Genomic DNA, 42,869 nt, shown 5'->3' on the forward strand with positions numbered 1-42,869 from the left:
CTTTGCTGTTTCTTTATCTTCAGTTTTCTTCTCTTCTATCTTTGTTACTTTCTTTTCTTGAGCAATTGCTTTCGTTGATGTATTAGAAGGGGTAAACAATTGGTATGTCACTATACCAACTGTCACTAATACCAAAGTAAATGCAATATTAAAAATTGCCTTTTGACGACGATTCTGTTGTTTTTCTTGAAATCTGCTTACTTGTCCCATTCTTCAAACCTCCGTGTTTACTTTCTCCTCTACTCTTTATGTATTATCCCTAAAATTCTTAATATTTTTATTAAACAATAGAAATAAACTACACTTTCCATACAGGATTTCATATCATAATAAAATTTGTGTTTTTTCAAGTATCTGACATATGTTATTCAAAATAGTTTAATACATTAAAAATTGATAAGCTTCTGCACTTAAGAAACCTTCAATTTTATTCAAAGGTGATTCCAATTACGTCCACATTAGATTTCCTGTAGAAAGCTTTTTAACAATTAAACCTCTTCTTCCCTTATTAATAATTTTAAAATTAAATTTCCCTCTATAGTATAATAAAGATGTTTCGTTTTCTAATGGGGTATGTCGTAAAATCAAAAGAGATTTTATCTCTTTTACCTTCTTTTCAGAGTAAAGTTCACCACTAGGAAATTCTATTATTCCTAATGTAATCTTTAATTCGCTCTCATCAAAAGCCCACTCTTTATTAAGTTCTCTTATCTTTTGTATAAAGCTTCTTTTAGTTTGTCCTATATAGAGCAATGTTACATTCTTAGCATATACTCTAGAGATTGCAAATATCCCCTTCTTAGAAGCTTCTTCCCTATTATAAAAGTCATTTATACTATACATGCCATACCACTTAATATGTACTGTTTCTATGAATCTCACCTCGTTTTTAGACAATATTACAATTTCTGAATGTTCAAATTATTATGGGTACATATGCTTGATTACTTGAATTATAAATTGTGCTTTTCAATAATACATTTTATTATTACTAATTTCAATAATGAAGAAAAAATACAATATTATAGTTTAATTACAAAGCTGTATAAAAACAAAGTGATGTCGTTCCACATATTTTCTTTTTTTACAATATCAAACTATCGTGAACAAAATTTTAAAATTTATGGAATAAAAATATAATGTGTATGTACATACATTTCTATTAATTGAAGAAACCTTCTTAATTGAGGTCGTACCACATGCCCATCAACTTAAGAATTCAGAATTACCCCAAAACGAAAAAATGAGCTTTTTTGCTACAAGTTAAAACAAAATTTCGTTCTGAGGGTATTTACCTTTCTTAGCTTGATAGCGATGGGCTTTACCTCTATTTAAAAAAGAATCCATTTTAATCAAAATGGATTCTTTTTTGCTTATATAATATTTTCTCAGTTTTCTTGTCTTATTTATTTTCTACAATATAAAATTCAGTTTTATATGTATAAATTACTTTTAATATCTTTATGATTAACTAAAGGTTCTAATCTTACTTTATATTTAAGTTTAAATCATTAACTTCAGCAAGTTTCATCTTGCGTAAATAAATCATCGCAAATACAAAAACGATGCCTGATGCCACCGCAATAGCAATAAGAGCCTTTCTAACATCATCTCCTGCGCTAACATGACCCGTAACTTTCTCTGGATCGATGCCCATATCTTGTAATACACCACTGAAATTTATCACGAAGTGACCGATAATTGGTATTAATAGATTGTTTGTTCTTAAATACACAGCCGCGAAGAGGAAGCCCATTGCTGTTGTATAAATAAGCTGTAATAAAGTTGCATCTAAAGGTGCGCCAGAAAGTAAGTTTATAGCATGCACTAATGAGAAGAGCACACTTGACCATATAACAGCTAACAAAATACCGTTCTTTTTCTGGCTCCAAGCTTTTAACAATCCATTTAATAGAAGCCCACGTAATAGAATCTCTTCATATGAAACAGCAGCAATTGTAGATACTACCGCTATTAGATAAGCTTGCATACTTGCTTTCATTAAATTATCAAATTCAACACCTATTAAATTTAGTACAACATAACTTAATCCTGGAAGTAATAACAGAAGGCCTAATCCAATTCGATTCATCATATTTCCAAATTTCAGTTTGAATACTGTCACATTAACTAGCAACATAATTACAATTAGAACAAAACGCGCTACTAATTGCGCTACATTATCATCAGTAAATATAATCGAGAAAACTGAATCTACTACGATTGTAAGTACCATAATTACTGCAAAAAAGCTAAGTATTACACCGGCTGGTGACTTTTCAAATAATTTTTTCATTAAATATCCTCCATTTTAATATATATATAAATAATTCCTCGAACCGAACGGTTCGGTTCGGATTCTAATGATACTATAAGTTTCTAGTTTTTTAAACCCTTTCTACAAATTATTAACATAGTAAAAACTAAATGTAATTATATCTCAGTTGCTTATTTACAATCAAATTCCAGTAATCATTAATGATTACTGATTACTCTTTTATAGAATGAAATGAAGGTGTGAGTAGCTCGCTCACTTTAGATAAACATATTAATAAAAATTATATATAATAGTTAAATGTCTATACATTAAAATTAACTATATATTTTTACTTTTTCTATGATTTTAGGTGAAATTAGTTGTATAACATGACTGAATTAACCAACTGGTCAATTATTATTGACAGAAAATTCTTTCATATGATAAAGAATATATAATTTAATGAATCTCAAACTGTATTGTTTTAGGTTCCTATAAGATAGGGATTGATATGATAATTTTGCTTCAAACTTATTTATACTTACAATAAAAATTCAAAAAAATTATAGTGAAAATCACCCTAAATATTAAGTTCTTTTTATTAGGAGGACCACAAAGCATGACTAAAGTCGATAAGGTAAAAGAAAAGATCATTGAAACATCTTTATATTTATTTAATACTAATGGGATAACTTACACATCCATTCAGGATATAATGACAGCTACTGAACTATCTAAAGGAGCTATTTATCGTAGATTCAAAAATAAAGAAGAAATTGTGCTTGCTGCCTACGACAAAAGTGGTGAGATTATGTGGGGGCATTTTCATAAAGAAATGGAAAATAAAAAGACAGCAATCGATAAAATCCTTGCAATTTTCCTTATATATCAAGATGCAGCTAATAATCCTCCAATTGCTGGAGGCTGTCCATTACTTAATAGCGCAATTGAAAGTACTGGAGTATTTCCAGAATTACAAAAAGCAGCAGCAAAAGGTTATGATGATACAGTAATGTTAATGGCCTCTCTCATAAAGGAAGGAATAGAGAAACAAGAACTTAAAGAAGATATAGACATTATATCGCTCGCTTCTTTTCTTGCATCTTCAATGGAGGGAGCTATTATGGCAAGTCGAGTATCTAACGATAATATACACCATCAATATTTTATTGAACAAATAAAGCATCATCTTTACTCTTATTCTAAATAAATGAGTACTTGCATCGCCTTCATTCAATTTTTATAAACTTAAATTGAATAAATACTCCTCATAAAAAGTATTTTCTGTTTATGAGGGAGGGATCATTTTTTAGCAGAGGTAGCTTACAGAAGAAATAGGGTAGTTTAATTAGACGAATATAAACACAATGTGGCCTATCACATACCCACTTGGACCTATTTTATCTGAAAAATGGTTAGGCAAAATATTCATTAGACGAATAGCAATTACAGGTATTTTGGAATTTCTATACCTAGTTTATGGCTAAGTGACCAACTAAAGAAATTCACGCTAACTTTGTATCTATATGTTGAATACACGCATTTATATCAAGAACCCTGAACCAGAATACTTCAACAATGGTACATTAAAAAAGCAAACAGAATACATCCAGCTTGATATGACACAAATGATGTCTGGTCTAATCCCTGGTGAAACGATAGAAATCCCCGAGGCATACATTGGCCAAAATCAGAAACTTCCAGCACGTGTTATTATCCATCGTTTAACCGATGATCAAACGCAAACACGTCTGAAAAACCAGGCTATACGTGAAAAGAAGAAAGGCATTATCATGAAGGATAAAAGTAAACGTTTAATGGACATGAATGTATATATCACGAACACGTTGCTAGAAGAAGTACCGACGAACTACGTGCATTCATTATATTCACTTCGTTGGCAGATTGAAATTTTGTTTAAAACGTGGAAGTCATTCTTTGGAATTGATGAATGTAAAAATATAAAAAGAGAACGCCTAGAGTGCCATTTATATGGACAGCTCATCGGCATTCTCCTCTGTTCTTCTACGATATTTCAAATGCGACAGTTTCTACTTGAAAAGAAAAAACAGGAGCTGAGTGAATACAAAGCGATTTATATGATTAAAGATTACTTTCCTTTACTGTTTCAAGCGATAGCCGTTGGCACAGAAAAACTTTTAAAAATTCTGCATCCCCTTTATCAGCTGCTCAAAAAAACGGTCGTAAATGTCATAGGTATAAGAAGATGACGGTCTTTGATATTCTAGGGATTGTGTATAAAACGACGGTGAAGCAAAGACAAGCTGCCTAGCGAAAAAATTACGTTTTAATAGGCTTCTTTAGCATGCCTAATTTTTTATCACTTGCTAGTTTTGAAACAAAGGTCATTTCGTATCTAGTAATTTACTTGGTTAGCTTGATGGGTATGAGGTCGTACCCCAAAAAGAGTAGAAATTTAATCTCTCTACGCTGTTAAAATTATTCAACTCCCAAAAAACTGTACATCTTCTAGAGATACTAATTTTCTAGTTTTGATGTTTTTATAGTGCTTGAGAGTGATATTATTCAAGCTTTTTCATTGAGAATGCATAAATACAAACAAAACCAGTAATACATCTTTTCTGTACCTTACTGGTTTTGTTTAAGATCATCTTAAATTATAGCTAGTTCACCGAGATTGCAAATTCCGATTTCGGTGCCCCAGCGAATACGATTGTTCCGTTCTTCGGAAGTTCCACCTTGTTATTGCCACTCACAATGGTGAAGTTGACGCAAACTCCCTTCTCATCATACACCGCAAATGAACCATTTGATGGCAGCGTCACGGTCATCCTTTTGTCTGTTGCCGCTTGTGGAATTGTAAACCATTTCGCATGTCCATTTGCTCCCAGCGTAACTTTGGATGATTGGCCTACATCAATTGGTTTTACATTAGATTCACTTACGTATAACAATCCAGCCATCTCCATATATTCATTGCCGCCTTCTGTATAGAAATGCGTTTCCGTCGTATCACGACCATTCATCACGGGTACTTGGATCTGATGCACCGCGGTGTTCGGACCTGTAATTTTTCTGCCATCCCAATAGCCTGCTGGGCCTTCCTTGCGAGTAATTTGAGTACTAAGATGTTTCGACTGAACAAGATATTGAATAGAACTAAATTTCTCGTTTACACGATAAAACTTGACACCTTCCCTCTTTACCCATGCAGCAGCGGTTTTCTTCGAAAGCACGTTGTCTTCTAGTTTCTCAGCTAAATAGTGGGTCATCACACTTTGCCCTAAACCTGGATAAGATTTATATGCGCTCTCCTTCAAATAAGTTCTTCCATTCTTCTCGGTTACGAAGTTGAGCTTGGAAGTACCCCCCTCATTAATAAAGCTTCCATCAGCAGTATATACATATTTTTCTTCTGGATTAGATGGTAAGAATAGTTCACCGTTCTTCGTAATTTCAATTTTGAAATGAGTTTCGCTATTGCCATAAAATCCTGCTTTCTTTGCTACGCCTTGAGGCATTTTGACTTTGACCGGCTTACCAAAGGATTTGTTCGGCTTGATTTCCTTAATAGTACCTTTTTCTTTAAGCGTAGCGAGCAGCAATTCAGTTGCCATTAGCTGATTTGTAGAGCTCCGTCCACCAGATGTCAATACAGCCGCTGCTATTTTCTGTTCCGGAAGCACGACTAATATAGCATGTTGCAATGCCGTATCGCCGCCCTTAGCCAAAGCTTTGATCCCATATTCACTGAATGGGTATAGTTTCACACTATCCCAGCCAAGACCATAGTTAAAAATATTCTCGCCAGCCCCCGGCCACATTCCTTTTTTATATTCCTCTTGCTCCATTGCCTTAACTACCTTATCAGAGAGGATTCCTTTTCCCTGTCCCATAAATAGTTGTGAGAATCGCACCATATCTTCTGCCGTGGAAGATATACCGCCCGTACCAATAACATTCACCGATTCAATTGGAAGTTGCCCTTGGTACGCCGGGTAATATAGTCCAGCCCGATTTTCATCCCTCCATTTGTCCTGCGGCGTTTTCGTATGATTCATCTTTAAAGGCTCTGTAAAGTTTTGATGTAGAAATTCAGTAAAGCTCATACCACTAACTCTTTCCACCAAAATTTCGGCCAGCGTAAAACCATCGTTACAGTATACCGAGAAAGCACCAGGATCCGCCTTCAAGTTTTGATTTGACAATTGCTGTAACAAGGTATCATGGGCATAGGTATCATTATCGTTAAATAAAAATGCATTACCTAACGTAGAACCTTGCAATCCAGAGGAGTGATTCAATAACATACGCGGTGTAATACGTTTGTATCGACCGTCCTTCATCTTAAAATCAGGAACATAGCGGACAACAGGAGCATCCAAATCGACTTTTCCTTCATCGACCAATTTCATTACAGCCGCTGTTGCATACATTTTACTAACTGAACCAATCCCGTATAAAGTATCTTTGGTTAGCGGCTTTTCCCCTTCCATATCGTTCTTGCCAGCCTGACCAGACAAAATAAGTTTTCCATTATCAATTAGTGCATACTGCACGCTAGCTGCCCCATGGGACTTCGTAAGTAGCTCCGCTTTCTCTGCTGCAATCTTCTTCAGTTCCTGACTAGCTACTTCTTCACCAGTTACAACAGTAGTCTTACTTTCAGAAAATGCTTTCGCTCCTGTTGGTAGAATCATAGTTACCGCTAATGCAGTGGCTAACACACCAGTTAGCTTATTTTTCATCACGAAATTACCTCCTTAAATAATTGATCGTTTTCATCATTCATTTGTGTAACTATGAAACTATGAAACTATGATAAATTTTACCCGTTTTTACTTTTAGACTACTTGCTAAATTCAGCAAGTAAAATATTTTTAAAAGGATCAGGAGTATCAGCTTTAAGGCTGTTCAAATTGACTGCCAATGTATGCTTGCCTCCAAGTGTGCCTCCAGCAAAAGTTAAAAAGCCAGGAATGGTTCCTCCATGCCACCATATCGATACACCGTTTGAAAGCTTCATTTTGAAAATTCCAAGCCCGGAATCGCCAAGTTCATCTGTTCCTGTAGGGACTGTTGTAAGCATTTGCTTTAGTTGCTGTTCTTTCAATAATTTGCCCCCAAGTAAATAAGAAAAGAATTTGTTTAAATCATCAGCTGTAGAAATCATATCTCCGGCTGAGCTCCCCATACTTGGGTTATAATAAGTAACATCTTTCGGCTCACTTGCTCCGTCTAATTGGATATATCCACGGGCATGCTTGGTTCCTGGAATGACGCTTGAATTTCCAGGTAAGAATGTATTCGCTAATTCAAGTGGTTCAATAATTCGATTTTCAATCTCTTCCGCATAGCTGTTCCCAGTTACTTTTTCAATAAGAATTCCTAGTAATACATATCCTGTATTTGAATACGACCAGCTCTTTCCTGGAGCAAAATCTGGAGGCATGGATATTCCCATCTTTACTAATCCTTCAGCAGTATAAGATTTTTTTGTATCCATCATATTAAAATCCTTTGACCTTGTGTAATTAGCGATACCACTTGTGTGATTCAATAATTGCCGGATAGTAATCTGTTTATCATCATATCCATTTCCTTGAATGACACCAGGTATCCATTTTTCAATAGAATCGTCTAGATTTAAGCGGTTTTCTCCTGCTAATTGAAGTATAACTGTTGCAGTGAACGTCTTTGTCACGCTGCCAATTCGAAATCGAAAATCTGTTTTCATTGGTTTCTTGGTACTCAGATCAGCTACACCAGCCGCATAACTCCATGTTTTTCCACTCTCAGAAGTTTTAGCAAGTATCCCTGGATATCCTAGTTTCAATGTATCCCGCATTGCCTCTTTGACGGAATTATGATCTCTTTGGGTGCTTGTTTGTAACGAACTAGATACATTTTGAATGGACTCCGCTTTTACACTTGAGGTTGGAGTTGTATAAAACAGGGAACCTCCAGTTATTAAAAGGGCTAAACCTGTACATGTAATTTGGCGATGCTTTTTCATCAAAATATTCCTCTCCCCTATTCATATTGTATAAATGGTTATTTGCTGTTTGGAACTAATCACACAGCTTTCTTCTTACCCCACTGCAAAAGGACGACATTGAATCTGTAATGTCTCTTTTCCTCCAAACAAGTCTTATTAATTGATTTGTTTTTTATAGAAATATATAGTATTTTTCTCCTCTCACTCTTCTTTACATTTTCATCTTACACAAGGAAAATCTCTTTTTTCTTACCTCTTCCTTACAAATTCCTTACGTTCAAAATTACTTTTATAATTGATTATTTTTTATGCGAGTCCCCTCACCATCAATTTAAGAATTAAAAAAAGAAGGGGATTATCCCCCTCCTTTTTACACTTGCTCCGACTGTCGGAATTATTTAATATAACCACGATTCAATTTAGTTAAATTTTCATTGATGTTAAAAATTCTTACTCTAATATCTTTAACACCAGCTGCTTCAAGTCTGCTCTTGTGCATTTCCGCGTATTTTTCAGCATCTTGTTTTTCTTCAAATACATAAATGCCTCCAGCTTCTTTTGTTTCTTCATTCTCAGTCCATATTTTCCAGTGGAATCCTTCTTCTTCGTTAATACTATTTGCTAAATCCCAAAATCCTTTTTCCATTTCTTCACCAAAAGGACCTTCAAACGGAAAATCAACTTGTAATAAATATGCCATTTTCACTCACTCCTATTTTTAATATAAAATTCTTCCCATTCTTTTACTGATCATGATTCGAATGATAGTAATGTCTAAATCCATATTGCTATTATTATTCAAGCACTAATTGGAGAATCCCCCTATTTGTAACATAATCACAAAACGATAGTAACTTGAACGCATAAAGTGAAAGTTTAATAGTTTTCGGTTATTTTTAAAAAATGTGATACAAACTTATCCCTAAACTAAGGACAAACAAAACAAGTGCAGGTATCGCTTTCTTAAAGGGATCTCTCGCTAATACAATTAGAGTGAATGCGGCTGCAAGCATCGTACCAGCTAATAACAATCCTGCCCATAAAGCTATTACTGGAATCCAGATTCCTATCAACATTCCAATCGCTCCTACAATCTCAAAAGCTCCAGTTAAGAAATTAAAAAACGAAGGTAAACCAAATCGTTTGAACTCATCTGCCATTTTCCCGGATATAATTTTCGTTCCTGTCATTAAAAAGAACAGAAACAACACTACTTTTACAATATTGATGAAAATTAAAATAGTAATCACACCTTTCTTATTATTTGATAAAAACTCAGTATTGTTCAGGTAGTAGTCACTACCTTTACCCTATTTCCTGAGATTACCAGTATGGAAGTCGCTTCCATTTACATTACCCTTTTCCATATTAAAGGGCTGAAATTATATGCTATAGCATATATAATACAGGAATTTGACTGGTACTAGGCAAAAAAGTTAACCTGAATCAGATATGATACAAAATAAAGTTATCTTTCCATTCGTCCAAACAAACAAAAATTATATGCTATAGCACATATAATACCTAAAACAAAGTTTGTTCCTTATGAATAGCATAGCATCAATAAGGAACAAATATTAATAGTGTGTATCATACAATTTGTTTAATAACGATTGTAATACTTTAATTTCTTCCTCGCTCAAATTACTCGTAACAAAATGGTGAGCGTCTTTCACTACAGGCAAGATTGTTTTCTTTAATTCGTCACCTTTTTCAGTTAAAAAAAGGTTATGTGAACGCCTATCTTGGTCATTCAAAGCCTTCTTTACAATCCCTTTTCTCTCCATTGACTGTATCATTCTAACAACAGTAGTTTGATCTTTATCAATAGCTTCCGCCAACTCTTTTTGAGTAGTGCTCCTTTGGCTACAAAGAACACTAATAATCCCCCACTGCTCTGGCGTAACTCCATACGGCTTTAATTTCTTCGTAAAATAATTGGTCATTTTCACATCAGTACGGTGAACAAGATAGCCTATTAAATCATGTAAGTTCATATATCACCTCTATAAATTAAGATATAAAAGGATACAGCATACCAGTCAATCATTCACAATGAATGTATTTTTTCACCACATATATGCTATGGCACATATATTAAAGTAGATTATTTTAATTGTCAAATGATTTACCTATTATTTTTCAAAAACAAAATCGCCTCCTTAGATTATAGAAGGAATGACTAATTTGACGTATCTCTCTGACGATTTCTCCCTTATCATTTTATGATATGCTAATAACATTTGATAAAATATGGTATCTACAAATAGTCAAACACCTTTAAAGATACCTCGTCCAGTTCTTGCTGTTACAAGATGAACAGCATATAATCAGTTAACCACCCACATTAGCAACGAAAACATAAAGAAAAGGCATTCCAAATATGAAACACCTTCTTTCGTTTTATAAAACCATCCACTTAAATCTATTTTACAAATATAACATTCAACACGCTGAAATCTTCTATTTAACGTAATCACTCATTTAACTAAAAAACTTAGTTAATTGCACAATGCTCTTCTCACTTTTCTTGCAAAATTTAGTGGATCATCAACGTCTTCGATATTAACGTAAATCAAATTTGGATCATCACATAACCACTCATTGTGTATAGACGAAACGATTATTCCTTGTTTAATAATTGTCGCCACAAATTCAGTGACTTCTTTTTGTAAGAGTGCTACTCGGCCTAGGCATAATGCCCGTCCAGTTTTATTGTCTCGTGATTCGAATGAAAAGGAAGTTGTTACTCTAAAACGTTTTCCTAAGATTGTTGCTCGTATTTCATCCCTGTTTATTGTTGCCACGCATTTCCCACCGGCGAATCCTTCTTGTCCACCTATGATTCTTGCAAACTGTTGACAAATTAATTCATCATTAAACGCCATACCTTTAATCATTCCCCCTTTTACTGTTAGGTTATGAATGAATACATAGGTCTGAAACGGTAATGAATCTAATGTATTATAAAAAAATGATGACAATCTACCGAGAGCTATTAGCTCAATTATTCTTGATCGTATGAATTGTTATCAGAGTTTAAATGGTGCAGAATTTTCATTTTATGTTTAATGGGCATCGGAGACTGAAAGCAAAACTCAGCTATTATATGATAAGACATTTTTAAAAAGCATAAAAAAGACACCCTAAGGTGCTATCCTCCGACTTGAGAATCTTATCTATGTATGGAGAAATTTAGAAAAGACAAATACAAAAGAGAAAATTCTAACTATAATTTATAGAACTCTTATGCCATGAATTACTTACATATTTCCTTATTTACCAAAAGAAGAATCTCAGTTACATTATTTTCTGAACAGTCTCGTTAAAGCCATCCCAAGAAATCCAATGCCCATTCCTATTAGCCATCCAGTTTGGGCATTACCTAACATAGATCCCACTCCTCCACCAAGAAACATACAGCCAACGAATACTAATCCTCCAATTCCCCAATTTGGCCGTTCCATAATTCAATCACATCCTTTCAATAAAACATATGCGATTAGCTCCCTCAACTTTCTTCTATAGGATAGTTCATTATTTTGCTTAGGTTTAGCACTTCAGGGCATTCAAAAGATGCGAAGCTTGAGTCATTTATATAGATTGTAGAAGTATGAAGATTTTCCACATTTCAAAATAGTAAAGTATAAACATGAAAAAACTCCTAACAAATTTTGTTCGGAGTTTTTTCAAATACGCGATATTTATTTAATCTTCATTATTGAGTTCTATTGTACCTGTTCTAGCACTAACTTTTAAAATATTTAACAGATTATCAGGTGTCTTGATTTCCACTTCATATTCAAATTTTGATTGTGCTAAGTTGTCATCTTCTAATTCGAATTCTTTTTTCACATTAATAATTTCTCCATTTGTATGAGCTAAAGAAATTTCACGAACTTGTTTCTCTGTGTAGTTTTCATTCTTTTTTGCATAATTGTAACCCATGCCATAATATCCACTAATAATAGCAATACCACTTACTAAAATAGCAATTACACTTATCATTATTTTCTTTTTATATTTTAACATTTTCATCCACTCCTTAATGATTAATCATCTATTCCAAATCTTGCTTCAAGTGCATTTTCTGCTTGCTCTAATTGATCTTCCAGTATATCGTGTTCTTTTTCTTGCGTTTGATATTGCTCAACAGTTATCGTTCCAGCGTGATAATCTGCTTCTAGCTGATTATCAGATAGATCTATCTTGTCATCCAATTGGTCAATTTCTTTTTTTGCTGCTAAGTACGTATTTAAGTTATCTTCTTTTGCTCCAACTGGTTTCGTGTTATTTGCCTTTTCTACAATAGATGAGACTTCGTTTTTGAAATCTTGTATTTGTTTCTTATCATTTGTAACAGCTTGTGTTTTGTTTGGTTCTTGTTGTAGTTGAGCGACTTCTTTTTGTAATTTATCATTTTCCAATTTCAGTTGTTGTACTTCTGTATTGTTATCAACTTGAGTAGAACAAGCTGTTAAGAATAAACAGGACATTGCTCCAATCAGCATCCATTTTCCCATTCTGTTTTCCTCCCTTTACATGTGCACCTTATCCTTGCCTTTATATTACTCAACAAACATTAAAGGAAGATTAATGTACAAAAAAATAAAGTGAAGGCTTTTACAGGCAGTTAATCCCTACCTCCCTCGCATTCACCGAATTTTGAGGGAGGAGTCTTACTGCCCGTTAATGCGGGATAAAATGATATAATTAACTAGTTTCTAATCTTTCTTTAATGTTTTGGAATTATAGTGATACATATTAATAAGAAGAAAAGGAGAATGTTAATGCGAGTTCTTATCGTCGAAGATGAACAAGACTTACAAAATATATTGGTGAAACGATTAAATGCAGAACATTATAGTGTCGATGCATGTGGGAATGGAGAAGATGCCCTGGATTATATAAACATGGCTACCTACGATTTGATTGTCCTTGACATTATGATTCCCGGAATAGATGGTTTACACGTATTACAAAGATTACGCGCGGACAATAATGCAACTCCTGTCTTGCTTCTTACAGCTAAAGATACAATTGATGATCGTGTAACAGGACTCGACTTAGGTGCAGATGATTATTTAGTAAAGCCGTTTGCTTTTGATGAACTGTTAGCAAGAATTCGAGTGTTAATGCGAAGAAAAACAGGAAATACATCTAATGTATTTGAAATCGCTGACCTAGTGGTAGATTGCAATATGCATAAAGTAACACGAGGAGACCAAGTTATCACTCTTTCCAGTAAAGAATTTGCTATTTTAGAATATATGATTCGTAATAAAGAAGTTGTGCTGAAACGAGATAAAATTGAGCAACATGTGTGGAATTACGACTATGACGGCGGATCGAATATTATTGATGTTTACGTCCGCTATCTTCGTAAAAAAATTGATAGCCAGTTTGAAACGAAGTTAATTCATACAGTACGAGGAACTGGTTACGTATTGCGAGTAGAATCATGAAAAGACTATCAATAAAAATGAGAGTGACCCTGTGGTATACGGGGCTAATTGTAATTATTATGGCACTCGTGTTAGCTTTTATTTTAACTTCTTCAGATAAAGTTTTGCTTTTTAATATGAAAGATCAATTAAAGAGCACAGTAAAAGAAAGCATGGAAGATATCGAATATAAGCATGGGCAGTTAAAGATTGACGATGATTTTGAAACCTTAGAAGATGGAGTAAATATAAGCATTTATAGTAAACAAGGTGAGCTGTTGGTAGGACATAGTCCAACAAGCTTTAATAAAAAGATATCGCTTAAATCCGATGAAATACAAACCATTAAAGACGGCAATAAAGAATGGATAGTATATGATTTTCTCCATAATGCAGGCGGCGATGAGCAAGTCTGGGTTCGTGGAATAATGACTATGAACCAATTATCCTCAACGATGAATACGCTTATCGTGGTAACAATCATCTCATTCCCATTACTTATTCTTATTGCGGCATTCGGAGGATATTTTATTACGCAAAGGGCGTTTCGACCTGTGCAACAAATGAGTGATTCAGCCAGTAAAATTGGTGATGGTAAAGACCTTTCGAAGAGAATTAATTTACAAGGTTCACCGAAAGACGAAATGTATCATTTAGCACAAACCTTTGACAAAATGTTTGAGCGATTGGAGACATCATTCGAAAGTGAAAAACAATTTACATCTGACGCATCTCATGAATTAAGAACGCCAACATCTGTTATTATTTCACAATGCGAATACGCTTTATCGCAGAGGAATAACCCGAAAGAAATGGAAGAATCGTTAGAAGTAATTTTAAAGCAATCACGTAAAATGTCCGCTCTAATCTCACAACTCTTATTATTAGCAAGAGCTGACCAAGGAAATCATAATACTTTCCAATTTGAATGTATCAATATGAGTGAATTAACGGAAATCGTTGTAGAAGAACTTTCATTAATGGTTCAAGAAAATTCGATTGAAATAACAACTAATATAGAGGAAGACCTATTTATTAAAGCCGATCAAACATTGATGATGCGTTTATTAATGAATTTACTAACGAATGCGATTGCTTATAGCAAAGCGAGTGGAACTGTGAATATGCAACTATTCCGTGATGAAACCAACATAATAGGTAAAGTCTCCGATAATGGCATCGGCATCAGCGAGCAACATATTACTAAAATATGGGACCGCTTCTATCGAGTTGACGCAGCACGAACATCTTCAAACATCGGAAACACAGGTTTAGGATTGTCGATGGTAAAATGGATTGTCGAACTACATGGAGGAGAAATTACGGTTGAAAGTAAATTAGGAGAAGGCAGTACTTTTACATTTAAACTACCAATTGAAAAAAGAGCATAATTTATACGTGTCTGTCGCTTCAGAATAAAGATTGATTCAAAGGCTCTCTACAATCCTTATGTAAAAATAACTGACGCATTTTAAACATCATCGATTTTATCATTTTGGACAACCTATTCTGTTAAATTAATATACATGCGAAAAAACTATCAAAATAAAACCCCAGAAATCCAATGGTCTCTGGGGCTTCATTATATATTTAGCTCTTTTTGCTTTTTGTTTTGTTTATGTCTATAGAGCAATTTACGACTTATTAGAGAAATCACTAATAAGGTCAGAATTAATAAGATAAGTTGCATAAATGATAAATCAAAATATTTAGCACCTGTAACGATTAAAAGTGTAGAAATCGTGCCTTTTACAACGAAAAAAATAATAACCCATAATCCGCCTTTTTTCCAGTTCATTTTATATTACCCTTTCCTACGTTTAAATTCTTAAAATATTTAATGATAGTTCGTAAATATGACAACTTAATAGAAATCTATTATATTAACAAAAAATTCATGTCTAATTAAATGCGACGATTCTATATTAAGTGAAAATGATATTCATTGTCAATTTTATTGATTATTTGAATACTTATTCTTAATCTCTTTCTACTTTGTTTCTTATAAGCAATACACTCTTGTATTCAAACAAAAACACCTCCATTGCATTTGCACACTTAGTATGCGAATGCAAGAGGTGTTTATTCATATACCATCAGATAAGATTTCCTGCTTTGTTTATTTCTTGTTACGTAGCTATTTTCTAGTACACGATAACTGGATCATACGTGTTCAAACTATCATATACAGTTTTTGCAACATTAGGAAGAAGGTTCACACATCCACCTGATCCTCCTGTTAAATAAGCATTATTTCCCCAGTCTTTTCGCCAGCCGGCATCGTGGAATCCTTGACCACTATTTGTGAATGGAACCCAGTAATCTACTTTAACCGCATAATCAGCTTTTCCTACTGCGTTACCTCTTAGCGTATATGGTGTTCGTTTATATAGGACGTACCACACACCTGGTGATGTATCTTCACCCGTGCTATGTTTACCCGTTACTACATTTGTTGTAACGACTAATTTTCCATCTTTATAAATCCAAATTTGTTGCTCTGCAATTGAAACTTCCGCATACGTGTCTCCGATGCCATTATTCGCTGTTGTTTTATAACCGATACCTTCCTTCTCCCAACCATTTCCGTGAATATTAGAAGCAGAAAGCGCCTTTTCGCCTTTCTCAAAGGCTTGTTGAACTTGTTTAGTTTCTTTTTCAACATCTAGTGCCCAGCCGTAGCCTTGCCCTTTTACTGATATAACTGAACCGGAATGCGTTTTAAATGAGAAATCTTTATTTAATGTTGATTTGGCATTATTAATTTCAGTAATTTTCTTCTTAATGTCACTCGCATCAATTGTAACTTTCATATCCTTTGACATAGAGGCATTTTGAATTAAATCTTTCGCTTTTAAAGGATAAACTTCATCCTGCACTTTATACTCAACAGACTGCCCAAGAAGATTCTGTAGTGCTTTCTCCTCTTTTTTGACAATCGGATCGTCTTCTTTAATAGGTTTTATGTATGCAGACTTCAGATGAATTTCGCTTTTATATTTTTGCTTATCGTAATCTTTCAGTAGACTAGTAACGTCATACTGTTTTCCTTCAACACTTTTCGAAATAACAATTTTCCCTTGTTCTAGCTTCGCCATAGCATCTTGAGGCGCTTTTAATTTTTCATTCATAGAGATGAGCGTTTCTTCTACAAGTTTTTTCATCGTTTCACTACGATACTGATCTGCCTTCTCTGGTAGTAATGAATAATTTTCTCCCTTTGAGGAAGGGAAAAATGTCCACTGACTTTTTAATAGTTTCTTAACTTGAGGCAAATCTTTTTCCGTAAGTTCCGTTTTTGTATCTTTTTCATCTAAAATTTGTTGTTGATCAACATAGACTTTGTTTGCTAGTCCAGATGTCTTTAATTTCTGTATTGCCTGATCAGCGCTCAGACCACCAACTTTTGTGTCATTAATTGTAACATTCGAATTGAAGTGAGTTGCCTGATAATAACTCATTCCCCCAATAAGAAGTGCAATTACACCAATACCCGCTGCGATAAACTTCCAATTTGTATAACGTTTTTTTGATCTTACTCGTTTTTGATCAATTTCTTCAACTGATTCATTTGTTGTATTGTTGTTCATCAATCTTTCCCCCGTATGCATTAACGTCAAACGATTTTCAACTAAAATCATAGACTAGTGTACCTTATTTTTCCTAAAATTTCATTATTTCCGACCACATTTTATCGCAATTTAATGATTTAATTTAGATTTTTTAATAGTACGATGCATTGAACAGCCCTTTACAAGTCATAAAGTGAAACTTAAATTAACCGTCACACCAAGATATTTAGCTTAATATTCTAGGGAGAAATTTTTCTCTTTACGTAAAATACGAATTATATTATCCATTTTCATGAACATCAATCCCTAATTTTGTCAAAAAAATAAACGATAGTCCTTCTACATTTTTGATAAAAGGACTATCGTTTTTTCAGTTAGAGTATTTGTATAATCGTTTAACTTTTTATTTCCTGAAGGTCTAATGTGATGAAGATGATGAAATTTCATCTCATAGCCTTTAAATGAAAAACATTATTTTTTTATGACAATCAAGTTTATTTTTATAAATTAAACCCTTAGCTTGATGCCTTCCATATATCCAGCAGCCTAAGATTAAGTAAGAGTCCGTTCAACTAGATTTTTTCTAATATTTTTAGGAGCATCTTATTTCAGCCTCGTCATATTACACTAATTGAATTTAAAACAAATCCGTATGCTATTTAGTAAAATTTACGATTCGAGACATAATTATTGCAGTAGCCAAGATAATAATAGCGGTTATCAAACCAGATTCTCCAATCCAAATCTCAGTTTGATCTCCTGTACTTGCACGTGCGAAAGGTCCTTGAATAATGGCATTCCAAGTAGTATGAATGATAACCGAAGGCCAAACGCTACCTGTGATAAGTCGTAAATAAGCTGTAATATAACTGAATGGCACAATACAAAAATAGATGCCAAGTACTGAAAGTAGGGCCGATGTTCCCTCTACATATAGACCAGCAATAACAATTGGAACATGCCACGTTGCCCAAATCAATCCGCTAATAAGGATTGGGCGTGAAAACTCTGCATCGATTAGTCTTGTAAGCATATAACCTCGCCAACCCATTTCTTCTCCCATAACTGGAATTAAGTTAAGCAAGCTACCTAATACTCCGCTCAATACTACTATAAAAATGAAACTTAATGGTATCGGTAGATACTGAAATCCAAGTATATTGTAAATAGGTTCTAGCATACCACCTTGCGGGGGCTGAAACCTCGCAATTCCGCTCAACCAGGCGATAGAATAAGTAATTCCACAAATAATCATAGGTATTAGCAGAGCAAAACCAATCCCCTTCCATATCTTTAAGTTACCGAGACTAAAAGATACATCTTTAAACCCTTCTTTCAATATTATGCGAGTCAAAATAGAAGAAAATGCCGGGGTAAACATATATACCACAATAAGCGGCATACTTTTAGTAATCATTACTAGTACATTTAGGATAATAGAAGTAATAGTTAAGATACTTAGAAAAAGTTGAAGTCCTATTTTAGCACGATGGATTTTATCTTTATTGTGGAACGATTTTGCGTGTAATAACATTGTAATCCGCCCTTCCCCTTTTATTCATTTGTTTATCAAATTTACTTCCTGTCATTTCAACAGCTACAACTTAGAATAAAAATATTTTGACATACAGATCATTCATCTTTAAAATCCCTCCCAAATTCATAATCTAGTCTTACTTGCGATTCAACAATTTAATTATTATTTATAAACTGTCATAGCCGATAGTACAAAAGTGTAATGATTAACCTATGACTTGTGTCAATTAATCTTATGACAATATGTAACTAGAAAATATGATATGGAATAAATAACAATTAAATTAAGGCAATTGATTCGTGCAAGTACATGAATCAATCTTGTTTATAAAAATAATTCAATTGAGGTGGGCAAAAATGAATAAGAAAAGAATGATTGCAATGGTTAGTACAGCTTTATTAGTCACAGGATGCGCGGAAGTAGGAAACGCTCAAACTGTAGCAGTCGAAAATTCAGGTCAATCAGTCCAAAAAAATATAGTTAAATCAATACAATCACAGGCTAACCCATTAAAAACGATAGAGCCGTCAAAACCATTTGAAGATTTAAAACCACTTAAGAAAATGATTGGGAACGCGCAATATGTAGGATTAGGAGAGAATACTCATGGAAGCTCTGAAATTTTTACTATGAAGTTTCGCCTTGTGAAATATTTGGTTACTGAAATGGGTTTTACGAATTTTGCAATGGAAGAAGATTGGGGAAACGGCTTAAAACTAAATGAATATATCCAAACAGGAAAAGGAAACCCTAGGGAATTTTTAAAATTGTTATATCCTACTGATGAAATTATAGCCATGATTGAGTGGATGAAAGATTATAATGCTGATCCATCCAATAAAAAAAAGATCCAATTTATTGGGCTCGACTTAAAGACATTGGACCAAGGTAGCTTTAATAAAGTAATTGATTATGTAAGGCTCCATCGACCAGATTTGCTGGCAGAAGTAGAAGAAAATTATAAAGAATTGTCTTCTTTTACTGGAAGTATACAGGAATATATGAAACTTGCTCCTGAAAGAAAAGAGAAGTTTAAAGCAAACGCTGAGAGAGTAGCCCGATTACTAAAAGATGAGAATGAGCAAGCCAACACAGAAATAATTCCATCCGAGTACATCTGGGCGAAAGCAGCGGCAAGTGCAATAGAGAAATTTACCACAATGCTACTCCCTAACGACTATCCAAGTATAATAAAACTACATGAACAATACTTGGCCGATCATGCAATGTGGGCACAAGAGACATTTGGTGGTAAAACGATGGTATGGGCACACAATATTCATATAGCTAAAGGAATTATCGATGAGAAATTATACCCTTATGTTGCGGGGCAGTTTTTGAAGGAACGTTTAGACAATAATTATGTCACAATTGGTAGTTCAACTACGGAGGGGAATTTTACCTTATATGATCCTTCCACTGGAGGTAAGATTACAACCGACACTATTCCACAAGATGTAAAAAGTTTCAATTATACTCTCGGAAAAGTGCCATATAAAATGTTTTTATTGGATAACCGTCACCTTAAAGGACAAGCAGAAAAATGGGTTAAAGCAAAAAGACCATTACTAAGTATAGGGGGACAAATCCTCCCGAACAGTTCGGTGTATTTTGATACTTCATTGCTTGAGCAATTTGATATTATTTTTCATATTCGAAAAACAAGTCCATCTCATATTAAATAAAAGTACAAAGCAATCCCGTTCTTGCAGATGTAAGAACGGGATTGTTTTGTGAGGATTAATAAAGTGAAACTTTAATCAGCAGGTTTTTGTTCATCCCCCACTGATTATTAGCCTTCACCAATCGTGCGTTTACCGGCAGCCCGCCCCCCACCTAACGCTGAATTTTGAGGTGGGAGTCTTACTGCCCAGTAAATAGCGGGATAAAAGCATCTTTTTTAACCAGAAGTAAGCTGCTCTCCCCTTTTTAACATCATTTAGAACTGTCATATGACACTTTTACACTAGTGAGAATGACAAAAAAAGCAGTATGATTCGGTTATTACACAGATAGGAGCGATGAACTTTATGAAATCAAGATTCATCCAGAATGGTTATTTTTTATTGCTAACTTTCGGTACAGGATTGTTTTATTTTTGTTTTTACCTAATAGCTCTGCTATTTAGTTTAACCCTTTCATTTACTGTTGTTGGGATTCCATTAATTATGCGCGTACTACAGACTACCACACCCTTTATCCAATTCGAGCGCATACAGACGAAAATTTATACAGATATTTCAACAGACTCTTACGATAGAAGTATAACAATGGATACATCGAACTGGTCTCAGGTGAAATTAGTGCTAACAGATCGTCGCACTTGGTGTGCTGTCTATTGGCTAATGCAGAAATTTACGATTGGCATTTTCAGTCTCATTAGTGCAATCATTTTTTACGTAATGCCACTTATGTTCCTGTTGGCACCACTACTGTATCGATACATCGATATGAATATTATATTTATACAAATAGATACTTTTGCCAAGTCACTCTTTGTAATGTTTATGGGTATAGTATTTACCGCCATAAGTATTAGAATAGTCGATGGTTTGACAAAGAAAATTGGGGGCTATACACGTAGTATGATTCGGCAACTAAATCAATAGAAGTTTGCAGTCTGTGAGTAGTATCGTAGTTTTAAATTAAAAAGTATAATAAGGCAGGAAGGATTAAATTATTATGTAGGAAGTAAAATGGTAGGCTATTTAGGGGGTAAAGGACTTGTTAGATATGGTTAAGTATTGGTATTGGTTTTGGTATGATTGGATTATGTTAGGGGTACGCCTACTTGCTAGTGTGTCTATCATTCTAGCTACATTAAATTTTCAGGATGGTTTAACATTACCACTTTGGATTATTATTCTTTGGGAAATTATTGCCTTCTCTGTTCCATGGGTAGCCTTACTATTCAATTATAAATATTATTTGTTCACAGAAATACTGCTATATGGTGGACTATGTATATATTTAACCCTATTATTTCCAGAAGCTTACAACACATTTCTTATATCGGTGTTTCTAATTGCTGCGAATAGTAAGCATTTGTCCTATTATTGGACAGCTCCAATAACGGTTTTTATAACAACTGGAATTTTCTATGCGGTTGCGCCAAGTAATAGCTATTGGATTATGGTCACCTATTATGGATTCGCATATGTAATGGGCTTCGCTTTTCATTTATTAATCGTCAATCATAAACAAAATGAATCAATTCGTAAACAAAACGCGGTACTTGAGCAATATATGTCTCAGATTGAACGCATTACACTGGCGGAAGAACGAAACAGACTGTCGAGTGAGCTTCATGATACAGTTGGTCACGCTTATACTTCTATTATTATGGGGATGGAAACGTTGCGCACCGAACTTGCTACTGAAATGGGTATACAGAGGCTAGATTCTCTGCTTGAAATGGGACGTAAAAGCATCGAGGACGTGAGCAAATGGAGTCTCCTTGTCAATCGCCTTCCTTAATTCAATCTCTCCAAAATCTTGGAGCCGAATTTCAGGAGCACGCTCTGGTTAATGTAAGTTTTCGGGCATACGGAGAGGAATATGAATTGTCTCGGCAAGCGAAGATAGCGTTCATTCGTTGCTTACAAGAGTCCCTTACGAATGCAGTACGTCATGGTCAGGGAACTGAAATTATAGTTTCATTGCAGTTTGAACAACAATATACGAGATTAGAAGTTCAAGATAATGGAAAAGGAAATGTAGAATGGCAAGAAGGCTTCGGTATGAATGCGATGAAAGAACGAGCAATGAATTTGCAAGGTCAATTGTCTGTATATACAAAGCCAGATGAAGGAATGCTTGTTACATGTACCATACCGCGACAAACTGAAATAAAAGATGGACTTATTCGTTTGTTAATTGTAGACGACCAGCCGTTTGTTCGGGAAAGTTTGAGGACACTACTCGATAGATATGAAGATTTAAATGTAGTCGGTTTGGCCGAGGATGGCAATGAAGCCATCGATTTGTGTGGGCGCCTTCAACCTCATGTTATACTTATGGATTTAGATATGCAACACATGGATGGAGTCGAAGCAACCAAAAAGATTAAGCAACAATGGCCACATATCCGCATATTGATTTTTACCACTTTTCAGGATACCGAACAGGCGTTGGAATCGCTTCGCAACGGTGCGGATGGTTTTTTACTCAAATCTATTGAAACATTGGAGCTAGCTAATACGATCCGACTTATTCACAAAGGTGGGACACTGATTGATCAGGGAATGTCTCACAAAATATTTGAAAAGTTTGATGCGCAAAAAGAGACACCACAATCAAAAGCAACCGCTTATGAGCTAACAGCTAGGGAGATAGAAATATTGCAACTAGTAGCCAAGGGACTTCGATACACTACCATAGCATCAAGGTTATATTTATCGAATGGTACGGTCAGAAATTATGCTTCCACAGCTTATACAAAGCTAGGAGTCCGCAACAAAGAAGAAGCTGTGCAAAAGGCTCTAGAAATTGGAATTATTGAATAAGAAAAATGTTTTTTTGTTTCTCTACAGCAAGGTAAAATGTAGTTACAAGGTACAGTAGAAGATAAAGTGAAACTTTAATCAGTGGGGTTTGTTCATCCCCCACTGATTATGAGCCCTCACCAATCGTGCTGCCCGTTAATGCGGGATAAACAACATCATTACATTAATCTTTTTTAGGGAGTACAATTCCTTTAAATAATTGAACAGTAATCCAGTAATACATCGAGTAAATTACTACAAAAATAACAAGTGGTAACCAAATGCGAGAGTACGGATCGATTACAAGAGGGCTAAACATGTTCATACCAACTAATATATGAGTAATCCCTACAATTGCTGGGAATAAGAATATGAAGAATAACTCTTTATAAATCGATTTTGTTAATAACTCTCGGCGAACACCAATTTTATGAAGCATTTGATAACGTGTTACATCTTTTGATGCTCCCGACAGAACTTTAAACATTAAGCAGCTTGCCATCATTGCTAAAAATGCAATTCCAACGAAGAAACCCATAAACATTAGTCCGCTGGCAAAATCATGACTCATAATATATGTTTGATACTTACTACCCAATTCTTCCGCTTTCACATTTTTATATTTTGCTATCTGTAATTCATCAAGTTTTTTCCATTCTTTTATGTATGATCCAAAATCATCTGTTTTCCCCATAAACACAATACTTTCTTTCCCCTTCAATCCATTGTATATGTTATAATCTACAATTTTTATTTCATAATCAGGATATAAATAATTGGGCTGGATCGTTCTGAAAACCTGAATCCATTGTTTTGTGTCTGTCTCTCCTTCAGCCCGTTTTATTGAAAATGCACCAATTGGTATTTCCTCTGAAGCTTTCTCTATTTTCATACCTTGCAAGAAAGGGCGATTTTTCTCTACATCTTCTTTAAGATAATAAACATATCTATCATCAACTTTGTAATGATATTCAAGTTTTTCTTGAAATAAGATACTACCCAAAATTGTCTTTTCTTCCACTGTTGGATTATGAATGACTGAATCGTAAATTTGTATTTGATCTGTAATTTTTAGGATGTTGTTTTTAAATGCCATACCACAAGCAATTCCACCAGCACCAAGAGCCACTAAAATTGCTACTGTTGCAAGCACATTTGTTAGACTATTAATGCGGAAATTTAATTGTGCAAAAGTAAAAGCATTGAGGCCTTTTTCACTACGTTTTTTATTACTCTTTAGCTTGTTAATCATAACTGGAAGAAGTGATCCAAATATAAGGTAAGTACCAACAGTTGCTGAGATTAATCCAACAGCCATTAATCCCAAAACAATTAGCGAATTTGCAGATGATATATAAATAAGTGATGCATAACCAATACCCAATAAAAGAATACCAAGGAATGCAACTACAACTGTCATTTTTCCTTTTATGGCAACACGTTCTGTTTGTTCATCAGCATGTACAAGTTGCAGTACAGAAATACGAGATAATTTAATACTATTCATAATTGCAGATAATACAAAGAGTGCAAAGAAGAAGATGCAAGTAATAGCTATAGATGGCAGATAAAATGCTTTATAACCTTCGCCAGCAAACTCGAGTTGTTTCATTAATAGCTGACCGATACCTTCTGCAAGTCCTACACCAATTGTAATTCCAATCAAAAGAGAGGTGGCACCTAATATGATTGTTTCAATGAACATAAGTAAGGTAACTTTATGCTTTTTTGCTCCTAACATCATATACATACCAAATTCTTTTTGACGAAGAGCTGATAAGAAAGAGTTTGCATATAAAATATAGAAAAATGTGATAATCGCTAACAAAACGGAACCAATTTTAAAGACAGCCACAATATCCCTAATAGAAGAGTTAGATTCAAGGAACGTTTTATTGGATGCTAGCGTTTGAAACATATAAAAAGTTGAAATAGAGACAATAAGACCAACAAGTAAAACAATGTAATCTTGCAACTTACTTTTTAGGCCTGACATAGAAAGCTTAAATAACATGATTGAACTTCCTTCCTTACGCTTTTTGTGTGCCTAAGTTTGCAAGCACATCTAAAATTTCTTTATAGAATTCTTCACGGGTACTACCGCGATGAATTTCTTTATATAACTCACCATCTTGAATGAATAAAATACGTTGACAGTAACTTGCGCTGTAAGGATCATGCGTAACCATCATAATGGATACACCTTGCTCTTTATTTAAGCTTGTCATGGCATTAAGTAAACTCGTTGCATTTTTAGAATCTAGAGCTCCAGTCGGCTCATCTCCCAAAATAATTGCTGGTTCATGAACTAACGCACGTGCTGCTGCGGAACGTTGCTTTTGTCCACCAGATACTTCAGAAGGATATTTTTGAAGTATCGCTGTAATGCCTAACATATCAGCTACTTTTTCTACTTTCTTTCCAATATTACGAGATGAAACACCTTGAAGTGAAAGTGGGAGTGCGATATTTTCATAGATAGATAAATTCTCCAATAAGTTAAAGTCTTGGAAAATGAATCCTAACTTTTGTGAACGAAAATCAGAAAGTTCCCCCTGCTTCATCCTCGTAATATCCGTTCCTGCAATTTCAACAACGCCGCCTGTCGCTTTATCTAACGTTGAAATTACATTTAATAATGTTGTTTTACCAGAACCAGAAGGCCCCATAATACCAACAAACTCTCCCTCTTGAATTGAGAATGATACACCTTTTAATGCGTGTGATTGATTCTCACCTTTTTTACCGTACAATTTTTGAATGTTTTTTACATCTACAACTGGCTTTATCATTTATATCCTCCTACATTTTTTTATTTCATTACAATAAGCTACTAAATTTGTTTACTACTAACAAAATAGACATGTTACCTCCACACTTAAGCTACAATGAAATCTTTCCTTTTATCTTCTTTGCTCACCTCATCACTTTGAATACACCCATGATAAACTATGAAAATTAGGAAACACCCCGTAAAATCCTTAAGATTTCTTAAGTTTTAAAAAAAGCTTATGGAACCTGTAGTTCCATAAGCTTTCTATCTAATTGAATGTTCAACAATAAAAGACATCCAACCATCTTTATATTCTGCATGTATATTACCATGATGAAGTTCAACAATTCTTTTTGAAATAGCAAGTCCCAGTCCATTTCCCTGGTCATCTTTTCTTGCCTTGTCCCCCCTGAAAAACCTTTCAAACAATTTATTTGGATCGCTAACAGGCGGTTTCTCGACTTTATTTGATACTTTCAACATTGCCTTGTTACCTATTAGTTCAAGACATATAGATAATTCGGATGGTTTCATGCTGTACTTTATCGCATTCATAAAAAGATTTTCATAAACACGTACCATTTTTTCTACATCTATGAAGATAGGTATTGTTTCTTGCGTAATTGATTTTTGAACGATTAAACTTTCCTTTTCAAATATAGGTATGTATTCTCCAACTATTTGTTCCAACAAACCTGATAAATCAACTTCATTAAGGTTTAACTTAGCATCTATACCTGATAAACGAGTATACTCAAACAGCTCATCAATTAAATATTTCAGTCTCTGTGACTTTGAATACGTGGTTTCAAGGTATTCCTGTAATTGTATGTTACTGTTGTATTGCCCTCTTTTTAATAAATCTATATAGCCAATAATAGATGTTAAAGGTGTGCGTAAATCATGAGATACATTGGTGATAAGTTCATTTTTTGTACGTTCTAATTGTCTTTCTTGTTCAAATGTATTCTCCAATTCCTTGGACATATAGTTGATATTTTGAGCAAGTTGGGTCAATTCGTCCTTCCCCTTAATCCCAATTGTTAAACCCAGTTTTCCATTTGCAATATCATTCACATTTTCCGAAATGAGCTTCAAATATACTATTTTCTTTCGAACCAATAGCAAAAAGATTACTATAAAGTTTAAGATTGCGAACGTAAATAAGAACAACATTGCGAGTCTCACTTCAAACATGCCAAAATCTTCGTGTTTTATAAAAAATGGATCTATGACGTATTGCACAATGAGGATTGTTAAACCAAATGAAATAAAAAAACTAATTGCAACAGCACCAAGAAGTTTTATAATAATCTTATTTCTGAAACTAACATTCTTCATATTTTATACCCAATTCCCCAAACAGTTTTAATATAAATGGGATGTTTAGAATCTTCTTCAATTTTGTCTCTTATTTTTGTAATATGCACCATGACGGTATTATCTGATTTATAAAAAACCTCTTTCCAAACTGCTTCATATATTTTTGCTACACTCAGGACAATCCCTTTGTTACGGGCGAGTAGTTCGAGAATAGCAAACTCTTTTGGAGTTAACCTTGTTTCTTTTCCCCTTACCCATACTTGACGAGTATCTGTATTCACGGTTAAGTCACCAATTTCTAGAATACTTTTATTATGTTCTATGGACGTATTGTATTTTTTAAACCTTCTTAATTGGGATTTTACCCTAGCAATTAATTCTAGTGGGTTAAACGGTTTTGATAAATAATCGTCTGCACCAGAGGCTAGGCCCTGAATTTTGTCTATATCCTCAGATTTTGCAGATAGCATAATGATAGGCATATTGCGATCTTCCCTAATTTTCATACATGCTTCAATGCCATCCATATTCGGCATCATAATATCTAAAATAATCAAATCAAATTCCTTTTCTTCTAACAGTTGTAAAGCTTGTATAGCATCTTCTGCCTTTTGAGTTTTTAGGCCTTCATTTTCCAAATATACTGAGATAAGATTTCTAATCTCTTTATCATCATCAACAATAAGAATTTTCGACTCCATTTTATTCCTCCACATTAAATGCAATAAGTATTCAATAAAGCATATATTTGTTGTTACTTAGTTAATAAACTTAATAGAGATGGTTTCTATCTTCTTTCTTTACTTAAGACGATCTTTTGTAAAATACACAAAAAGACCGTCACAGTATTGTGACGAAAAAACAAGAAAATTTCAATAACTAATACTATTATTATTTATTTTTAGCTTTTAAGACACCCAGCGCTATTTTGGTTGCTTCTGCAATAAGCTTATCATCGTATTTAGCATCCTCTTTATCATGATTAGAAAGTATCGCAAGAACAATTGGCTTTTTATTTGGTGGCCAAATAATTGCGATATCATTTCTGGTTCCATAAGATCCCGAGCCCGTCTTATCAGCTACTTCCCATCCTCCTGGAACTCCAGCACGAATTAAGTTGTCTCCCGTAGTATTCCTTTTCATCCAATCTATTAATAAATCCCGTTTCTCAGTTGAAAGTACATCTCCTAGCGCAAAAGCCTGAAGACTAGTAGCTAATGCCTTTGGGGTACTAGTATCATGTACGTCTCCTGGATGCACTTCGTTTAACTCTGGTTCAAAACGTTCAGGATTTGTAACGGTATCTCCTATTTCTCTCAGTGATTTTTTGAATTCACTAGGTCCACCTAATTGTTTAAGAATAAGATTTTGCGCAGTATTATCACTATATCGAAGGGAAGCATCTGCAAGCTCTTTCAGAGTCATACCCCTATCAACATACTTTTCTGTAATTGGATTGTAATTAACAAGATCTTCACGAGTATACAAAACTCTTTGATTTAGATCTTCTATTGATTTCTTTTGTAAAAGTACTCCCACAGCTAAAGCTTTGTGGGTAGATGCGTATGCAAACCGTTTATCTGATTGATACGTAACGGTTTGATTCGTATCAGTGTCCAATGCATAAATACCGAGTTTAGCATCAAATTCTTTTTCAAGTTTAGCAAAAGAGTCATTACCAGTAGTTTCTTGTTTGGTTTGATTTGTTTGTTTTGTTTGTTTAGGTAATTCAGACTGAGTATTGCCATCGGAACAGCCTATAAGCGTTGCACACGAAAGAAATACTACAGGTACCATCTTTTTGTAATGTAAAATGTTAAAAAACTTGTTTAAGACTATCATATATTTTCAACCTCTTTCAAGAATATATAGTTTTTCTAGGTGTTATACATATCGATACAATTAAAGAGTGTATCGGATATCACTCTTCTTGCATCTCACTTTTCATAAAATGATTGAACTATCATGAACACCTGTTTTATACGTATACTTAATAGACAACCTAAGTAACAAGTTTGTTCCATTTTTATCAGTAGTCGTATCTAGAAACCTAAAAGAGTCCATTTAGAAGATTTAAATGGACTCTTTCACTCATATAATACCATCTATTGTTAAACAAATAAGATTAAATACATTTAAATTTTCTTGTTTTATCTACTAAACTGTTTAGGCATTTCTTTAACGTGCTTATCATCATCACGCCAATCATAGGTTTCTTTCTGCGAAACATCTAAAGTTTGATCTCCAATTCTAACAATATTCTTATTTACCCATTCAATATATGGATCGGTATCTGGATAATTCCAATATATATTTTTCTCTAAATCTGTATCAAGGTTAACTAATTCACCCCTAACAGCATCCGCACTTAATGATCCTGCATTATGAAAATAAGTCTTGATGAGATATTTTCCATCTGGAGATTTCACTGTTCGAATTAATTCCCCTTTTGGAACACCTTGCAAACTAAAAAGTTTCCAATATCCAAATCCAATTATAATTACTAACATAGTAAGTATAGTTAGTAATACTTTTCTTTTTGTTTTTTTAATTTCACCTTTTGTATTTATAATACTCATTCAACTCCATTCCATAATATATCAAAAATAAAAATCCTCCGTTAATACGGGATAAACATGAAAATTCCCATTTAGGAAAACTTTAAAAAATCAGACAGTATACTTGAATTGCTCTTCGCATGAGAATATACTAATAAAGTAGGCTATGACGTTCCTTCCTTCTAACTTCTTTGGCGAAATAGGGATGTTACTTTCCTGCTAAACACATAGGCTATGACAATTCTTCCTTCTTTGTAGAAATTTCAAATTGTTTTAGAGTTGTCAATTTCCTATGAAAATAATTAGACTATAAAACCTCTTTCTTCTTTAGGATTGAATAAACTTTAGTTTATCAACCATTGATGTAGAGGTTTTCTTTTCTTAATTAACAAATTACCACTTAACAACTAAATGTTATACCCCTAATTTTTCACTAAAAAATAGCTATGTACCCTCTGTGCATTTTTCTACAATTAGTGTGTTTATACATATAAAAATAAAAATCTACCACTGAAAGGAGGACAGTCAGACTATTCCCCTCTTTTATAAGGCGTGAATAGCTGGCGTTCTCATGAAAAATTCTATTTACATAAGAAGAAGTTTGAAAGTAATTATAAAAAGAGAAGAAAATAAACTACCGAACATGTATTTAGCCACTGCTTTAAAAAACTTGGAAAGTTTAGGATTTACTTTTTCTGAGCCTTTAATAGAAGAGTTGCAAACACTTTCGGTTGGTGCATTCACATCGTTTTACAAAGAGTTGGTAAAACATTTAAAAGAAATGGTTGGTGCACATATTCAGTTTACTCCTATGTATCCAAACTTTCCGCAACAAATGATGGATTTAAGTGACGCTGATTTATACATCAATGCCGTTATTCATTATGTGACGTTGCGCCTACCTGTATCAAAAGTAGAAGAACGACTTCCTCTTTTAGATAGCGTTGATTTGAAAGTTATTGACTTAGGAAGTGAAGAAGATTTCAATCAAATGATTTCTCAATTGATTCGTGCAAACAGCTCTATTTCCTCAACTGATAAGACAGATGTAGAATGGGCTATTACACACACTGAAGATGTTTCCTGTTTTCTACCTAATGTAATTCCCCATAAGGAAAATATGTCTTTTATAATTGGGGTTTTATTAATAAACAGAAAAATATCAGCCGATGCTGCTGCAAAGTATTTTAAAACAGCAACTGATGTTCTTCGCCTTGCAGTTGCTTTATCTGAAGGTGATGTGAGTTTAGCATCCTCCGTTCGATTCAAGAAGTTTAACCGAGTAGAAAGACGCTTCCTTTTAGGATTGTTAGAGCAATGCGGAAACATTACCGAAGATATGATTCGATACAAAAAACGTTGGATTCGTTTAGGTGAAATTCTTCATCCAGCAGAATATCATACTCGTTTCCCAAAAACCCACCGAGCATTTGAGATGCTTCGCAACAACATTAAAGTTGAAACATTTAATGGAAAAATAGAAGCAGCTTTGTTGAATCGTGATATCATGACAGCGAAAAATCTTTTAAAAACTCGCCCGGGGGAATTTGCCAGACGCTTGGATCATTTAATCCGTTTATGTAGTGATACGTCAACAGATGTTTTCAATATTCTCGAAGAGTTTCTAAGTATAATAGGAAATGTTTCTACTCCTGTATTACTTCAACTCACGGCTCATTTTAAGCATCGAAATGATAAAAATGAATTTCGCACCTTTTTTCCAAAGGGAAATGTAGCAAAAGCTATAGGTATTGAAAATACACTTCCATTTATCTCAGAGGATATTTGTTTAATGATTGTAAAAATGTGTGAAGATACTTTAAAAAATCGCTTCGCAGAACTTCCAAGTCTCGGAAAAGTATTTTTGGATGAACAGTTAAAAAATCACTTAGTTCCCTTCTCTCAACGTTCAGCCAGCAAAGCGCTTCGCACATTATCTCGAGGAAGTAAAGTAGATTTGCCAGAAGGAGATACGATTCGTTTTTTCCTATGGTGGAAAGAAGGCTATGTGAATGGACAACATACAGGACGTGTTGACATTGATTTGTCTGCTGCAATGTACGACGAAGATTGGCAATACAAAGAACATGTATCCTTCACGAACTTACGTTCAAAAAATTTCAAAGCCTACCATAGCGGAGATATTACTTCTGCACCAAAGGGAGCATCTGAATTCATTGATTTCGATATTCCGTCTGTGCTGAAATATGGTGGACGCTATGTAGTTATGACTTTGCTTTCTTACACAGACCAACCATATAAAGATTTACCAGAATGCTTTACTGGTTGGATGGTTCGTCAATATCCTGGTTCAGGTGAAATATTTGAACCTTCTACTGTTCAAGATAAAGTGGATATTACTGCCGACACCCAAATCTCTATTCCAGTTATTTTAGACTTAAAGGAACGAAAATTGATTTGGACAGATTTGTCTCTTACAAGAGATCTAACTTATGATAATACCATCGAGGCTAATCAAAAAGGTATGATACTTGTTGGAAAGGCTTTAACTAATTTAGTTAAACCGAATTTATATGACTTGTTCCGATTACATATTGAAGCTAGAGGTGAACTCGTTCAAGACATCGAAGAAGCAGAAAGCATTTTTTCTTTGGATAAAGGGATTACTCCTTTCGATATTGAAAAAATAATATCTGATTTTATTGCTGACCCACAAGACTAACTACATTACAAACATTGATAATGTGTGGAAAATATCCATGTATAATGTCTATGTGAAACAGGACCTGATAGATGAATATCAGGTCCTGTTTTTTATTTAGTAGATACTAAATAGTCCGGTTAATCACTATTCATCTAAATACACTATACTAATAAAGTGAAATTTATTCGAAAGAAATTCATTAGTTAATACGTAACTAATTAAGAAACATTCATATACCAGCCCAAACATCTTTTCCATATCGCCCTTCATCTTGCACACGATCCAACCAATTTCTTGCTTCTTGTTCACTGACTTCATGAATTTCTTGATATGCTTGACAAAGGGTATCTTCTACATCCGGAGCCATTTTACTTCCATCACCACATATATAAAGATGAGCTCCATTATCTAATAACGAAATTAAATTGATTCTATCTTGTTTTATCAAATGCTGTACATATGTTTTTGGATGTCCCTCTAAACGAGAAAAAGCTGTGTGTAAAGAGATTAATCCATCTCTTTCATCATTTTCTAGTTCTGTACGATAAAGATAATCTTTTTCAGGATGACGACAACCAAAATATAGATGCGCTTGTCCTAAGTTCATACCTTTTTGCTTTTGAACACGACGCGCTTGCAAGAATCCACGGAATGGTGCAATTCCAGTACCTGGCCCAACCATAATAATTGGTGTTTCTGGATCTTTAGGTAATTCAAAGTTTGATTGTGGCGTTCGAATGAAACAGATAATCTCATCTTTATTATGACGCTGAGCTAAGTAATTAGAAGCGACTCCTTCATATGTCCCTTCCCCACTCCATGCAGGTGCATTAACAACACCGACCGTAATGCTCAGACGATTGTGTGCAACGAGTGGAGAGCTTGAAATAGAATAGTAACGCGGTTTGAGCGCAGGGAGAAGTTCTAAAAAGCGTTCAAATCGGATTTCACAAGCCTCATACCTTTCAAGAAGGTCCAACATTGAAATCCGTTTCTTTAATATTTGTTCATGATAAACTCCTTCTTCTAATAATGCTTCCAATTCTTTTTTATGAGGAGGACATGCTGTGAATGTTACCATTTCTCGTATTTGTGCTCGAGTGGCTGCTTCTTGAACTTCAACACTATAACTAAGAAGGTCCAATAAACTAACAGGACTGTCTAGAGGTATGTGATTTATACTTCGTCCACTTGCACTCAGTATAACTTGATCCTTCCCATTTAATCCAAAACGTTTTAAAATTCGGTTGATATTTTTCTCGCTATTAACTGGCAACACTCCAAGGTGGTCTCCTTCTTTATATGTAGCGCCTTCTGGCAAAGATACCTCGATATGTCGTGTACTTCTATCACTGCTGGATGATTGGAGTTCACGATTTTCTAGTATAGATGCATAAACTGCTTCATATGTTCGTGCAAGAGGAAATCCTCCAAGACGACTGACAAATTGCAGACTCAAAGTACTGCGCTCTTTTTCCATATTTTTGTTGAGCTCCAATCCAAATGCCTTCATCGCATCAGACCACATGCTTTGTTTCCATTGCTCAAGCTGTTCCTCGAAATCACCACTTGCATCTGCTTCTCCGCGTTTAGAAAATCTTGTTGCTCCTTTTTGAGCCATCTGCTCATCAATGTATCTTGGAATCCGTTGATAGGTACTAGCCCAATTATGATCTCCACAACCAAAAACTGCGTATTGAACACCTTTTAGCTCATCTGGTTTTAGTTCCTCCAACCATTGCACAAACTGCCCTGCATTACTTGGCGGTTTTCCATTATAAGAAGAAGTCACAATAAGTACCGCTCCTTCTTTTGGCAAACTTCCAATTCGATCGTTAAGAGCTACCACTTCCGTTTGAACCCCTTCTAAACTAGCTGTATCTGCTAATTCTCTTGCAATACCTTCTGCTACACCTGTATCCGAGCCATACAGAACAAGAAGTGAAAGATTATCGGCCCCAATAATAGAAGGTGTCTTCTGGACGTGTTGCTTAATTTCATCGTTTTTCAGCTTGTCCTCTGTAGGTGCAAGAACAGTAGGATGACTAATAGTTTGTTTTCGGGGTAGAATCCTAATCTTAAAATCACCGGGCTTTAGCGTTAATGTTTGTTTTACATCCAGCTGATAGTTTTGATAATCGATTAATTCAAAATGTTGAAGAAGCATTCCCATTACAAGAGTGGCTTCATGAAGTGCAAATTGCATACCGATACATGCTCTCTGGCCATTTCCAAATGGCTTATAAGCATGATGAGGAACCTTATCCAGCTCTTCAAATCGTTCAGGTTGGAATTCTTCCACATTGTCTCCCCATGCATCTTTATCCCTATGTAGCTGTGGAATAAGAACAGAAATACGATCTTCTCCTTTCTTAATTGGGTATTTCCCGCCAATCACTGTATCTTCTTTTGCATAGAGACTGAATGCTGGAGCGGTAGGCCATAGACGTAGCGATTCATTTAAAATCATCCGTATATACTTCAGTTTCATAACTTGTTGGTATGTTGGAGTAGGATCTGTCAAAACACGGTCTACTTCTTCATAGGCTTTTTTCAATTTATCCGGATTCTTTAATAAGAAGTAAATTGCAAAAGATAACAATCCACTTGTTGTCTCATGTCCAGCTATTAAAAAAGTAATAATTTGGAAACGAATGTTTTCATCATCTAATTTTTCACCAGTTTCCGGATCTGGCACATTTAGCATACGGGAAAGTAAATCATTTTCTTCCTGATCTCCACTACTTTTACGTTCAGCAATAATATTATCTACTAAAGAAAACATAGATTGAATATCATGCTGAAATTGACGTTTCGTTCTCCACATAAGTTTGTCTTCTATATCCAGCCGCTGCAATTGGTGCATCGCCTCATCTAGAGCACGGGTCATGCTAGTAATAAAAGGATGAGGTGTCTCACGATAAAAGCTATTGAAGCGGTAATTAAAACCACATAGACCAATTGTATCTAACGTAAGGCGAGTCATATCCTCCGGAACATCTACGTTTTCATTCGGATTAAGTCGTGCCCATTTTTGAACGAGTTGTACAGCAATATCGACCATCATGGCATGGTAATCTTTCATTGCCCGTTGACTGAATGTAGGCATCAAAATATTATGAGCTTTTTTCCAGTTCGGTTCGTGAGTCTCGCTTGTAAATAATCCGTCTCCAGCAAAGGCACGAACTTTTGCTAAAGCACCCTCTATACTTTTATCGAACCGTGTTTCGTCACAAACTTCTGCTGCCAATTCATGTCCAGAAACGACAATGATGGTATCACTTAAAGTTTGAATTTGAAAAATGGGACCATACTCTTCCGCTATCTTGATAAAGGATAGGGTCGGTTTATCTTTATCGATTAATGGGAGATTACCCAGCGGTCCATATGTTTTCGGCTGAGGAATGGCAGATACTTTTTTTTCCATTAAAAACACCCTTTCAAAAAAGCATGAAATAAAGATATGTAATTGATTACCTTATTTTATCTTTTCCCTAACTATTCATGATTATGATATTGCGTATAAGCTTGGCAATTAGATTTATAACTTGTAAAAAAATACTAAATTAAAATGAAGCGAATAAATATAGTTGGAGCCTTTTAATGTTGGTATTAAAAGATAATCTAAACTTGTAATGTTTATGAGAAATTGCAAACGGATCTCATCTCTTGTATTTGTTCATAAAAATGATTATTTTGATTCATTTTCTTCTAAAACACCCCAAAATAGAGAAGTTGACGAGCTTAAGATTGTAGTATTTGAAAAATCAGTGGTTTAGTTAAACCAATACAATAAGCAATATACCGCGTTACTAATGAAAGAGGACCTGATATGAACATCAGGTCCTCTTTCACTATATAATTATGTCACTGCTTCTTTCAGTTCTTTTCCCATTTTAAATACCGGCGCCTTAGTAGCAAAAATTTGTATTTCTTTATAGTTTATCTAATCAGCAAACAACTTGTAGGAATCATTATCTAACGTTTTATTCTTCTCTACCGATTTAACTTCTCGACGGCTTCCGCACTTGTATCTACACGTTTAACGAAAAAAACTAATAGTAGTGCAACAACATTCATGCCAAGCGCTACATAGAATGAATATTGAATTCCGGATAATAAAGCCTTCTGAGTTACTATTGCCTTCGTAGTTTCTGTGAAGGTTGTTGGATCTATATGAGACATTAAACTTTCAGCTTTTGTTTTTGTTACAGAATTCATAATCGTAACAAGAATAGCAGTACCAATGGAACCGGACACTTGTTGAGCTGTATTATTAACAGCTGTACCGTGCGGATTTAAGCGAGTTGGCAATTGATTAAGACCATTTGTCATAAGTGGCATCATCACCATCGCCATCCCAAACATCCGCAGTGTATAAATAAGAATAATATGTGTATGACTAGAGTCAATTTGCAGACTTGCCAACATATAAGTTGAAACAGCTGTAATGGAAAGCCCTACTATGCCAAGAATCCGAGGACCATATTTATCAAATAGTTTACCTGTAATTGGTGACATAATCCCCATTATTACCGCACCTGGAAGCATCATCAGCCCAGAGCTCAGCGGCGAAATACCACGGACGTTTTGTACATAAGCTGGTGTTAAAATCATACCCGAAAACATGGCCACCGCGTTGACAATTGCAATTACAGACGCAAGTGCAAACATTGGGTACTTGTAAACACGTAAATCCAATAACGGCTCATCCATTTTTAATTGACGGATAATGAAAGCAATTAAGGCAATAGCGCCTATGATTAAGGCTGTTAAGACAACTTTATTCGTCCAGCCATCGGAGCTTGCAGAACTGAATCCATATAACAAACCGCCAAAACCGACAGAAGATAATAGTAATGAGAGATAATCAAGTTTTGCATTTTTGTTTTGTTTCATGACATTCTCAGATTTCCAAATCCCTAACAGTAAGCTAATGATTGCTAAAGGTAAAATCATTTCAAAAAGCAAACGCCAGTCATAATACTCTACAATATAACCTGATAGTGTCGGCCCAATTGCTGGAGCTGTAATCATAACTAGTCCAAAAATCCCCATTGCTGTTCCCCTTTTTTCTCTTGGAAAGCTTACTAGCATAATATTCATTAACAAAGGTCCCATAACTGAAGAGCCTGCCGCTTGAACCATCCGACCAGTAAGTAATAAACCAAAGTTCGGTGCTACAGCCGCTAAGGCAGTACCAAGAATAAAAATCACCATAGATGTAATAAATAGGCTCCTATTTGAAAAACGCGTTATTAAAAATGCTGAGGCCGGAATTAATATACCACTTACAAGCATATACCCTGTAGAAAGCCACTGGATCGTTGAATAATCTTGAATGTTTAAATCTTTCATTATTGATGGCAAGGCTACATTTAAAAGGGAGTTATTTAGAAATGAAACAAATGCCCCAATAAAAAGGATTACAAGCATTACATATGGTGGTTTTCTTTTATGTAATGTTTCACTCATATATTTAATTGCCCCTTCATTATAAATTTCATTGATTCGTTTAAATCGTTTACATATTTGCACAAGAAAACATTACCCTTGCAGTATTTTGCCAAACTCTTCGAATGGATATTCTCTTTTTAGCAATTCCACTTGCTCAACATACCATTTTAAAATCTTTTTCTTGATGAAACCTTTATAAAAACGTTTGTTAACGGAATTTAAATTAGGCTGAAATACACAAAATAAGCAACTGAAAATACCCTTCTAAAATAAAGTGAAACTTTAAATCAACAAGTCCACACACCCATTCCTTTAAATACAGGCTTGTAGATCTAGTTATGTAACCATCCATAAAAAGGAATATTACATAGGCTAAGTCTAACATTACATTTTTAAAGTGAGGAGAATAAGCGTATGGACCAATATTGGTATTTGAATTCAAAGGGAAACGGGGAACAATATACTAACCAAATTTCATTATATTCACAGCCCGAAATAACTAAATCTGAGGTAATGAATGATTTAAAGCTTCCTGAGAATTGGAGTTACCGAGTCTATCCAGTTAGTTGGGATTCATCAGCCAATTATACGGGATTCAATCCCCAACCCCCTCCCTTCTCTTGGGGGCAGCAGCCAATCAATTATGCAGGGATAATGCCACAAGGTCACCCTACTAATTGGACTCCACTACCAGGTCATGCAGGTTTTAATTTTCAAAAACCTTCCTTCCCCTGGGCCCAACCATTCAATCATACAGGGATGTTCGCACAAGGGCATCTTGCCGCTTTACTATCGCCGCCAGCCAAGTCTTTTCATTTCAATACCAATAACTCGGGTGTTTTTGGAAACCCTCCAGGATGGGGTAGTCCGTGGGCCCCAATGGGATGGGGAAATAACGGAGGTAGCGGTCAGCTAGGAATGCTTGGAAACTTACTTACAGCAGGAAAAGGCACAATGGGTGGAATAGGAATGATTAGTAGTCTAATCGGGATGGGGAAGTTCTTCTTTTAGTTAATTAAAGTGATAGAATTGGTCCGCAGCTCAGACATTCCAACAAAATATTTCATTCTCCATTGATTTAATGTTTTCAAACATGTACTCCTCAATATATTTATTGTGTGCTTCCAATACTCCATCCAAGTTCGTCTCCTTGTCTTTCAATTTATAAAAAAATCTGTTGCAACTCTTTAGACAACAATTCCAGTTCATACAAAATCAATAAGTTCACAACAAAAACGCTATCCTTTCCTATGATTCTAGGGAAAGAATAGCGTTTTTGTTACGTAATGATTAAGTTGTTTCATTCTTATTTATTCAATAATTTCATTGTCATTTCTCTGCATTTTTAGCCTGATAGCGATATGATCATCCCCCGTAAAATGCCATTTCTTTTACTTATGCTTTGCTAAAAATTCTGTTATGCGACGATATACATATATTTCATTTTCTTTTTTTGAAAATCCATGCCCTTCATCGTCTAATACTAGGTATTCTACATCTACTCCTTGTTCTTGCAACGCGTGAAAAATTTGATCCGATTCTTCCTTTACAACTCGTGGATCATTTGCCCCTTGGATGATAAGGAGTGGTTTATTCATTTGATTTAAGTAAGTAATTGGTGAATCTTGTATAAGCTTATCTTTATCATTATTAATATCACCTATTAAATTAACTGCGAGCGGTTTCCAATTTTCAGGCATAGATTCGATAAAACTAAATAAATTGCTAGGTCCAAAAATATCAATGGCTGCACGGAAATACTCTGAATGACGCCCGTGAAGCAATAAGGTCATATATCCTCCATAACTACCGCCCATAACAAATAATTTATCAGGAGTTGATATCCCCTGTTCAAATAACCATTCGATCCCTGCTACACAATCTAAACGTGGTGCTTCTCCCCAATCACCTTCAATCATTTTTGTAAACGTTGAACCATATCTTGTACTACCTCTAAAGTTTGGCGCAAAAATATTATATCCCTGCCTTAATAAATATTGAAATAATTCTCTGAAACCTTTCGTCTCAGCACTTTGTGGACCACCATGAGGCCAAAATATTGTATATCCGTTTTGTACTTCTCCTTTCGCCCGGAATAATAATGCTTCTATGTTTAACCCATCAAAAGAGGCATATGTTATAACATCCGGTTCAACAAAAGAAGATTCAGATAGACCAATAACATAGTTTTTTGTTAATGCTGCCCATTCTGTATCTCTATTCTTCTTGTAATAGATGTTTGCTGTTTTCGTCGCACTTTCACCTAGCAAATATAAATTTTCCGATTTTGTAATTTCAATTTGACTTATCGTATCTACCGGAGAATTCAATAGAATTAACTCTTTTTTATCCCATACAAATTTATATAACCTATCTGTAACACCTTTCGACGAAACAATGTAGCCATTTTTTGTTTCAGCATGCCATTTTATATCGGATATATCTTCCTTCTCTATTTTACAGATTGGTTTGAATTCCTGTTTATTTAAATCAAAAGAAGCTACATAGGAAAACTCTTCTTCATAATTTGTAACGAAAATCACTGTATTTTCATCAATATAACAAATGGACCCTATAGTATGTTCTTTCTCACTGGAAGGTACTATACAAATAAGTTCTTCTCCCTTTTTTACATATCCTACATTATACGTATTACTATATGACTTTAAAACAATGTAACTTGATTCATTCGGACTTACTGCCTCTACATATGTAGGTGTCTCCACACCAGTTAACAACAGCGTATCTTCTTTTGTGCGTATATTATAACAACGAGAGTTTAAGAACATTGGGTTATCTTTACTTGTGACATAGTATAATCGTTCCCCATCCTCTGTTAAATGCACAAAGTAATCCTTTTCTGTCTCTCCTGCTGGAATCAATTCAAGCAATTCACCACCCTCTGGCTTTAATGCATAAATATGATAATTTTCATCCCCATCTTTATCAAATCCAGCTAAAATAAATCGATTTAAAGAATCCATTTTAATAAAATTGCTTGATTGATTACAATATGTTAATGGATAAGGGGATAAATTGGGTAAATCCATCGCCCATAAATTAGAATGACCATTTAAGTTTGTACTAAAAATTAATTTCCCTTCATCTTCACTAACTGTAAACCTACCAATACTATAGGATCTAAAAAATTGTTCAGCATCTTCCATAGGAAATTGAATCATCTTTCTTCCTCCACTCTACCTTATATCTAAAAATTCAGAACATCTTATATATAAAGATTCTACATTTTCCTATTTATCCCTTTTTGGTTTTATTTAGATTTACTTCTCACTCTATATTTCTTACTAAATGGTTCACTTCTATTATGATCTTTCTTTTAAGATGTGAAATACAAATACACTCCGTAACCTACAAATAAGATCAATAGAATAGAAATGCCGAGTACCGTATATATAATCCCTTTTAAATTTGAGTTCATATCATCCTCCTACTCCCCGATAATTCGAGTATATAACAAAAAAAGCATTGGATACCCAATGCTTTTTACACTTACGCAAATAAAGAAGTATTCGCATATAAAGCTGGTGAACCACCTGAATGTACGAATAAAATATTGTCTTCCTTATTAAAATTACCTTTTCTAATTAAGTCGATTAATCCCGCTACTGCCTTACCTGTATACACTGGATCAAGTAAAATACCTTCTGTTTTCGCAAGTAACTGAACTGCCTCTACCATTTCTGGCGTTGGTAACGCATAGCCTGGTCCTACATATTCATCAAAGCACGTAACAGCGTCGCGCGAGATAAAGTTTGGAATACCAACGTGTGCTGAAGTTTCATCTACAAGTTTTGCTACTTTCTCTTCTTGCTCAGCTTTTCCTCTACTTACATTAATCCCGATTACAGGAATATGGCTTTGTGTTCCAGAAAAACCAGTAATTAAACCAGCATGCATACCGCCGCTACCACTTACACAAACAACTGAACTGAAATCAATTCCTTGCTCAAATGATTGCGCCATAATTTCTTGCGCACAAGCAACGTATCCCATAGCGCCTGTAGGGTTTGATCCACCAACTGGAATTACATATGGTGTATTTCCTTTTTCACTTACTTCTTTTGCTACTTTATGCATTTCTTCCATCAGGTCTGCTCCGTTCGGTACAACAATGACGTTTTCAGCACCTAATAAGTGATATAAGAAATAGTTTCCGTTAAAGTCTCTCTTCTCTTCTGGCTCAAGCCCTTCCTCTAATACAAGAATACATTTCATTTTTTCTTTTACCGCAGCAGCAAGTGTCAGGCGGCAATGATTTGACTGAATACCACCAGCTGTAATTAACGTATCTGCACCCTTTTCCTGTGCATCTGCAACTAGAAATTCTAACTTTCTCGTCTTATTGCCACCGGCTGTTAAACCAAGTAAATCATCTCGTTTAAAATAAATAGTCGGACCACCAAGTGCTTCAGAAAAATTGTTTAACTTTTCAATTGGTGTATATGATTCTGTATATTTTTTTCTCGGGAATTTAGCTAAATTCATTGTAACGCTCCTTTTGTACTTCTTTCACAATATATGTAACGTTACTATTATTACACGTAAAAATGGTGAAGTCATCTTTCTCGGTTAAAAATGTATTAGAATTTCATTTTGATAAGTAAAACCGTATTAATGATTTTAACTTAATTACGGTACATGAAATTTATATCAACGATTTTTTAAATATATCGATCGTAACTTGCAGTATATCAACGATTTTCTTAATATATCGATCTATCGACAAAAAACGACAGCCAGGCAACCCCTTTCTCATCAACAAAAAAAGAGCCCACACATTCAAATGTGGGCTCCCTCC

At 34.6% G+C, this 42,869-nt stretch carries 31 protein-coding genes and 3 pseudogenes; 9 read left to right on the forward strand and 25 right to left on the reverse strand.

The features are described from left to right. From MR107_RS18405 to MR107_RS18415, 3 genes and pseudogenes are all read right to left on the reverse strand, one after another. Positions 1 to 210 (reverse strand): annotated as a pseudogene (locus MR107_RS18405) (DUF1510 family protein); the annotation flags it as partial. A gap of 237 nt (positions 211 to 447) precedes the next feature. Next, complete coding sequence (locus MR107_RS18410; protein WP_242292594.1) at positions 448 to 882, reverse strand: sodium:proton symporter; 435 nt, start codon at positions 880 to 882, stop codon at positions 448 to 450. A gap of 604 nt (positions 883 to 1,486) precedes the next feature. Next, positions 1,487 to 2,296: a CPBP family intramembrane glutamic endopeptidase gene (locus MR107_RS18415; RefSeq protein ID WP_059303649.1), complete on the reverse strand. Its 810-nt coding sequence runs from the start codon at positions 2,294 to 2,296 to the stop codon at positions 1,487 to 1,489. 580 nt (positions 2,297 to 2,876) lie between these two features. Here MR107_RS18415 and MR107_RS18420 point away from each other — a divergent pair. Both MR107_RS18420 and MR107_RS18425 read left to right on the forward strand, forming a co-directional pair. Continuing rightward, entirely contained in the window at positions 2,877 to 3,467 is a 591-nt protein-coding gene (locus MR107_RS18420; protein WP_000169655.1) for a TetR/AcrR family transcriptional regulator, read from the forward strand. Positions 3,468 to 3,786: 319 nt separating this feature from the next. Next, a pseudogene (locus MR107_RS18425) lies at positions 3,787 to 4,550 on the forward strand (transposase); the annotation flags it as partial. Positions 4,551 to 4,902: 352 nt separating this feature from the next. Here the strand turns inward: MR107_RS18425 and MR107_RS18430 are convergent. The 9 genes from MR107_RS18430 to MR107_RS18470 form a co-directional block, all read right to left on the reverse strand. Then, positions 4,903 to 6,987: a serine hydrolase domain-containing protein gene (locus tag MR107_RS18430; RefSeq protein WP_242292595.1), complete on the reverse strand. Its 2,085-nt coding sequence runs from the start codon at positions 6,985 to 6,987 to the stop codon at positions 4,903 to 4,905. A 101-nt stretch (positions 6,988 to 7,088) separates the two neighbouring features. After that, positions 7,089 to 8,255, reverse strand: coding sequence for a serine hydrolase domain-containing protein (locus tag MR107_RS18435; RefSeq protein ID WP_000716615.1), 1,167 nt, complete (start codon positions 8,253 to 8,255; stop codon positions 7,089 to 7,091). Positions 8,256 to 8,631: 376 nt separating this feature from the next. Further along, positions 8,632 to 8,937, reverse strand: coding sequence for a monooxygenase (locus MR107_RS18440; protein ID WP_000323769.1), 306 nt, complete (start codon positions 8,935 to 8,937; stop codon positions 8,632 to 8,634). Between the two features lie 196 nt (positions 8,938 to 9,133). After that, a complete protein-coding gene (locus MR107_RS18445; protein WP_033687632.1) occupies positions 9,134 to 9,484 on the reverse strand; it encodes a DoxX family protein in 351 nt (116 codons plus the stop codon). Between the two features lie 330 nt (positions 9,485 to 9,814). Continuing rightward, the gene (locus MR107_RS18450; RefSeq protein ID WP_001048563.1) at positions 9,815 to 10,234 is read right to left on the reverse strand and encodes a MarR family winged helix-turn-helix transcriptional regulator; all 420 of its coding nucleotides are present in this window, start codon (positions 10,232 to 10,234) and stop codon (positions 9,815 to 9,817) included. Between the two features lie 504 nt (positions 10,235 to 10,738). Then, entirely contained in the window at positions 10,739 to 11,137 is a 399-nt protein-coding gene (locus MR107_RS18455; protein ID WP_000589729.1) for a DUF1259 domain-containing protein, read from the reverse strand. A 405-nt stretch (positions 11,138 to 11,542) separates the two neighbouring features. After that, positions 11,543 to 11,704, reverse strand: coding sequence for a hypothetical protein (locus MR107_RS18460; RefSeq protein WP_000441009.1), 162 nt, complete (start codon positions 11,702 to 11,704; stop codon positions 11,543 to 11,545). Between the two features lie 241 nt (positions 11,705 to 11,945). Then, positions 11,946 to 12,269: a PepSY domain-containing protein gene (locus tag MR107_RS18465; protein WP_086395834.1), complete on the reverse strand. Its 324-nt coding sequence runs from the start codon at positions 12,267 to 12,269 to the stop codon at positions 11,946 to 11,948. Between the two features lie 20 nt (positions 12,270 to 12,289). After that, positions 12,290 to 12,760, reverse strand: a complete 471-nt coding sequence (locus MR107_RS18470) for a hypothetical protein (RefSeq protein WP_242292586.1) — start codon at positions 12,758 to 12,760, stop codon at positions 12,290 to 12,292. A gap of 267 nt (positions 12,761 to 13,027) precedes the next feature. On the opposite strand from MR107_RS18470, the gene MR107_RS18475 reads away from it, so the two are divergent. Further along, on the forward strand, positions 13,028 to 13,702 hold the full coding sequence (locus MR107_RS18475; RefSeq protein ID WP_242292587.1) for a response regulator transcription factor: 675 nt from the start codon (positions 13,028 to 13,030) through the stop codon (positions 13,700 to 13,702). After that, positions 13,699 to 15,072 (forward strand): sensor histidine kinase, encoded by a 1,374-nt coding sequence (locus tag MR107_RS18480; RefSeq protein ID WP_060851931.1) that lies wholly within the window; start codon positions 13,699 to 13,701, stop codon positions 15,070 to 15,072. The genes MR107_RS18475 and MR107_RS18480 overlap by 4 nt, the downstream gene beginning before the upstream one ends. Before the next feature lie 191 nt (positions 15,073 to 15,263). Here the strand turns inward: MR107_RS18480 and MR107_RS18485 are convergent, their stop codons facing one another. From MR107_RS18485 to MR107_RS18495, 3 genes are all read right to left on the reverse strand, one after another. Next, a complete protein-coding gene (locus tag MR107_RS18485) occupies positions 15,264 to 15,479 on the reverse strand; it encodes a hypothetical protein (protein ID WP_001104104.1) in 216 nt (71 codons plus the stop codon). A gap of 346 nt (positions 15,480 to 15,825) precedes the next feature. Further along, on the reverse strand, positions 15,826 to 17,271 hold the full coding sequence (locus MR107_RS18490) for a L,D-transpeptidase family protein (RefSeq protein WP_074555285.1): 1,446 nt from the start codon (positions 17,269 to 17,271) through the stop codon (positions 15,826 to 15,828). A 637-nt stretch (positions 17,272 to 17,908) separates the two neighbouring features. Then, positions 17,909 to 18,787, reverse strand: a complete 879-nt coding sequence (locus tag MR107_RS18495; protein ID WP_242292588.1) for a CPBP family glutamic-type intramembrane protease — start codon at positions 18,785 to 18,787, stop codon at positions 17,909 to 17,911. Positions 18,788 to 19,146: 359 nt separating this feature from the next. On the opposite strand from MR107_RS18495, the gene MR107_RS18500 reads away from it, so the two are divergent. The 3 genes and pseudogenes from MR107_RS18500 (at position 19,147) to MR107_RS18510 (ending at position 23,295) form a co-directional block, all read left to right on the forward strand. Then, positions 19,147 to 20,475, forward strand: a complete 1,329-nt coding sequence (locus MR107_RS18500) for an erythromycin esterase family protein (RefSeq protein WP_242292589.1) — start codon at positions 19,147 to 19,149, stop codon at positions 20,473 to 20,475. A gap of 345 nt (positions 20,476 to 20,820) precedes the next feature. After that, a complete protein-coding gene (locus MR107_RS18505) occupies positions 20,821 to 21,399 on the forward strand; it encodes a sensor domain-containing protein (protein WP_000842192.1) in 579 nt (192 codons plus the stop codon). 115 nt (positions 21,400 to 21,514) lie between these two features. Continuing rightward, positions 21,515 to 23,295 (forward strand): annotated as a pseudogene (locus tag MR107_RS18510) (response regulator). Positions 23,296 to 23,458: 163 nt separating this feature from the next. Here MR107_RS18510 and MR107_RS18515 read toward each other — a convergent pair. From MR107_RS18515 to MR107_RS18540, 6 genes are all read right to left on the reverse strand, one after another. Continuing rightward, positions 23,459 to 25,288, reverse strand: a complete 1,830-nt coding sequence (locus MR107_RS18515) for an FtsX-like permease family protein (protein WP_074555293.1) — start codon at positions 25,286 to 25,288, stop codon at positions 23,459 to 23,461. A gap of 16 nt (positions 25,289 to 25,304) precedes the next feature. Continuing rightward, entirely contained in the window at positions 25,305 to 26,066 is a 762-nt protein-coding gene (locus MR107_RS18520; RefSeq protein ID WP_000595170.1) for an ABC transporter ATP-binding protein, read from the reverse strand. A 245-nt stretch (positions 26,067 to 26,311) separates the two neighbouring features. Then, a complete protein-coding gene (locus MR107_RS18525) occupies positions 26,312 to 27,388 on the reverse strand; it encodes a HAMP domain-containing sensor histidine kinase (protein ID WP_000800285.1) in 1,077 nt (358 codons plus the stop codon). Beyond that, the gene (locus MR107_RS18530) at positions 27,385 to 28,071 is read right to left on the reverse strand and encodes a response regulator transcription factor (RefSeq protein WP_016081007.1); all 687 of its coding nucleotides are present in this window, start codon (positions 28,069 to 28,071) and stop codon (positions 27,385 to 27,387) included. The genes MR107_RS18525 and MR107_RS18530 overlap by 4 nt, the downstream gene beginning before the upstream one ends. Positions 28,072 to 28,261: 190 nt before the next feature. Then, complete coding sequence (bla, locus tag MR107_RS18535) at positions 28,262 to 29,212, reverse strand: class A beta-lactamase (protein ID WP_016512586.1); 951 nt, start codon at positions 29,210 to 29,212, stop codon at positions 28,262 to 28,264. Between the two features lie 308 nt (positions 29,213 to 29,520). Continuing rightward, positions 29,521 to 29,949, reverse strand: a complete 429-nt coding sequence (locus tag MR107_RS18540; protein WP_074555301.1) for a DUF5412 domain-containing protein — start codon at positions 29,947 to 29,949, stop codon at positions 29,521 to 29,523. Positions 29,950 to 30,499: 550 nt separating this feature from the next. Here MR107_RS18540 and MR107_RS18545 point away from each other — a divergent pair. Continuing rightward, positions 30,500 to 32,611, forward strand: a complete 2,112-nt coding sequence (locus MR107_RS18545) for a TerD family protein (protein WP_242292590.1) — start codon at positions 30,500 to 30,502, stop codon at positions 32,609 to 32,611. 211 nt (positions 32,612 to 32,822) lie between these two features. On the opposite strand, the gene cypD is transcribed toward MR107_RS18545, so the two are convergent. Beyond that, positions 32,823 to 36,020 (reverse strand): bifunctional P-450/NADPH--P450 reductase, encoded by a 3,198-nt coding sequence (gene cypD / locus MR107_RS18550; protein WP_242292591.1) that lies wholly within the window; start codon positions 36,018 to 36,020, stop codon positions 32,823 to 32,825. A 569-nt stretch (positions 36,021 to 36,589) separates the two neighbouring features. After that, positions 36,590 to 38,068 (reverse strand): DHA2 family efflux MFS transporter permease subunit, encoded by a 1,479-nt coding sequence (locus tag MR107_RS18555; RefSeq protein WP_071731923.1) that lies wholly within the window; start codon positions 38,066 to 38,068, stop codon positions 36,590 to 36,592. 396 nt (positions 38,069 to 38,464) lie between these two features. Here MR107_RS18555 and MR107_RS18560 point away from each other — a divergent pair, with 396 nt between their 5' ends. Further along, positions 38,465 to 39,061, forward strand: a complete 597-nt coding sequence (locus tag MR107_RS18560; protein ID WP_242292592.1) for a hypothetical protein — start codon at positions 38,465 to 38,467, stop codon at positions 39,059 to 39,061. 380 nt (positions 39,062 to 39,441) lie between these two features. Here MR107_RS18560 and MR107_RS18565 read toward each other — a convergent pair whose 3' ends face one another. Both MR107_RS18565 and cuyA read right to left on the reverse strand, forming a co-directional pair. After that, positions 39,442 to 41,232: a S9 family peptidase gene (locus tag MR107_RS18565; protein WP_242292593.1), complete on the reverse strand. Its 1,791-nt coding sequence runs from the start codon at positions 41,230 to 41,232 to the stop codon at positions 39,442 to 39,444. Positions 41,233 to 41,560: 328 nt separating this feature from the next. Further along, entirely contained in the window at positions 41,561 to 42,556 is a 996-nt protein-coding gene (cuyA, locus tag MR107_RS18570) for a D-cysteate sulfo-lyase (RefSeq protein WP_044307402.1), read from the reverse strand. Positions 42,557 to 42,869 lie beyond the last annotated feature (313 nt).

The organism is Bacillus cereus group sp. BfR-BA-01441, from assembly GCF_022663075.1.
GTDB classification, from domain to species: domain Bacteria; phylum Bacillota; class Bacilli; order Bacillales; family Bacillaceae_G; genus Bacillus_A; species Bacillus_A cereus.

Excerpts from the sequence above, each read along its gene's own strand:
- cuyA (WP_044307402.1), bottom strand. The coding sequence starts at position 42,556 with ATGAATTTAGCTAAATTCCCGAGAAAAAAATATACAGAATCATATACA.
- MR107_RS18435 (WP_000716615.1), bottom strand. The coding sequence starts at position 8,255 with ATGAAAAAGCATCGCCAAATTACATGTACAGGTTTAGCCCTTTTAATA.
- MR107_RS18450 (WP_001048563.1), bottom strand. The coding sequence starts at position 10,234 with ATGAACTTACATGATTTAATAGGCTATCTTGTTCACCGTACTGATGTG.
- bla (WP_016512586.1), bottom strand. The coding sequence starts at position 29,212 with ATGATAGTCTTAAACAAGTTTTTTAACATTTTACATTACAAAAAGATG.
- MR107_RS18415 (WP_059303649.1), bottom strand. The coding sequence starts at position 2,296 with ATGAAAAAATTATTTGAAAAGTCACCAGCCGGTGTAATACTTAGCTTT.
- MR107_RS18525 (WP_000800285.1), bottom strand. The coding sequence starts at position 27,388 with ATGAAGAATGTTAGTTTCAGAAATAAGATTATTATAAAACTTCTTGGT.
- MR107_RS18485 (WP_001104104.1), bottom strand. The coding sequence starts at position 15,479 with ATGAACTGGAAAAAAGGCGGATTATGGGTTATTATTTTTTTCGTTGTA.
- MR107_RS18520 (WP_000595170.1), bottom strand. The coding sequence starts at position 26,066 with ATGATAAAGCCAGTTGTAGATGTAAAAAACATTCAAAAATTGTACGGT.
- MR107_RS18505 (WP_000842192.1), top strand. The coding sequence starts at position 20,821 with ATGAAATCAAGATTCATCCAGAATGGTTATTTTTTATTGCTAACTTTC.
- MR107_RS18455 (WP_000589729.1), bottom strand. The coding sequence starts at position 11,137 with ATGATTAAAGGTATGGCGTTTAATGATGAATTAATTTGTCAACAGTTT.
- MR107_RS18430 (WP_242292595.1), bottom strand. The coding sequence starts at position 6,987 with ATGAAAAATAAGCTAACTGGTGTGTTAGCCACTGCATTAGCGGTAACT.
- MR107_RS18495 (WP_242292588.1), bottom strand. The coding sequence starts at position 18,787 with ATGTTATTACACGCAAAATCGTTCCACAATAAAGATAAAATCCATCGT.
- MR107_RS18465 (WP_086395834.1), bottom strand. The coding sequence starts at position 12,269 with ATGTTAAAATATAAAAAGAAAATAATGATAAGTGTAATTGCTATTTTA.
- MR107_RS18480 (WP_060851931.1), top strand. The coding sequence starts at position 13,699 with ATGAAAAGACTATCAATAAAAATGAGAGTGACCCTGTGGTATACGGGG.
- MR107_RS18545 (WP_242292590.1), top strand. The coding sequence starts at position 30,500 with ATGAAAAATTCTATTTACATAAGAAGAAGTTTGAAAGTAATTATAAAA.
- MR107_RS18530 (WP_016081007.1), bottom strand. The coding sequence starts at position 28,071 with ATGGAGTCGAAAATTCTTATTGTTGATGATGATAAAGAGATTAGAAAT.
- cypD (WP_242292591.1), bottom strand. The coding sequence starts at position 36,020 with ATGGAAAAAAAAGTATCTGCCATTCCTCAGCCGAAAACATATGGACCG.
- MR107_RS18560 (WP_242292592.1), top strand. The coding sequence starts at position 38,465 with ATGGACCAATATTGGTATTTGAATTCAAAGGGAAACGGGGAACAATAT.
- MR107_RS18460 (WP_000441009.1), bottom strand. The coding sequence starts at position 11,704 with ATGGAACGGCCAAATTGGGGAATTGGAGGATTAGTATTCGTTGGCTGT.
- MR107_RS18475 (WP_242292587.1), top strand. The coding sequence starts at position 13,028 with ATGCGAGTTCTTATCGTCGAAGATGAACAAGACTTACAAAATATATTG.
- MR107_RS18420 (WP_000169655.1), top strand. The coding sequence starts at position 2,877 with ATGACTAAAGTCGATAAGGTAAAAGAAAAGATCATTGAAACATCTTTA.
- MR107_RS18565 (WP_242292593.1), bottom strand. The coding sequence starts at position 41,232 with ATGATTCAATTTCCTATGGAAGATGCTGAACAATTTTTTAGATCCTAT.
- MR107_RS18555 (WP_071731923.1), bottom strand. The coding sequence starts at position 38,068 with ATGAGTGAAACATTACATAAAAGAAAACCACCATATGTAATGCTTGTA.
- MR107_RS18500 (WP_242292589.1), top strand. The coding sequence starts at position 19,147 with ATGAATAAGAAAAGAATGATTGCAATGGTTAGTACAGCTTTATTAGTC.
- MR107_RS18540 (WP_074555301.1), bottom strand. The coding sequence starts at position 29,949 with ATGAGTATTATAAATACAAAAGGTGAAATTAAAAAAACAAAAAGAAAA.
- MR107_RS18470 (WP_242292586.1), bottom strand. The coding sequence starts at position 12,760 with ATGGGAAAATGGATGCTGATTGGAGCAATGTCCTGTTTATTCTTAACA.
- MR107_RS18440 (WP_000323769.1), bottom strand. The coding sequence starts at position 8,937 with ATGGCATATTTATTACAAGTTGATTTTCCGTTTGAAGGTCCTTTTGGT.
- MR107_RS18490 (WP_074555285.1), bottom strand. The coding sequence starts at position 17,271 with ATGAACAACAATACAACAAATGAATCAGTTGAAGAAATTGATCAAAAA.
- MR107_RS18515 (WP_074555293.1), bottom strand. The coding sequence starts at position 25,288 with ATGTTATTTAAGCTTTCTATGTCAGGCCTAAAAAGTAAGTTGCAAGAT.